We start from the raw sequence: 57,671 nt of genomic DNA on the forward strand, positions 1-57,671 counted from the left end.
GTAGTAAAAGCTGGTAGAATTATGTTCGAAGCAGACGGTGTGCCTTTGGCAATTGCTACAGAGGCAATGCGTCTTGCAGCACAGAAGTTACCGGTGAAATGTAAAATGGTAATTAGAAACGATTATTCTGAATAAATATGAAAGCTGCAGAGATAAGAGAGTTGTCGTTAGATGAGTTGAAGGATAAAATTTCCGTAGCTCAAGAGGAGTTAAACAAGTTAGAGTTAACCCATGCGGTAGCTGAACTTGAAAACCCTATACAACTTAGAGCAAAGCGTAGAGATATCGCTAGGCTTAAGACGGATTTAAGAAGAAGAGAATTAGCAGCTCAATAGTTTACGCAATGGAAAGAAACTTAAGAAAAGAGCGAATCGGTGTTGTTGTAAGTGATAAAATGGATAAAACCATTGTTGTTGCTGTAGAACGTAAAGTAAAGCACCCAAAATATGGAAAGTTCGTAAAGAAAACTTCCAAATTTTTTGCTCACGATGAAAAGCAGGATTCTCATCCAGGGGATACTGTAAGAATAATGGAGACCAGACCACTTAGTAAAAATAAGTGCTGGAGAGTGGTAGAAATTCTTGAAAGAGCTAAATAATAAGCCATGATTCAACAGGAGAGTAGATTAAAAGTGGCGGACAACAGTGGAGCAAAAGAGGTTTTGTGTATCCGTGTATTGGGTGGAACAAAACGTAGATATGCCTCTGTTGGAGATAAAATAGTTGTATCAGTAAAAGATGCAATGCCTTCTGGTAACGCTAAGAAGGGAATTGTTTCTAAAGCAGTTGTTGTACGTACTCGTAAAGAAGTTAGAAGAGCTGATGGTTCTTACATCAGATTCGATGATAACGCAGTAGTACTTCTAAACAACGCAGACGAAATGAGAGGTACTCGTATTTTTGGGCCAGTTGCTCGTGAATTACGTGAAAAGCAGTTCACTAAGATTGTTTCACTAGCCCCTGAGGTACTTTAAAAAATTGTAGATCATGCAGAAGAAACTACATATCAAAGTTGGTGACCAAGTGAAAGTTATCGCTGGTAACCACAAAGGAGAAGAAGGGAAGGTGATGTCGATAGATCGCGTAAAAGAACGTGCTATCGTAGAAGGTGTGAACATGATTTCTAAGCATGTTAAGCCAAGCGCAACTAACCCTCAAGGAGGAATAGAGAAAAAAGAGGCCGGAATCCACATTTCTAACCTTATGGTTATAGTGGGCGGAACTGCACAACGCACTGCAGTGAAGGTAGAAGATGGCAAGAAAGTGCGAATTGGTGTGAAATCTAAAGAGGTTTTAAAGTAAGATGAGCTCACAACCACGTTTAAAGAAAACATATACCGAGGAGGTTGTTCCTGCGCTACAAGACGAGTTTAAGTACAAGTCACCTATGCAGGTTCCTCGCCTTGAAAAGATCATTTTATCTCAAGGTTTAGGTAAAGCAGTAGCTGATAAAAGAATTGTTGATAGCGCATTAGAAGAAATGGCTTTAATCACTGGTCAAAAACCAGTTGCCACGAAATCTAAAAAGGACGTATCTAACTTTAAACTTCGTAAAGGAATGCCTATCGGTGCGATGGTAACCTTACGTGGTGAGAAAATGTACGAATTCCTTGATAGATTGATTTCGATTGCACTTCCAAGAACCAGAGACTTTAGAGGGGTAAGCCCAAAAGGTTTTGATGGTAGAGGAAACTTCAACATGGGAATTAAAGAGCAAATCATTTTCCCAGAAATCGATATTGAGAAAGTAAAGCATATTAACGGAATGGACATCACTTTCGTGACTTCAGCTCAAACGGATGCAGAAGCGAAAGCGTTGTTGGAGAAATTCGGATTCCCCTTTGTTAAAAAATAGTTAGCATGGCAAAAGAATCAATGAAAGCGCGTGAGCGCAAGAGAGAGAGATTGGTAGAGAAGTATGCCGAGAAAAGAGCAGCTCTTAAAGCAGCTGGAGATTGGGATGAGCTACAAAAGCTTCCTAAAAACTCTTCTCGTGTTCGTTTACACAATCGTTGTAAGCTAACTGGAAGACCTAGAGGGTATATGCGTCAATTTGGAATTAGCAGGGTAACTTTCAGAGAAATGGCCGTACAAGGTCTTATTCCTGGAGTTAAAAAATCAAGCTGGTAAATAATAGGAGGACAAGAAGATGTTTAGTGATCCAATAGCTGATTATTTAACTCGAATCAGAAATGCCGCAATGGCAGGGAAAAAAGTAGTTGAAATTCCCGGTTCGAACTTGAAAAGAGACATTACTCGTATTTTATTTGATAAAGGTTATATCCTGAGTTATAAATTCGAGGATGATGGTAAACAAGGTGTAATTAAGATCGCTCTTAAATACGACCGAAATACCAAGAAATCTGTAATAAGAGAGCTTAAAAGAATAAGTACTCCAGGTTTAAGAAAGTATGCTGGTGCAGAAAATCTTCCTAGAGTATTAAACGGTTTAGGTATCGCCATCCTATCTACTTCTAAAGGTGTAATGACCGATAAAGAGGCTAGAAAAGAGAATGTAGGTGGTGAAGTAATTTGTTACATCCATTAATAATATTTAGAGGTCATGTCTAGAATTGGAAAGGCACCTATCAAAATAGAATCTGGAGTAGATGTTAAGATCTCCGATAAAAATGTGGTTACCGTAAAGGGACCCAAAGGAGAATTAACTGAAACAGTTGATCCAGCTATTGGTGTAGAAGTTAAGGAGGGTGAGATTATCGTAACAAGACCTTCAGAAGCAAAGCCACATAAAGCAAAACACGGTCTTTATCGTGCTTTGATCAACAATATGGTAGAAGGAGTAACCAAGGGATACGAGAAAAAACTTGAATTAGTAGGGGTAGGATACCGTGCTGCTATGAAAGGTAATGTTCTTGAATTAGCTCTTGGTTTTTCGCATGCTATTGCAATGTACCTTCCATCTGAAGTTAAAGTAGAGGTTACTGCAGAGAAAGGTAAAAACCCAATTATTGCGCTATCATCTCATGATAAGCAATTGTTAGGTCAGGTTTGTGCTAAAATCCGTTCTCTAAGAGCACCAGAACCTTACAAAGGAAAAGGTGTGAAGTTTGTTGGTGAAGAGATTAGAAGAAAAGCTGGTAAGTCGGCTGCTAAAAAATAATAGTCATGGCGTTTAACAAGCAAGAGAGGAGAAGAAAGTTGAAGGCTCGTGTGAGAAAACACATTACGGGTACTGCAGAGCGTCCAAGATTAAGTGTTTTTAGATCTAATAAGCAGATCTACGCACAGTTAATTAACGATGTAGAGGGAGTGACTTTAGGATCAGCATCTTCTTTAAAAATAGAAGAAGCTCAAAATAAGCCTAAGAAAGAGCAAGCAGAGATTGTTGGTAAAGCAATAGCTGAGCTTGGAAAAGGTAAAGGGATTTCTAAAGTTGTATTTGATAGAAATGGATACTTGTACCATGGTAGAGTAAAGGCTCTAGCTGATGCTGCAAGATCTGAAGGATTAGAATTTTAAGCTCATTTATCGCATGAAAAAAGTTAGAGCTACAGATATTGAATTAAAGGATCGCCTGGTTGGTATCAACCGTGTTACTAAAGTAACTAAAGGTGGACGTACGTTTAGCTTCTCTGCAATTGTTGTTGTAGGAGATGAAAACGGAATTGTTGGACATGGTCTTGGAAAAGCTAAGGAAGTAACCGAAGCAATTAGCAAGGGTATCGAAGACGCTAAGAAAAACTTAATCGAAGTTCCTTTAAAGAACGGTACTATTCCACATAGCCAAAAAGGTAAATTCGGTGGTGCAAGAGTGTTAATTAAGCCTGCTGCACACGGTACCGGAGTTATTGCTGGTGGTGCAATGCGTGCAGTATTAGAATCTGTTGGTGTAACAGACGTACTTGCAAAATGCCTTGGATCTGCTAACCCACATAACGTGGTTAAGGCTACAATGGATGCACTTGCGTCTTTAAGAGATGCAGGATCTATTGCTGCTGAAAGAGGTGTTTCTTTAGATAACGTTTTTAAAGGATAAGATCATGGGAAAGATTGTTATTAAGCAAGTAAAGAGTAGTATAGATCGTCCTCAGGACCAAAAAAGAACGCTAGTAGCTCTTGGTCTTAAGAAGTTAAATAGATCTGTTGAAAAGGATGCTACACCAGCTATTCTTGGAATGGTGAACAAGGTGAAGCACCTAGTAGAAGTTACTGAAGTAAAATAACGGAGGTTAGAGATGAACTTAAATAGCTTAAGCCCTGCAAAGGGATCAGTTAAAAATAATACCCGTAAAGGAAGAGGTTCTGGTTCGGGTAAAGGTGGAACCTCTACAAGAGGACACAAGGGAGCAAAATCTCGTTCTGGTTACTCTAGAAAAATTGGATTTGAAGGTGGTCAAATGCCTCTTCAAAGAAGAGTACCTAAGTTCGGATTTAAGAACTTAAACAGAATTGCATACAAAGGAATTAACGTTTCTACCCTGCAAACTATTTCTGAGGCTAAAGGAATTGAGGAGTTTACTCCTGAGGTTTTTGTAGAACTAGGTTTAGTTTCTGGAAAAGAAAGAGTTAAAGTACTAGGTGGTGGAGAGCTTTCTAAAAAGTTAACCGTTACTTGTCATGCAGTTTCTGCATCCGCTAAAGAAATTATTGAAAAAAATGGTGGCTCTGTAAGCACCATTTAAGCTTCTATAGATGAAGAACTTTATTGAGACCATAAAGAACATTTGGAGCATTGAGGAGCTAAGGAATAGAATCCTTACCACTCTTGGCTTACTACTGATTTTTAGAATCGGTTCATATGTTGTAATACCTGGGGTAAACTCCGATGTTTTAGCTTCTACCTCCAGCGCAAGCGGGGGTGGTATTGCTGATTTACTTAGTATGTTTACTGGTGGTGCCTTCTCTAGGGCATCAATTTTTGCATTGGGAATTATGCCATACATTTCTGCATCTATTATTATGCAGTTAGCCGGTATAGCTATTCCTCCTATTCAGAAAATGCAAAAAGAGGGTGAAAGTGGTCGCAAAAAGCTAAATCAGTACACTAGATTCTTAACCATTATCATTTGTGTACTTCAAGCTCCAAGTTACATCTTTACAACTATCGATCCCGCGGCTAGACCTCAATCAGCTTTCTGGTTAACTACTGCAGTGATCCTTCTTACTACTGGATGTTTATTCGTAATGTGGTTAGGAGAAAGAATTACTGACAAAGGAATTGGAAATGGTATCTCCCTATTAATTATGATAGGAATTATTTCTAGCCTTCCTTTTGCGTTTTTCCAAGAATTGGTTGCTAGAGTTGATAACGGTGGACTTGTAATTTTCATTGTGGAGATAGTAGCTCTATTGCTTGTAATCGCCATGACCATTATGATCATTCAGGGAACTAGAAAAATTCCAGTTCAATATGCTCGTAAAATGGCAGGTGGTGGTACACGTGCAGTAAGTGGTGCTAGACAATACATCCCACTAAAAGTAAATTCTAGTGGTGTAATGCCTATCATTTTCGCTCAGGCGATCATGTTCGTACCTCTTTACATAGCGCAAGCAACAGGAACTCAAAGCGGGATTTTAGTGGAATTAGCCAACTTCGGTGGATTCTGGTACAACCTTCTTTTTGCCACTATGATTATTCTTTTCACATACTTCTATACTGCGATTATGGTTAATCCAACGCAGATGGCTGATGATATGAAAAGGAATGGAGGATTCATTCCTGGAGTGAAGCCGGGTAAGAGTACGGCGGACTATTTGGATAATATGTTATCGAAATTAACACTTCCGGGTTCCATATTTCTAGCTTTTATTGCAATTTTGCCGGCCATTGCAATGTTGTTTGGAGTAAAGCAGCAATTTTCAATCTTCTTTGGAGGTACATCACTTCTTATTATGGTAGGGGTGGTATTAGATACCCTACAACAGATTGAGAGTCATTTGTTAAGCCGTCACTATGATGGATTAATGAAAACTGGAAAAATTGCAGGTAAAAATCCAGCCTTTGGGATGGCTAGTTAATTAGGTTTATGGCGAAACAATCATCCATAGAGCAAGACGGAACAATTGTAGAGGCATTGTCCAATGCAATGTTCAAAGTAGAGTTAGAGAATGGGCACGTATTAGTAGCCCACATTTCAGGGAAGATGAGGATGAATTACATCAAGATCCTACCTGGTGATAGAGTAAAAGTAGAAATGTCTCCTTATGATTTATCAAAGGGGCGTATAACATACAGATATAAATAGGAAGTTATGAAAGTGAGAGCTTCTTTGAAGAAGAGGTCTGCAGAATGCAAGATCGTGAGAAGAAAGGGTAAGTTGTATGTAATCAACAAAAAGAACCCTAAGTTTAAACAAAGACAAGGTTAAAAGACATAAAGTAGTATGGCAAGAATCGCAGGTATAGATCTTCCAAAGAATAAGAGGGGAGAGATTGGGCTAACCTACATTTACGGGATTGGACGTAGCAGAGCACGTAAAATTCTAGAGTTAGCCGGGGTTGATTACAATATTAAAGTTCAGGATTGGAACGATGACCAACTAGCCAGCATTAGAGGTGCTTTGAACGAAAATTTCAAAGTGGAAGGTGCCTTGCGTTCAGAGGTTCAGCTTAACATTAAGCGTCTTATGGACATCGGTTGTTACCGTGGAATCCGTCATAGAGTTGGCCTACCGTTAAGAGGACAGCGTACTAAGAACAACTCAAGAACTCGTAAGGGTAAACGTAAGACTGTTGCTAACAAGAAGAAGGCAACTAAATAAGAGGGGATAGATAATTTTTGAGGTTATGGCAAAAACGAACACCAAAAAGAAGAAGAAAGTAAAAGTAGAGGCTGCTGGTCAGGCTCACATTTCTTCTACATTCAACAATATTATCATCTCGCTTTGTAACAGCGAGGGACAGGTGATTTCTTGGAGTAGTGCCGGTAAAATGGGCTTTAGAGGTTCTAAGAAAAACACTCCTTTCGCAGCGCAGGTTGCGGCAGAAGATTGTGCAAAGGAAGCTTACGAAAATGGTCTTAGAAGAGTAAAGGTTTTCGTTAAAGGACCAGGTGGAGGAAGAGAATCTGCGATCAGATCTATTCACAATTCAGGAATTGAGGTAACAGAAATAGTAGATATTACTCCTATACCTCATAACGGATGTCGTCCTCCTAAAAGAAGAAGAGTATAATCAAGCACTAGCTAAGAGAAATTATTATGGCAAGATATAGAGGACCAAAATCGAAAGTAGCGAGAAGATTTAGAGAGGCCATCTTTGGACCTGATAAAGCCCTAGAGCGTAAGAATTACCCTCCTGGATTTCACGGACCAAACAAAAGACGTTCTAAGCAGTCTGAATATGCTATCCAATTACAGGAAAAGCAAAAAGCTAAATATACCTACGGTATCCTAGAGAGACAATTCTCTAACATGTTTAAGAAAGCTTCTGCTAGTAAAGGTATTACTGGTGAGGTGCTTTTAGGAATGTGTGAAAGTAGATTAGATAATACTGTGTTTAGATTAGGGATCGCTTCTACTAGAAGAGGAGCTCGTCAGCTGGTTACACACAGACATATTACGGTTAACGGTGATGTTGTAAACATTCCTAGTTACCAATTAAAGCCTGGAGATAAGATTTCTGTGCGTGAGCGCTCAAAATCTCTTGAGGTTATTACAAATAGCTTGACAAGTGGTCGTAAAAACTACGACTGGTTAGTTTGGGATAATGATTCTATGACAGGAACTTTCGTTCAAATGCCTGAGCGTACACAAATTCCTGAGAACATTAAAGAACAACTAATCGTCGAGCTTTACTCTAAATAATAAAACATTTACCAAAACTATGGCAATTCTAGATTTCCAAAAGCCTGACAAGGTAATCATGATTCAGTCGGATGACTTTCACGGTCAGTTCGAGTTTAGACCCCTTGAACCAGGTTATGGAATTACCATTGGTAATGCACTGAGAAGGATTTTACTTTCTTCTCTTGAGGGCTTTGCCATTACATCTTTCCGTATCGAAGGTGTTGAACACGAGTTCAGCACTATAAAAGGTGTAGTTGAAGATGTTACTGAAATAGTCCTAAATCTAAAGCAAGTTAGATTTAAACGTCAGATTGAATCGACTGACAATGAGACTTTAAGTTTTACCGTATCTGGACAAGATCAATTCACCGCCGGTGATATTGGAAAAAATACTTCGGCTTTCCAGGTGTTAAACCCAGATCTAGTGATCTGCAACATGGACAAAGGCGTTAAGCTTACCATGGAGGTTACCATCGGAAAAGGAAGAGGTTACCGTCCTTCTGAAGAGAATCATATTGAAAATGCTCCTATTGGAACCATTTTTATCGATTCTATCTTTACCCCTATCAGAAATGTTAAATACAACATTGAAAACTACAGGGTAGAGCAGAAAACGGATTACGAAAAACTGAACATCGAATTGATTACCGATGGATCAATCAATCCTAAAAATGCACTTCAAGAGGCAGCTAAGATTTTGATCCACCACTTCATGCTTTTCTCTGACGAGAAAATTACACTTGAAGAACCAGAGAAAACAGAAACTGAAGAATTCGATGAGTCTTCACTTCACATGCGTCAGTTGCTTAAAACTAAGCTTGTGGATATGGATCTATCTGTTAGAGCTTTAAATTGTTTAAAGGCTGCAGATATTGAAACTCTAGGTGACTTGGTTTCATACAATAGAAACGACCTTCTGAAATTCAGAAACTTCGGAAAGAAATCTCTTACCGAGCTTGAAGACCTTGTTGAGTCTAAAGGATTGAATTTTGGAATGAATGTCAGTAAATACAAATTGGACAAGGAATAATTAGGAGAGCGCGATGAGACACGGGAAGAAATTTAATCACTTAGGTCGTAAAACCGGTCATAGAAAAGCGATGTTGGCGAACATGGCGGTATCTTTAATCGAGCATAAAAGATTAGTTACCACAGTTGCTAAAGCGAAAGCTTTACGTCAATATGCAGAACCTATTTTGACAAAAGCTAAAGAAGATACTACTCACTCGAGAAGAACCGTATTTTCTTACCTTAAAAATAAAGAAGCAGTTACTGAATTGTTCAGAGAAATTGCTCCTAAAATTGCAACGCGTCCAGGAGGATACCTTCGTATCATTAAAACTGGAAACCGTGAAGGTGATAACGCTGAAATGTGTTTGATCGAATTAGTTGACTACAACGAGTTGTACTCAATTGATAAGAAGCCTGCTGGTAAGAAGCGTTCACGTAGAGGATCTAAAGCTAAGAAAGCTGCTGATACAAATGTAGAAGCTACTTCTAAAGCTGCTGAGTCTACTGAAAATAAGGAAGCAGATAATGGTGATGCAGAAGCTAAAAACGACTAACAATCGACCATTAAGATAAGTTTATATAAAAGGGATATTGTTCTAACAGTATCCCTTTTTTTGTATTAATAAGAAGCTATGAAAGAATTTAACGCAGTTTTATTGTTATCCGATGGAACAGTTTTCCACGGAAACCCAGCTGGGCATATTGGTACTACCAGCGGTGAAATCTGTTTCAATACAGGTATGACCGGCTACCAAGAAATTTTTACAGACCCATCTTATTTTGGACAAATTATGGTAACCGCAACAGCACACATAGGAAACTATGGTGTTAGTTCCGAGGATATAGAATCCGAGGATATAAAAATTGCGGGTCTGGTTTGTAAAAAGTTCTCTCAAACTTTTAGTAGACCTGCCGCTTCAGGTAGTTTGGAAGAAGAGTTTAAAAAGAACAAACTGGTTGGAATCTGCGATGTAGATACACGCGCCTTGGTAAGACATATTCGTAAATCTGGAGCCATGAATGCCGTGATTTCATCGGATGGTAAATCCATTGACGAGCTAAAGGAAATCCTAAATAACACTCCTTCTATGGAGGGGCTGGAGCTTTCTTCTAAGGTTTCTTGTAAGGAGAAATTTACCGAAGGGCCAGACAATGCTGAATTTAAAGTAGCATTAATGGACTATGGGGTGAAAAAGAATATTGTTCGTTGTCTAGTAGAAAGAAACTGTCAGGTTGATGTATACCCATACAGCACAAAAGCAGAGGAAGTTCTAAGTAAGGATTATGACGGAATAATGCTTTCAAATGGACCTGGAGATCCCAGTGCTATGCCCGAGGAGATTAAGGAGGTTTCGAAGTTGCTTGCTTCAGGAAAACCACTTTTTGGTATTTGTTTAGGACATCAGTTGTTGGCATTAAGCCTTGGGCTTAAAACCGAAAAAATGAGATTCGGACACAGAGGTATTAACCATCCAGTTAAAAACTTGGTTAATGGATCTTGTGAAATTACATCCCAGAATCATGGATTTGTAGTTTCCAATGAATCAGTTGAAAATAGCGATAAGGTGGAACTAACACATCAACATCTAAATGATCAGACGGTTGCTGGAATTTCTGTGAAAGGACAGAAAGCATTTTCGGTTCAGTATCACCCAGAAGCATCACCTGGTCCTCACGATTCTAGATACGTATTCGATCAGTTTATTGATAACATGAAAGCCAGTAAATAATGAGTTTTATAGATCAAATTTACGCACGTCAGATTCTTGATTCTAGAGGGAATCCTACAATTGAAGTTGACGTAGTAACTGGAAATGGTATTCTAGGAAGAGCAGCTGTTCCTTCAGGAGCCTCTACTGGCGCACATGAGGCCATAGAGCTGAGAGATGGGGATAAGTCTAAGTACCTTGGAAAAGGTGTGCTAAAGGCTGTTGAAAACATCAATAAAATTATTGCTCCAGAGCTTAACGGAATTGATATTACCAACCAAAGAGGAATAGATAACCTTCTTCTTGAGTTGGATGGTACTGAAAACAAGGCTAATCTGGGTGCTAATGCTATTTTAGGGGTTTCCTTAGCAGCTGCAAAGGCAGGTGCTGTTGAGAGCAACCAATCACTATTTAGATATGTTGGAGGTACCAACGCTTGTACGCTACCTGTTCCAATGATGAACATTCTTAACGGAGGTTCTCATGCGGATAATAAAATCGACATTCAAGAATTCATGGTTATGCCATTCGGGGCGGAATCGTTTAGCGAATCGTTGAGAATGGGTACCGAAGTATTCCATGCCCTAAAGTCTGTGCTAAAGGCGAAAGGAATGGCTACCAATGTTGGAGATGAAGGTGGATTTGCTCCTAACCTAGGCTCTAACCAGGAGGCCATCGAGGTGGTACTTACTGCCATTGAAAAGGCGGGATATAAGCCTGGAGAGGATATTTATATTGCATTAGATGCTGCCTCAACTGAGTTCTACAAAGACGGCGTTTACACTTTCGAATCAACTAACGAAAGATTCTCTAGTGAAGAAATGGCTGATTTTTGGGCTGATTGGGTAGCAAAGTATCCGATTGTAAGCATTGAAGATGGATTGGCTGAGGACGACTGGTCTGGCTGGAAAACGCTTACTGATAAAATTGGAGATAAATGTCAACTTGTAGGAGACGATTTATTTGTAACCAATTCTAAGCGCTTAGCCGATGGTATCAAACTAGGTGCGGCAAACTCAATTCTTGTTAAGGTTAATCAAATTGGAACTTTAACTGAAACGATCCAAGCGGTAGATTTAGCTCATAGAAACCAATATTCTTCAGTTATGAGTCACAGATCTGGTGAAACCGAAGATACCACTATAGCGGATTTAGCGGTTGCTTTAAACTGTGGTCAAATTAAAACCGGTTCGGCAAGTAGATCTGACCGTATAGCGAAATACAATCAACTATTGAGAATAGAAGAAGATTTGGGAATTGATGCTTATTTCCCAGGTAAGAATTTTAGATTTCTATAATTTAGATAACAATCCAATCAAAAAGGCGGTTTAAAGACCGCCTTTTTTTGTTTTCTAAAAATTATCCTTGTTAGTCTATTTGAATTTAAAAACGCCTTTTTCGTCGAATTACCCCTCTTCTTATCGGTGGTTATCAACCTTTTTTAGAATTTCTACGTAAATCATTTAAAAATTAGCTAGGACCGTTCATCAAATTTATGCAGTGATAAAAGGAACATGATTGGATTGCTAATTAATATGATTTAAATTAGTCGCACTTTTTAGGAATTTAAGATGAAGCCATCAACGGAGCTATTTGATTTAATCAAAAGCCTAACAAAATCGGAGAAGAGATTTTTTAAATTGTCTTCCTCCCTGCAATCGGGTGAAAAGAATTATCTGAAAATCTTTGATACCATCGAAAAACAAGAGCTTTACGATGAGGAAGCAATCAAGGATGCATATAAAGATGAAACTTTTATTAGGCATTTTCCATCGGAGAAAAACCACCTTTACAAACTTATTCTAAAGAGCTTGCGCTCGTATCACGCCGATAATTCAGCGAGTTCACAGCTAAAGCAAGAAATCAAGAATATAGAATTGCTGTTTAGAAAAGCGCTTTTTAAGGAATGTGGGAAGTTTCTTAAGCGTGCAAAGAAAATAGCCTACAAAAACGAGAAGTTCTATTATCTAATCGATCTTATAGCTTGGGAAAAAATGCTTCTAGATGAAGCCTTTGAAGCTGGAGAATTCGATAACGACCTTAATGAAATATTAGATGAGGAGCGCAAGGTTATAGAGCAGCTTAAAAACCTAGTTGAATACCAAGTTCTTTATTCCAAAATAAATTACCTGTTTAGGCTTGGGGGGGTTGTTAAAAGTGAGAAGGAGAGACAAATGGTTGATGAAATTAGTCACCACCCACTTATAAAAGACTCTTCTTTGGCCCTTTCAACACGAGCACAATCTATTTGCTATTACGTTCGAGGTTTCTGTTGTCAGGCGTACCGAGATACTTTGGGAAGCATTGAAAATTTCGAAAAGGCTATCGAGGTTATGGATAATAATCCACTCATTAAAGCCGACCTTCCTAAAAGATATATCCGCTCAGTAACCAATGTTATTTATGGTTATATCCGTAATAAGGATTACGACAAGGCAAACCACCAAATTGATGTGCTGAACGGTCTAGGTAAAATCAAAGGATTTGATACCATAGATGTTAGCATTCTTATTTTCTTCTCACATAGTATGACAGAGTTGCTTTTCCTTAATAGACAGGGAAGGTATGAAGAAGCTGTAGAAAAGGCAGAAGAGGTTGCTGAGAGAATGGAGCGTTTGGGAGACAAACTAAATAAAGAAAAACAACTTCTACTGAGTTACCTTATTTCCTACGTGTATTTTGGAAACGGTAAATACAAACAATCACTTTTCTGGATAAATAGAGTGTTGAATGATAATGAAAATGTATTGCGTCAGGATATTTTCTCCTATGCTAGAATTTTCAACCTTGTCATTCACTTTGAGCTTAAAAACTTTGATTTACTAGAGTATATAATTAAGTCGACCAACAGGTACTTGAATAAGAAACCACAAAACTTTGAGGTTGAGTCTTTACTGGTTGATTACATTAAGCGTCTTTCTAAAATTCAGAACCCAGATGACAAGGTAGAGTTATTCAAAGAACTCAAAGATGAATTGGAGACACTGTTTGAAAATCCATCTGATAGAGTAATTCTTGAGTATGTAGATTTCCGCTCTTGGATTAACAGTAAAATTCAGGACGTACCCTTTGCCAAATTGGTTCAAGAAAGAGGAAAACCTTAAGGATTAAAGAGTATATTTTATAACGACTTGAACCTCTGGGGACTTTATTGTTTTCAGAGGTTTTTTATTTACCTCTACCCAATTTCTATCGAGGTATACCCATTCCGAATACTTTATCCATGTGCTGAGTTTTTTCGTCCAAGAGGATTTAATCATAAGATAAAATCTGTTTCCATGTCCATAATAGGCTGGAATTGAAAAAATGAGTGGAGGGGTGCTTTCAAAAGCATAAATTCTATTATCGTACGATTTGGCTTTAAACCACGCCAGCCTGAATCTCAGGTGGTGTTTAGCTTTATAAATAGGGAGACTAAATTCTTGGTACCATAAATAGGATGTCTGGGAAGGCTCCATGCCAGAGCACTCAATTCTAGATCGAAATAAGCTGTTTTCAGAAAGGTCGATTTCAATATGAATTCTAATACTATGCTTTACGGTGGTGTAGGCTACGGGAGATTTATTTTCTATTGAGGAGGAATCAGATGACCTTACTCTATTTCTATATCTGAAATAACCCGAAACATTTTTTGCATTTTGAAATTCCGCCTGAATTTGAAAGTCGGAATTCCATTTTTGATCGGGTATAAATGCAACCGGGCGCTTGTAGCAATCCATATAGGTACTGATATTCCATCGGTTGTGGATCTTAAACTTATATCCAACCAAGAATCCTGTTTCAGACCCGGAGGAAAGTGCGGATAACGGACTGGTAAAATTGTTTCTACTTAAAGAGGATAAGTGTCTGGCGAAAAAGGATAATGAACTGTTTTTGGTAATGAATACTAAAACACCACCATTGAAACTGCGTCCTTGGTTATGCACAGCAAGTTCTCCAAAAAATATTCCTGAATCAAAATTTGCGTTCCAGAACAGACTGTAGTTACTGCCTCGTAAACTTGCTTCTCGGGACTTTAGTCCGCTTTGCTGAAAGCTTAAACCAATATTACCCAGGCTGTGGTTCCATTGGATTATACCATTGTAGTTCCGGTGGGTGGCATTATGCTTTCTAGCAACTTCTGAGCTTGTTCTATGCAATCCGGAAGCAGCAATGGACAACATATTTTCGCTATTGATATAACTGTCTCGGCGTGTGGATGAAAAACCTAAGGCACCAGAAATTGAGTGAATCTTGATTTCAGTTGCAATTCCACGATAAAAGCTGCTTTCATTAAAACCACTGCTAGGTTTCAACAGGCTTCCACCTCGGTGCAAAAATTCTGGATTAGAGGATATCCCCATGGCAAAGGGTAATCCGAACACAAGATTTTGCCCCGATTTTAAAAAGTAGTCTCCCACAACAACTTGTTTTATAAATCCAGATTTGGGAGTTAGCGAAAAGTTTGCGGTAATAAATTCAATTTTATTTCGATGGAAAAGTCTTTCACCGGCATCTTTTTCTATGCCTAAATTGATTTGATATAATTTTTGAGATTTAAGATTTAACCGGGTAAATCCTCTATAATTACTCCCATGGTAATCTGTATAGTTTGGGAGATTATTCAGTTTTAAACCTACTCCTGAATATAGCTTTCCAGAGATATTTCGGATATCGTGGTTATTGGAAGTGAGATAAATTTTTTGATCCTCTAGGGTGAAAAAATTTCTGAGCATTTTAACATCTTCAAATCCTATTTGGGGAGTCCGTAAAACATCCTGCCAATTCTGAAAACGTCCAAGCTTATTTCGAGCATCCATTAAGCTTCTACTTTGTAATCCGCTTAAAAGTGGAAATTCTTCAAGTTCGGATATTGAACAGCTGTTGAGTGGGATTTTGTTTTCAGAATATTGTTGCAACAGATCTAAAAATTCTTGAGTAGGTAAGCCCTCGGAATCTGTTGTTTCGGTATGTTTTTGGAGGTATTCAATCCATTCGGAATCTGTTTGCTGACTCCAAGACGAGAATGGAAATAAAGCAAAACAGGCAATTAGGGAGCAGAAACTTCTCATCGCATATCCTCCCAAAAAAGAAAGGCCCCCACACCCGCCGAGGGTGGAAGATTAAAAAGTAATGAACTAGAAACAAGGATTGAAATATTACCAAGGGTGCTACAAAATCCAAAATTGAGTGATTTAGGAAAGGAACGTCCACCTATAAAGATTTGAAGATTTTGCTTTGGTAGGTAGGATAGGGATAGTGCCAATCCAAAGTTTTGCTGGTGTGCAAAAAGCTCTGATTGGTAATAAAGGCTTTGCGAATCCCTAATTAATAACCTAAGTGAGAGGTATGAGGGAATGGTGTTAACGGTATATGCGTTATGCACGAAGTTCCTTAGTAACAAAGCCAACTCCATACTTTCCAGATTGTAATTAAAACCAAGGCTAGGGCCAAAAAACAGTTCATTTTTAATTTCCCGGCTAGTGGTAACAAAGTAATGAGAGGAAGTACTAATACCCATTTTCAGGTTCGGGGCAAGGTCTTTAACGGTACCTATAGAGAACCTGTAGTCGTTAAAGTGTTTATTGCCCGACTCAGAAAATGAAATTAGCCAAGACTTCCATCCAGCATTAATGGTAAAGAAATTGAAATCCTTATGTAAAAAACGATTTTGCACCCATGCACCCACAAAGGTTCTTTTGGGTGCAAGTGAAGGGTTGTGGGATAAAGCGGAAAAGTCGTTGGGGTTTTGGCTTATCCCGGTGCTTTGATACATGGGGCCAAATGCCTGATAGCTTTGTGCGAAGGAAAAAAAGGGAGCTAAAGCAAAGGCTAAAGTAAGTTTGTGGTAGGTATACATGGTAGGATTTTTTAGGGTCTTACTTAGGGGGAGCTTTTATATCCAAAATAGGGCGAGTATGTTTTTTAAAAGGTGCATCTTTGCAAGTCTAATTTTAAGAACATGTTGCACCTAATTTTATTTGGACCTCCCGGTGCGGGGAAGGGAACACAGTCGGAAAAACTTGTCGAGAAATACGAATTGTGTCACCTATCTACAGGAGATATCTTTAGATACAATATAAAAAATGAAACCGACTTAGGGAAATTGGCCAAGTCCTATATGGACAAGGGTGAGCTTGTTCCCGATGAGGTAACCATAAAAATGTTAGAGGCGGAGGTAGACAAAAATGCCGATGCTAAAGGATTCATATTTGATGGCTTCCCTAGAACCATTCCTCAAGCTAAAGCTTTAGATACTTTTTTAAATTCTAAAGGAGCAAAAGTTGATGCTATGATTGCATTACACGTTGATGAGGAAGAACTGGTTAAAAGATTGCTTTTAAGAGGGAAAGATAGTGCCAGAGCTGATGATCAAAACGAGGATGTGATCAGAAAGCGCATTTCCGTATATAACGAACAAACGGCTCAGGTTGCAGGCCATTACGAAGGTTTAGGAAGATTCCATCAAGTAAATGGTGAGCAATCAATTGATGAGGTTTTTAATAACCTTTGTGGTATAATAAATAAGTTGTAATTCGCTTTGTCCAATAAAAACTTTGTTGACTACGTAAAAATTTGTTGCCGTTCTGGAAAGGGTGGGGCAGGTTCTGCCCATTTGCGCAGGGAAAAGTTTGTACCTAAAGGAGGTCCAGACGGTGGTGATGGTGGTAGAGGAGGTCACATTATTATTCGTGGTAATAAACAATTGTGGACCTTACTTCACCTAAAATACACCAAGCACGTTATTGCGGGCCATGGTGAACCAGGTAGTAAACAACATAGTAGTGGTTTAAGCGGTAAGGATATCATTCTGGAAGTTCCTTTGGGAACTATTGCAAGGGATCCCGAAACCGGAGAACAAATCCTGGAAATTACCGAGGATGGGCAAGAGTCCATTTTGGTTTCTGGAGGAAGAGGAGGTCTTGGAAACGCGCATTTTAAATCTGCCACCAATCAAACTCCTCGATATGCCCAACCGGGTGAAGATGGAAAAGAGGAGTGGAAGATTCTAGAACTTAAAGTTTTAGCGGATGTTGGATTAGTAGGATTCCCTAATGCGGGTAAATCAACTTTCCTTTCTGTTATTAGTGCGGCAAAACCAGAAATTGCCAACTATCCTTTTACCACCTTAGTACCTAATCTCGGTATGGTTCCATATCGTGGGCATAAGTCCTTTATCGTTGCCGATATTCCTGGGATAATCGAAGACGCACATAAAGGGAAAGGATTGGGATTAAGATTTTTAAGGCATATAGAAAGAAATTCTGTTCTGCTATTTATGGTGCCTGCCGATGCCGACAGCATTATAGAGCAATACAATATTCTTAAGAACGAACTCAATCAATTCAATCCAGAACTAATGCATAAAAAGCATTTGTTGGCGATTACTAAATGCGATATGTTGGATGATGAATTGATGGAAGAGATTAAAAAAGAAGTTCCCTCGGGTGTTCCTGTATCCTTTATTTCGTCTGTTGCCAACATTGGGATTCAGGAGTTGAAAGACCAAATTTGGAAAAGCATTAATGAGGAATGATTGAATGGTTAATTTCCATAGATGAAAAACTTCTATTGGCCATTAACGGGTGGCAAGGTGGTTTTTTAGATGGATTTTTCCTTTTCGTTACCAATAAGCACAATTGGCTTCCGCTATACCTCTTTTTAATTTTATTCATGTGGTGGGAAAGGGGCTGGAAGAAAATGCTTCTTTTTTCCGTTGCCAGTATACTTGTTGTTGCAACTGCTGATTTAGTTTCTGTACATCTTTTTAAGGAAGTTTTTCAACGATTAAGGCCCTGTCACCAAGAGCACCTAATGGGATTAGTTAATACCATTGGCGGAAAATGTGGGGGGCAATATGGATTTGTATCCAGCCATGCAAGTAATCATTTTGCTTTGGGGATCTGGTTTGCTTTTGTTTTTAAAACTAATTTTAATTTCCCCCGTTGTCCTTTTATTGTTTGGGCCTTTTTAATAGCCTTAAGTCGAGTTTATCTTGGAGTTCATTTTCCAGGAGATGTTATCGTTGGGGGGCTCGTTGGAGCTTTTATCGGCGGCATATATTTCGGAGTATTTAAAAAATTAGGATGGGTCTAGTTCCGTCATTATTGGTTTTTTTAGGAGGAGGGTTAGGTGCTTTTTTTCGGTTTGGAATAGGACGAATGATTGGTAGTACTCAATTCCCCTGGGCTACTCTTATAAGTAATTTAATTGCCTGTTTGGTTTTAGGTGTATTAATCTATCTCGGGCAAGGAAATAAAAACAACCAACTTCTTCTAGTTACAGGCTTTTGTGGTGGATTAAGTACCTTTTCTACGTTTAGTTTCGAAACTTTTGAAATGCTTAGGATAGGGAATTACACCTGGGCAATCCTAAATATTGTAATAAGTGTTTTATGCTGTATGCTAATTCTTTTTTTTGTATTTCAAGTCACTGCAAAAAACGGATAGGCCTATTCGGACTTTTTCTTTTCCTTGGGGCCTGCTCATTTTCCGAAAAGACTCACGTAGATATAAAGCATCATAAACTGCTTATAGGGATCACAGTCGATCAAATGCGCTTCGATTATCTACAGCGATTTGATACCCTTTTTATTCATCCCAATGGTTTTAAAAGATTAACCCAGCAAGGGGTAAATTTCACACAGACGAAATATTCTTATTTCCCTACTTATACCGGGCCGGGTCACGCAACGATTTTTACGGGAGCAAATCCCAAACATCATGGAATTGTAGGAAACGATTGGTACGATAAATCTTTAGGCAAGTATGTGTACTGTGTTTCAGACACTACCGAAAATACGATTGGTTCAAACTCCGGAGCTGGACAAATGTCTCCCCACCATTTATTAGTTCCTTCAATTGGCGATTATTTCAAAGAATTCTTTGGGCAAACAGCAAAGGTTTATGGGATAAGCCTAAAGGATAGGTCGGCAATATTACCCACAGGTTTTAACGGTGACGCCGCCTTTTGGTGGGATGGAGGTAAACAGGGGAAATTTATAACCTCTACTTATTACATGTCTCAAATAGGCGAATGGGTAGATCAATTTAATGAGTCAGGATATGCCGATAGGTTGTTAGAAAGTGACTGGACGCTTTCTCCACTACTTTCTAAACTAGATTTGGATGACGATTTGCCTTGGGAACGCCCATTTAAAGGGATGAAAGCCGCTGTTTTTCCATATGAGCTATCCAAATTGAGATTGATTAATGGAGACTACTCCCTTCTAAAGCAGGTTCCGCAGGGTAATGAATTGATTTCCGCCTTTGCCAAGAAACTTATTGAAAACGAGCAGCTGGGGCTGGATACTATACCGGATTTTTTATCTCTGAGCTTTTCTGCTACCGACTACGTTGGTCATCGTTTTGGAACCGAATCACTTGAGCTGGTTGATGTGTATTTTAAACTGGATAAGGTCTTGGGGGATTTCTTTTCTTATTTGGATCAAAAGATTGGAAGGGATAATTATACGGTATTTCTCAGTTCGGACCATGGAGCTGCACCACCTGCTGGTTTTGCTATGGTTAATTTGGCAAGAGGGGGGACGGTTAATCCCCTAGACTTAGAATTGGAGTTGAGGAATTATCTTCAAAATAAAGGCCTTCCTCAGACGGCGGTGAGGTCGCTAATAAACCAACAAATTTATCTAGATACAGCCATTTCGGGCCATCAAACTGTGGAAGTGAAAAAGGAGATTATTTCCTTTCTTAAGGCACAGCCATTTGTAGAAGAGACCCTTGATGCTGTGGTATTTTCTACGGGGATAAGTGCCGCATATAATGGAAGACATTTTAACGCTGCAAAGGCGGGATATCACCCAAAAAGGTCGGGTGATATCTTTTATTTTTTGAAACCCAATTGGGTGGAATATCCAGAAGGAGGATCCACCCACGGTTCGTTCGATGATTGGGATAGGCACGTACCGTTTTTGCTTTGGAATTCGAGTTTAAATCGAAAGCATATAAACACGCCTATAGATGTTGTAGATATTGCGCCTACAGTTTTCGAAATTTTGGATTTCAAACATCCCAATACCTTCTCTGGTATTTCCAGGTATCCAGTTAAATAGATTTAAGATTATTTTGATTTAATAACCTTACAAGCTCTTTCAATGGCTTCCAGAGTAACATCTATATGGGTTACAAATCGAATGGATGTTTGGCTAAAAGGCAAGCAGGAAATTCCCGCATCTGTCAAGTACTTTAACCAATCCTGATTATCCCATTCACTTTCAGTTTCAAAAATTACAATGTTAGTTTTTGGCGGGATTACGTCCTTAACACCGGGGCGATTTTCTAATGCATTGGCCAACATAATTGCCTTTTTATGGTCGTCTGCCAGCAACGGTACATGGTGGTCCAAAGCGTAAGATGCAGCTCTAGCCAGGAATCCACCTTGTCGCATTCCACCACCCATTCTTTTTCTAACTCGGTGAGCTTCTTGAATAAAGGATTTGCTACCAATAATAGCAGACCCCACAGGGCAACCCAATCCCTTTGAGAAACAAATGGAAAGGGAATCAAATAAAGGACCTACTTCTTTAGGGCTCTTTTGGTCTGCCACCAAAGCATTAAAAAGTCTTGCTCCATCCACATGAAAAGGCAAGTTTTCGGATTTACAAAATGCCGATATAGCTTCAATTTCTGTCCAATCCCAAAGTCCACCACCACCGCGATTAGTGGTGTTTTCAATAGCGACCATGGCTGTTCGTGGGTAATGCGAGTCGCTTGGGTGAACAGCTTCCTTAACATCCTTTAAAGTAAAGGTGCCACGGGGGCCATCAAGTAAATAGGGTTGTACCCCAGAATTGGCAGCAATTCCTCCTCCCTCATACCTGAAGATATGAGATTCCTTGTGGCAAATTATTTCATCTCCTGGCTGGGTGTGCACTTTAATTGCAATTTGATTGGTCATCGTCCCGCTAGGACAAAAAAGAGCTGCTTCATGACCAAACATTTTGGCCACTTTGTTTTGTAATGCGTTAATATCTGGATCTTCACCAAAAACGTCATCACCAACCCTGGCCTTAAACATTTCCGAAAGCATTTCTTTGCTAGGCTTGGTAACCGTATCCGATCTTAAGTCTATTTTTTCTGCCATACTTAATCTTTAATTTTTCGCATCAAAAAAAGTCCATCCCTAATAGGTAGTAGTACTTTCTCCAGTTTAGGATTTTCTGCAACCTCCTTGTTAAATCGCTGTAAACCAATTGTATCCTTATCCTTTGGTTTGGCGGGTTCCAAGACTTTTCCACTCCAAAGTACATTGTCGGCTAAAATATGTGCGCCAACTGGAAGTTTATCCCAGATGATTTCCAAATATGCACTGTAGTTCTCTTTGTCGGCGTCTATAAAAACAAGGTCAAATTCGCATTTAATTTTTGGGATAATTTCTAGAGCATTTCCCCAGTGCATTTTTATTTGGTTCCCAAACTCACTTTTCCCAAAATACTTTTCCAAATAGGGTTGGAGTTCATCATTTAAATCTATAGTGTGCAGTTCGCCACCTTTCTGTAATCCTTCTGCCATACACAGAGCAGAATAACCTGTGTAGGTGCCAATTTCTAAGATGTTTTTAGGTTTCAGCATGTGGGAAATCATACTCAGTAATCTACCTTGAAAATGCCCACTGAGCATTCTGGGTTGCAGTACTTTCTGATATGTTTCCCTATTGAGCTCGTACAGTAGTTGAGGTTCTTTGGAGGAATGATTATTTGCGTATTCCTGTAATTTGTTATCTAAAAATTCCATGATTTATAAGTAGGTAAGTGAGGAAAGCTGTTTAGGGTCAAGAATAAGATTTGCAGCTTCTAAAACTTCCTCTGAAGTAATACTGTAAATTCTCCTGTACACTTCCTCGTCTGATTCTATCTTGTTAAATATTAAGAGGGATTTTGCCAGATTGAGCATGTTGCTTGAGTTGCTCTCCTGATTTAATGCGATATGTCCAATTAATTGCTTCTTAGCCTGGTGAAGCTGAAGTGTGCCCAACTTTTTATTTCTCAACTTTCCCAATACTCCGTTAATTAGGCGGATAGACCTTTTTAGTTGATCGAAATCCGTTCCAAGGTATATGAAGAAGCTTCCCGTATCGATATAGGGGGTGTAATGAGATTCTATATTATAGGCTATGCCATACTTCTCTCGAATGTATAGGTTTAAATGGCTATTTAGCCCAGGGCCTCCTAAGATGTTGTTAAGCAGTCCTACAGCTGGGCGGTTTTCTTGAAATAGGTTTGGTGCCGTAGATCCCAAAATAAAATGAGCCTGGTTGGTTTTTTTCTCCGATTCTTTGTGGGATGCCTGGTATGCAAATGGAATTTTTCGATTCTTAAGCTCAACTTCTTTCGTGAAGTGGCCAAAATACTTTTCCAAAAGTCGTTTGAGGGACTTCAAATTTATTTTACCTGCTGAGCATAGCACCATGTTATTAATTCCATAGTGTTTGTCGATGAACTGCTGTATGTCCGTTTTTTTAAAGCTTCTAACACTTTGCTTTGATCCTAAAATGGGGTTAGCCAGTGGGTGCCCCTTAAATATTTGTTCCTCGAAATCGTCAAATATTTGTTCAGAGGGGGAATCCAGGTAAGAGTTTATTTCATCTATTACTACTTCCTTTTCCTTTTCAATTTCCTTTTCTGGAAAGCTTGAATTAAACAGGATATCCGCTGTCAATTCAATGGCTCTTTCATAATATTCATTTAGAAAACTAGAATGTATCGCAGTGTCTTCTTTTCCAGTGTAAGCATTAATTTCTCCCCCCACCGAGTCTAGCCTATTTAAAACGTGGTACGCTTTTCTTTTTTGGGTTCCTTTAAAAATAGTGTGTTCTATAAAATGGGCTAAACCAGATTCAGCATCAGTTTCGTCCCTCGAACCACAGTCGATAACCACTCCAAAATTTGAAATTGCACCGTTAGTGGGGCAGTGTACCACCCTAAGACCAGATGAAAGCGTAAAAGTGGTGAACTCAAGCATTAATTTATAACGGTTTTTAATCCTACCATAAATACAGGAGATTGAATTTTACCTCCATCCATACTTCCCGCTACTTGTACCGAAAGCACTGAGAATATATTTTCTATCCCAAAATACAATTCATTATACAGTTTCTGGTTTTCCACTGCAAGGCTGTTTACACCTACGTAAGATTGTACTTTAAGCTTTTTAATTAGTGGGATTTTATTCATTAAAAATCCATTAAATCGCTGTTCTGCATGCAATTCCAGATAGGATGAGTTGGTACTTAAATTATAGTAAGGAGCTGTTTGAAAGGCTCTGCTTCTGCCGTTTATAAATGGAATCTGGTTGCCCATAAAATGTTTAAAATCGTAGAAGGACTGATTGGCCTTATTAAGGAAGGTACCGGCATATCCGCTGTATTCAAACCGTCCGAAAATTCCAAGGTTTAACGTTTGCTTAAGTCCGGCTTCTAGATGGGTAAATTGCGATGCGCTAAGTTGTTTTGGTGCCCAAGCTCCATGAAAATATAGGGTGGGGTACCTAGAGCTGGAGTACCTGAGTTTGTAATCTGGGTAAGTGGAATATTTTTGATTAAACTGATATCGTAAATCTACGCTAAGCTGAAATAAATCCCCATTATGATTGGATTGAATATTTGGCGAAAAGGTTCTGTCCTCGAAGTTTTTGAAAACACCGATAGGATTGAGATTGCTAAGCTGACTCCTTGTTGCAGCTTTTACTCCAAAAGAAGAAAGCAAGCCGTTAAACAATTCTGTGCGATACTTGGCCTCGGCAAAGTATTCTTCTACAAATTGTGCATAATTCCGCTCCCTAAAAAAGCTGTAATAGGTATTTAGAAATCTCGAAATGGGTTGATCGCCATTAATTTGCCTTGTGGTGCTTCCAGCCGATAAATACAGTTGGGTGAGATTGATGGGATTAATATTTCGGACATAGGCAGCGTCTAGGTTGAAAGCTTTTCTACCAAAAGCATATCGAGGTTGAACAACCAGCTGGTCTGCAAAAACCGTAGAACTGTCTTCTAATCTGATTTTTACCTGAGGGGCTAATACCCAACCGTCCACCGCTGTGAAAAATATGCTTTCACGCACTCCCTCTATATCAATTGATGAGCCTGATTTGTAGGTATAACGATATCCTGAAATAACCTGATTAGGTCTGAATTTATTTCGGGCTTTTAAAACAGAATCCTTATATGCAGGACTGTTTATTCGTTGTACTACAGAATCTTCTTTGCGGTAGTGAATAATTTCACTTGAGTCTAGGGCAATGGGCCGCAGCGATTGCATTAAAATTGAATCGTTTGTTTTTCTGGTTTCCGATACTTGATAGACCTCATTCTTGTCAAACTTGCTCGAGACCATTTCTGAAATTGCTCTTTCCTCATTAGGATTGGAAATTTTGTACTCCAAGTACCTTCCTAATATTTGATAGCTCAGGCCAAATCCGAACATCTTAATATGGTAATTCGATTGTAAGGATAATGGAACCCAAATCGAATCAATCATCTGATAGGATTGTTTAAAAGAGACACTGTCAAGAACCAAGTTGTCCATGCTGCTTTTACCAGCAGTTAAATCGAGAGAGTGGATATTCCATAGATCCTGAACTATAAATATTTCACCGTAGAATACGGGGTCGGATTTTCTTTTGGGAATTACCTGTATTCGGTTAACAGTTAATCCATTTTCCTTGAATTTCCCTAGTAATTTAAAGTCATAGTAAAAGAAGCTGTTGTTGTTTAGTGGGGAGATAATTCCGCGTTGATTTATCCCGCCCATTCGGTTCTCGTAGAAGTTGTTGTTGAGGTATACACTTCGGTTGGGGGTAAATCCTGTAAATGTTCCAGATTGTTTATCGGCCAGTAACTCCTCCTTTACTCCATCTTTCTTGGTATACCAAACTTTAGAAACCGATTCAGATAAAAACACAACAGATTTTTCCTGTTCCTTCAGCTCTGCTAGCTCATTGTCATCCATCATTATGTTGATCATAAACTTGGAACTATCTGGTGCTTCAGAAAAGAAAGCACGACCCTTCATGTATAATTTCGCCTCGTAAGCGTAATTGGGGTTTTGGTATTTAGCCTTGGATTTTATGGCTTGGCGAATGATGTAATAGGCAGGATCCTTCCCCTTGGCACTAATAACTACTTCATTTAGGTTTACCTCTTGGGGTTTTAATTGGATGGGGGAGGATAGGGTGTATGTTCCGCTATTATTTGGTTTAAAATTCGATGTTGAGATCTTTTTCTCTTGATAGCCAACAAATTTTAGTCCCATGTTTTCCCCAAATGAGCTTTGCGGAATAACAAACTCAAACTTTCCTTCGAAATTGGTGCTCGTACCATAGGTTTTATTCAAAAGGTAAATATTAACGTAGGGCATGGGGTTGTTATGCTCATCGATAACAGAACCCGCAAGTTTTACATTTTGACTTATTCCTGATATACCAAATAAGATGAAGCAAGAAACAAAGGCCAATAGGTTTTTCATGGGGTAAATTTGATGTCCGAAAATAGACTAATGCCCTGTAAAACGAAAAACCCCTGCAGAATTTGCAGGGGTTTTCAAAAATGGGACTAATTCCTGGTGGAAATTAGAAGCAGTATTTATTTTCAGCGATCATGGCATCGGCCACCATTCTTCGGGTTTCCTTAACATTTACAGGGTTAACCTTTGTAAATCTCTTAATTCCCATAAGCATCATACGGTGCTCATCTCCTTCTGCAAAAGAGTTTAGTGCATCTTTTCCTGCTTTGTGAATTAAATCAGCAATGTCATAAACATAGGTCTGGGTCATGGCAATTTGCTGTTTAGCGGCTTCTTCGCCCTTAAGAGCAGCCAGTTTCTGAGTTCTTAAAACCGCAGATTCTGCAAGGTATGTCCAAATAGCAATATCAGAGATAGCCATTAGGATTTCCTGCTCTTTCGCTAATTGTGTGGTTAGTTTTTGTGCAGCAGATCCAGCTACAAGAAGTAATGCCTTTTTGAATTTCTTTACATATTCCATTTCTTGGGCTAATACTCCTTCTGGGGCATCACCAAACTCAGGGATTTCCATTAATTCCCCGGCAACCTTCATGGCAGGCCCCATAAGGTCTAGTTCTCCCTTAAGTGCCTTTTTCAGGATCATATCCACGGTCAACATACGGTTGATCTCGTTAGTTCCCTCAAATATTCTGTTGATTCTAGCATCTCTGTAGGAGCGCTCCACAGGTGATTCCGCAGAATACCCCATTCCACCATAAATTTGAACCGCTTCGTCAACAACGTAATCAAGAGCTTCGGATCCTGCAACTTTTAGAATTGCCGCTTCAGCAGCAAACTGCTCGTTACCTTTTAATAAAGCTTCTTCATAACTCATACCTTCCGATACTAAGTCTTGAATAGCTTCTTCAATATTTTTAGAACATCTATAGGTCGCAGATTCAACTACATAGCTCTGGATTGCCTGTTCTGCAAGTTTGTATTTAATTGCTCCGTACTTAGATATGGGACGTCCAAACTGCTCTCTTTCATTGGCATAATTTACCGAGCAATCTATGGCGCGTTTAGCTCCTCCAAGCGCTGCTCCTGCCAATTTAATACGCCCAATATTTAGAATGTTAAGGGCAATTTTAAATCCGTTTTCACGGTCAGAAAGCATGTTTTCAACGGGTACTTTTACATTGTTAAAGAAAACCTGTACGGTAGACGATCCTTTAATCCCCATCTTTTTCTCTTCGGGGTTAGTGGAAATTCCTTCCCATCCGCTTTCTACAATAAAAGCAGATAAGTTTTTATCATCGTCTATTTTTGCAAATACAATATAAACGTCAGCAAATCCACCGTTGGTAATCCACATTTTTTGCCCGTTGATAATGTAGTGCTTACCATCATCTGTTAACTTGGCTTTAGTTTTTCCGGAGTTGGCGTCTGAACCAGAGCTAGGTTCTGTTAAACAGTAACTAGCTTTCCATTCACCAGTGGCTAATTTAGGGATGTACTTCTCTTTTTGAGCCTCGTTTCCGTAATAAAGGATAGGAAGCGTACCAATTCCAGTATGTGCAGATAAAGCAACCGCAAAAGAGTGTCCTCCTCCGCAAACTTCTGTAGTTAGCATGCTGGTTACAAAGTCTTTTCCGAATCCACCGAATTTCTCTGGGATAGATATTCCCAAAATTCCCAATTCACCAGCTTTCTCCAATAGACTTGGCATTAGAGACGGATCCTTCATGCTGTCAATGTCGTCGAGCTTTGGGAAAATTTCGCTTTCCAGGAAATCGCGACAAGTTTGAGCAATCATTTGCTGTTCCTCATCAAACTCCTCTGGGATAAAAATGTCATTCGGATCTGTTTCTTTGATAATAAACTCTCCGCCTTTAAGTGCTTTAGATTTAGTTGCAGTTTCCATTTTGTGATTTCGTTTTTAAGTTTTTAAAGCATTTCAAATATTCCGGCGGCACCTTGTCCTGTACCAACACACATGGTTACCATTCCGTATTTTTTATCTCTTCTTTTCAGTTCGTTAAAAATTTGAACAGAAAGCTTTGCCCCAGTACATCCTAGCGGGTGTCCTATAGCAATTGCACCACCGTTAACATTTACGATTTCTTGATTTAAATCCAACTCTCTACAAACTGCAAGAGATTGTGAAGCGAAAGCTTCATTTAATTCAATTAGATCGATATCGTTTTGTTTTAGACCAGCAATTTTTAAAGCTTTTGGAATGGCATCTACAGGACCTATCCCCATAATTCTGGGCTCCACTCCGGCCACGGCATAACTTACTAACCGAGCAATGGGAGTAAGGTTGTGTTCCTTTAAGAACTTTTCTGATACCACCATTACAAAAGCGGCACCGTCACTAGTTTGGCTTGCGTTACCAGCGGTAACGGAACCACCCTGAGCAAATACTGGGCGCAATCTAGCGAGTGCTTCAAGACTAGTAACTGGACGTACACCTTCATCGGTGTCTACTGTGTATTTTTTGGAGGATTTCTTTCCGTCTTTTACAAAAATGTGTTCCACTTCAAAAGGAACAATTTCATCTTTAAATTTTCCTTCCGAAATTGCTTTGGCGGCTTTCTGGTGGGACTCCATGGCAAATCTGTCTTGGTCCTCTCGAGAAACTTTGAATTGGTCGGCAACTGCCTCCGCTGTAAGACCCATACCCCAATACCAAGTGGGGTTTTCCTTGGATACATCTGCGTTAGGAACAATCCGCCACCCTCCAAATGGTATTGGAGACATTGTTTCTACGCCACCTGCAATAATACAATCTGAAATTCCAGCAGCGATTTTAGATCCCGCAATAGCAATGGTTTCCAATCCAGAAGAACAATATCTATTTACCGTCATTCCAGGGACTTTTTGGTTATCCAATCCCATTAGGGAAACCATTCTTCCAATATTTAGACCCTGCTCAGCCTCTGGGGTGGCATTTCCAACAATTACATCATCCACATGCCCAGTTTCAATACTAGGCACATCCTTCATTAAGGCTTTTATAACTGCTGCTGATAAATCATCGGCTCGGGTGAATCTAAAACTTCCTCTTGGAGCTTTTCCAACCGCTGATCTGCGTGCTGCTACTATATATGCATTCATTTTAATCGTCTTTTTTAGTTTCTTAAAATCTTTCCAGTTTTTATTAGGCTCTGCATTCTCTCAAGAGTCTTACGTGTTGAGCATAACTCAAGGAATGCTTTTCTTTCAAGATCCAATAGGTAATCTTCTGAAACCTCTTGAGGTTCTGAGAGGTCTCCACCGCATAGCACATAGCCCAATTTTTCTGAAATCAATTGGTCGTGTTCGGAGATGTATTTACCACTTTTCATACTGTGTGCCCCTACGTAGACAATACCAAGGCCCTCTTTACCAAGTACTTTAATATTCTTAGGTTTAATGGGCTGTGTATATCCATTTTCAAAAAGCTGTAAGGCTGCTTGTTTGGCGCGTTTTAATTGATGGTCGCGACTTACTTCAACCTCATCTATTCCTTTTCTTAAGTATCCCAATTCGAATGCCTCCTCAGCGGAGGTGGAAACTTTTGCTTGTCCTATAGTTAGGAATCTATTTCTCAGGGTGTTTATTTTAATGTCCCCGTCTCTAAATTCCTGGGCAGTGCGTAATGCGAACTCCTTGGTTCCGCCACCACCAGGAATTACTCCAACACCAAATTCGACCAAGCCCATGTAGGTTTCAGCATGTGCTATAACCTTATCTACGTGTAGACAAAGTTCGCATCCTCCTCCTAATGTAAGTTGGTGTGGTGCTGCAACAACAGGGATTGAAGAGTATCTTAAACGGGTCATTGTTTTCTGGAAACTGCGAATAGCAAAATCCAACTCGTCATATTCCTGTTCTGCAGCCATCATGAAAATCATTCCGACATTTGCACCTGCAGAAAAGTTTTGCCCTTCGTTAGAAATCACAACACCTTTGTACGATTTCTCGGCTAAGTCTATTGCCTTGTTTAGACCGGCGATTACTTCACCTCCAATGGTATTCATTTTCGTGTGGAAGGCTACGTTTATTATTCCGTCCCCAATATCAGTAATGGTGGTGCCTGAATTTTTCCAGATTATTTTGTCGTCCGAAATGGTGGAGAGAGAAAGCCTATCCTCAGTTCCTGGTATGTCTTTGTAATCCAGAGAGCTATGGTCTAAATATTGCTTTTTACCACCACTAACTTTATAGAATTCTGTAATCCCCTTTGCTGTTAGGGATTTAATCCAATCAGGGAAACTTACTTTATGTTTAGTTGCGTGTTCAAGTACAGTTCCATGTCCAATCGCATCCCAGGCTTCAAATGGGCCTAATTCCCATCCAAAACCAGCTTTAAGTGCATCGTCTATTTTATAGATTTCATCCGATATCTCTGGAATACGATGAGCTACATAACTGAATAGACTTAGAAAAATGTTTTGGTAGAATTCACCGGCCTTATCCTTTCCAAGGAAAAGGTGTTTTGTTCTTTTCCCAAGGTCATCAATCGGTTTCGCCGTTTCTAGGGTAGCAAATTTCGATTTATCTTGCTTTTCATATTCTAGCGTATTAAGGTTTAGTGCAAGGATTTCTGATTTACCATTTTCCTTTACTTTTTTGTAAAAACCTTGACCAGTTTTGGACCCTAGCCAGTTGTTATCCAACATGGTTTGGATGAAATCAGGGATCTTGAATAGGTCCTTTGCTTCATCATTCGGGCAATTTTCCTCCAATCCTTGAGCTACTCTAACCAATGTATCAAGTCCAACAACATCACTTGTCCTGAACGTGGCAGACTTTGGTCTTCCCAGAACAGGTCCAGTTAATTTGTCTATATCGGTAACAGTTAGTCCTAATTTCTTGACATTGTGAAATAAAGACATCATGGAAAATACGCCAACTCTATTCGCGATAAAGGCAGGAGTATCTTTACACAATACGGTAGTTTTTCCTAAAAATCTATTCCCGTAGTGCATGTGGAAATCAATTACCTCAGCAGCTGTTTCCTTGGTAGGGATTACCTCTAATAATTTTAGGTAGCGAGGGGGGTTAAAAAAGTGAGTTCCACAGAAGTGCTTTTTAAAATCATCCGATCGATCGGCTATCATAGCGTTAATGGGAATACCTGAAGTGTTTGAGGATACCAAGGATCCTTTACTTCTATATTGCTCCACTTTTTCAAAAACCTGCTTCTTTATATCTAGGCGTTCGATAACCGCTTCTAGAATCCAATCGCAATTTGAAATTTTGGAAAAGTCATCCTCAAAATTTCCAGTTTCAATCCTTGTAGCAAACGATTTGCTATAAATAGGAGAGGGGTTAGATTTTAGTGCTGTAGTTAATGCGTCGTTTACAATGCGGTTTCTTACTTTTGGATGATCCAGAGTTAAGCCAGCTTGTTTTTCCTTTTCAGTTAAGTCTCTTGGTACAATGTCCAGAAGCAAGACTTCCACTCCAATATTTGCGAAGTGACAAGCAATTCTAGATCCCATTATACCAGATCCAAGAACGGCAACTCTTTTAACGGTTCGTCTCATTGTTTGCTATCTTTTTTACTATTAATAATTATTCTCTTTTAATGTATCGGTAATTGTCTCCATTACGTCGAAAAAGGTAACGAGTTTCTCTTTATCTATTTTGCTGAAAAGTAAATTGTTAAGTTCAATCACACTTTCTTTGGCAAGTTTTCTCTTTTCCTTTCCTAAATCAGTTAATTGGATAAGAACTACACGTTTATCTTCTTTGCTTTTTTGTCTGATAATAAGCCCCTTCTCCTCCAGCATACTAAGTGTCCTTACTAGGGATCTGGGTTCCATACCCATAAGTGGTCCAAGCTTGGTGCTAGGAGTTCCATCGTTTATGTCTATATATAGTAAGACATACCCAGATGCCATGGTTGCGCCGTATTTGGCGGCCTCGGCGTTGTAATGTCTGGCAATAAGATTCCAGGCACATCTCAAATGGTAGTCTATGGTCTCCTCAGCTTTCACGATCCCAAATTAAATAAATAAAGGTATGCATGCATACTAAAAATGTTTAAAGTGATATGGGGTTAAATTCAAATCATCGAAAAAATTGGATGCCTAATTGACGAGGGAATGTCGTTCATCGGATAAAACTACCCGTTCGTAGATAAAAAAGGTGACGGAGGGTCATCTCGGGTATTTTTGGTTCTGAAACAAAAGGTAATTGTTTTAAGGTTATGGTAGGGGAAGATCGGGAAGTTCAATGAGCTTACCGGTCAACGGAGCCGAGGTTTGAGGGAGCCTCGGCTCTTCCTTTTGCATCATTTTTTCTCATTTTTTTTATTGATTTTCCTCACTTCTTATCAATTTATCGTTCTGGGCTTTGATTTGAATGCTAATCATATACTTTTGTATTTGATATGAATCTGTAGTTATACAACTAAGAGACTAATTAAAACCCAAATCCGAAATGAAAAAGTATTACAATCTGATGCTGTTGTTTTTGGCCCTAGTGCTAGGTTCAACAGCTTATGGACAGGTTCTGCCAGTCGATTGTCCCACGGGGATCGATATAACGGCCGGAGCCAAAGAAGTGTCCGGATCGGACTTTGTCTGTGATGGAACAACGGTAACGGTGACTTGGACGGCCAGTACAAGCCCAGATGTTACTGGATACAGGTTGCGTGTAGGTAATAACGCAACTATTGATAACTTAAGTGCAACGTATGTTGAGCATACGGGTCCTGGAACTTACAGCTCAACTTTTGCTGTGCCGGCTGCAACCAACGGTGATTTTTATTCATATACCGTAGATGCATCTGGAGACCAGTCATGGACCATTGCCAACGCTGCAACTCGTGTATATGAGGACTGTATTGGTAATGCACAGAATTTCAAAGTTTCTATAGATCCAAGTAATCCAATTTTTGGGGATGTAACCTCAGGGGATGATGGTGCGGCAAATACCGTTTGTATCAACGGTGATTTTGATGTTACTGTTAACGGAGGTGCTCTAGGAGATTTGGGAGCCTATTATATTCAAGTTATCGGAGGTGCTAGCTCGGGTAATTTCCTTAAATCGGGTACTAATGCAGTTATTTCTCTAACTGCAGATCCGGACACCTTTACAACTGCGGGAACTTATGATTTTAATATAGCTATAGCAGATTCTTTTTGTTCTGTAAACTACCCCATTGCTACCTCAGTTGACTTGGCTAGCAATGGAGGGAATCTTACCATTAGAGATATTTTTCAAATTGACGGTGTAACAACTACTGATGATGGAGCAATAGCCTCTGGGGATACTATTTGTTTTGATGGTTCTGGAACAGATGCTTTTGGTATTTCTTTTAGTGCAGTATTAGCTGGTGCGGTAACTGGAGACGTTTATTTAAGCACAGATAGTGGGGCGAGTTTTACTCCAGTATTAGGTCAGGCTTCTCCGTACAATGGCCAATTGATAGGTGCTGAGAATACAGACTACGCCTTTTATGTGTCAGATGCTGCTTTCTGTCAGGCAACTATAGATACGTTTAGAGCAGAAACCTTTGATAATGCAGGAGCTGCTCCAGCAAATTCAGACCTAGAGTATTCTACGGATGGAGGAACTACTTATTCCGCTTACACTGGTGCTATAGCTGGTTGTGATGGGGTTGATGTTACTTTGAAATTTGATGCTAGCGCTTTTGCTGGAGATTTAGGAAATAACGAAAACGTTGCCATTTCATGGGATTTTGATATGGATGCTGGAGGTACTTACGGTGCGGGTGAAACAGACTTAGGTTCTGCGACTTTAGCATCTGGTACTGAGTTTACATATACCTTGACCGGTTTAACTGCAGGTAATACTTACATTGCACGAGTTAGAGTAACTGATGCGTGTGACGGTGCTGCAATATTCCAAGGTACTGATGTTACTGTTAATGTAAATGCAGCTTCTTCTGCCGGTACTACATCGGAGCTTAGCCTAACTCGTGAGGATAATACAACTTCATTGACGTCGGGTAATAAGGTATGTAGCAATGAGTTATTGGATATAGATTTAGCTCTTGGAGACGGAGCTTTGGGTACGAATGGAGAGGTAAGGATATACAAGATTACCGCTACTGATACCACAGATTTAACATCTGCTGCAACTGTTGTTGGTGTTGGTCCAGCTGATACGCTTCAATTGTTAGATCACAATCATGGATCTGTTCCAGCAACATATCATGGAGTAATAGTTTCTGATTGTGATTCAATCACCGTTGCTGTTACCCCTTCAATTTTGGTAAATGTTTACAACTCTTCAGGAGGTTTAACTTCAGTAGCATTTGCTGGAACGTCTTTAGATGACTTTAAAGCTTGTCCTTCAGAAAGCATTACTCTTCAGGCTACTCCAACAACTCTTGGGGATGATTCACCTCAAGTTGAGTTCTTTGCTTCTAGTGATAGCACACTTGATGGAACTGATATTTCTCTAGGAACAGGTTCGTTCTCTGGTGGTTCATATAACTTAACAGTAACATACGGAAATACCAATGTTTACTATATTGCGGAGTTAACCTCATTTTGTTCTGGTGATACTCTTATTACCAACAGGATAATTCCACACACTTCTAATGTGGATCCTTCTGATTTCAATATTTCTGCATCCAATGCAGGAGGTAATGATCTTGATACAGATACGCCAAATGACACTGTAGACGGAACTAACATTATTTGTATCGGAGATTCAGTGTATCTTATGTTAACTGACGGAACGTTGGCTGATGATGGCTCTATGTTTGTGTGGGAAATTGATTCCACTGGATCTTGGGTTGTTCTAGCAACAGATACCAATAAAGTTGGAATTAAGGCTACCGTGGATATGACCAAGATTAGAGTTAAAATCGACAGTGGTAGTTGTGGATATGTTGGAGCATATCATACTTCTTTAATCAACTTGAGAAATGGGTCTGATGTACCAACATTTGTTTCTTTTGAAGAAGATAATGGAAGTACCGTTACTGTTTCTGCAAATGATTCTATTTGTGATGGTAATGATTTAGTTATCAGCTACATGACTGGTGCAAATTTATCTGTTGAGGATACTGCAGTAGTTTATGTTAAGGAGAACGGGGTTATTGTTAATGCAAGTATTACTCCAATTGGAGACTCCGCTACTTCTTCTACTTATGAAATGGTTATACCTACTGCTAGTATTACGGCGGGAAATACATATCAATTATTCTTCAGTAGCTATTGTGGTGGTGAGGACACCATTTCTACTGCCTACACTATTAACTACTACTCGGAAAATGCAAATGTTGCTGCATTGACTGCAGAAGATCAATTTGCAAGTCCATTAACAGATGGTGCATATGTATGTGATGATAAGGTAATTACCTTCTCTAATGGTGGTACTCTTGGAAATGCAGGGAATTATAATATAACCCCAGAGTTTGTGTTTGAGGCAGATACTGGTTCAGGTTTCTATGAGGCTGCAAGAGGTGCGGCGAGCTCATTCATGGTTTCTATGGATACACTTCCAAGTGGATTTGTAACTGTAAGATCATACCTAGATGGTTCTTGTTCTGGTGCAACTGCTAGCACTGCAGACTTTACAGTAAATCTATACGATGCACAAAACAACTTCACTAACATCTCTCTTACTAACGATAACTACTGTGCTAACGAGGCTGATATGCTAAGCATTACTATGACGGCTAATGGAGCGACTTTAGTTAATGATGGATTTACAAGAGTTGTTTGGTATAGCATTGATGATCAGGGAGATCCTGTAAATCAAATTAAGTCTACTCTTGCAGGTACTGCAGGTGCAGATAAATTATTCTTGTTTCCAAGTGGTGGAGACGTTGTTGCTCCTGATTCAACTACCACTATTGGTGTTAGACTTGAATCTTGTGACACTACTGCTTTTGAAGTAAGAATTATCACCGTTAAGGATACTTCTAAAATTGATGATGCTGTTGCAAGTGCGTCTCCAAATGCCGTTTGTGCTGGAGCAACTTCTACACTAACACTTATCAATTATGATTTAGGTGCTAATGGTAAAGTAGTATGGTATGCTGCTGATGAAACTACTGTTTTAGGTAACGGACCTTCATATACTACGGCTCCAATCACTGTTGATTCAACTTGGTTTAAAGTAAGACTTGAGTCTGATTGTGATACCACTGCATTTGATTCTGTTATGGTTAGATTCTCTACTCAAGATCCTACAGCAGTTACTGATATATCGCCGCTTCCAGCAGTAGTTTGTGAGGACGAGGTAATTACCTTGGATGCAAACGGTTCTACTGGTGACGGTTCTTATATCTGGGAGGTATCTTTTAATGGAACTGTTTATAGTTCAATTAGTGATGCTACTCCTGGTGATACTTCTTTAAAATTCACCGCGGCAGATCTTGATTTTGATGCTAATGGAGAGTCGACAGTAATCTTCAGAGTGAGTAGAACAAATGGTTGTATTACAACAACTACTACTTCTGGATCACTTACTGTTAGAGAAATTCCTGTAGCGTTAACTGGAATTACTGCAAGTGATGATGAACTTTGTATCAACGAATCTCCAGTAACTGTTAATGTTTCTGGTGGTGATGCTGGTTACGATGGAATGATTAAGTGGTATATCCAAAAACAAGGTGGAGCAGATAGTGCCGTAACTGCTTGGGATAACATGATGTCGGTTTCATTCGATTGGAATATGTTTGACGGTGCTGGTGTATACGACATCTGGGCTCAATATGAAAGTGCTTCTTGTGGAAGCTACACCCCAGACTCAGTGTTAACTACTGTAAAAGTTAATGCATTACCAACTAACGACCTTACCAACCCTATAGTTAGCGTTTGTTCTAATGATGAGGTAAGTCTAAAAGGACTAAGTGGATATACACATTCAAACGAAAGTTATGTGTTCTCTGGTCCTGGAGTTGCAGATACTATGTATGTTGCGGCAAATGGATCTTTTGCAGGGTCTGCTACAGGTGGTACAGAAACTATTGATTACACGGTGACTAGAAATGGATGTTCTCAAACCTTCCAGGTTGAAATTGAAGTTAATGGTAAGCCAACAATTGGTTCTGCAACCGCTACTATTGCTTCTTGTTCTGTTGATGATGGTACAATTAAGGTTGAAACTGTTACTGGTGGTACCGCGCCATTTACCTTCGCGGTTGATGGAGAAACTGCTTTTGGTTTCGCTGCTGATTCAACCATTACTGGATTATCAGGAGGTCTTAAAGATGTACTTGTTATGGATGCAAACGGATGTACTTCTGATGCATTCCAAGTAACTGTACCTTCTTCTAACAATTATAGCCTAGTTGTTGATACAGTGATCCAAGAGTCTTGTTTTGAGGCAGATAATGGTCAAATTGAAGTGTCTGTATCTGGTGGATTAGCTCCATACTCATACACTGTTCTTAAAGATGGAAATACTTTTGCTGGTCCCGTTAACAATGTATCTGCTGGAACTTATGTATTCGGAAGCCTTGAGCCTGGTGTTTACCAGTTCATCTTTACCGATAACGCAGGATGTCAATTATCTGAGACTAGAACCATTGATCCTGCTGGACAAATAGGTTTAACAGTTAATGACTTCCAGGATATCAATTGTTTCGGTGATGCAACAGGTTATATTGCTGGACTAACAGCTACTAGTACTAACAACGGACCATTTGAGTTTAGCTTAAACGGTGGTACATTCAGTTCTGATACAGCATTTAACAACCTAACTGCTGGAGATTACGAAATCACAGTTCGCGACTCTAAAGGATGTCAAAGAACTTTCTTATTCACTTTAGATGAGCCTACATTGTTAACTCTAGAGCCAGTTGTATTTGATACATCCGCAACAGAAGGATACGATGTTAGATTAGATGCTGCTGGTGGTGTTTCTCCATACGAGTACTCTGATGGTGGAGCTTATCAATCAGGAAATATTTACGAAAACCTTCCTGGTGGAACCACTTATACATTTGTTGTTAGAGATGATAACGGATGTATGGCGGATAGCACTATCACTCTAGATGAGATTGTAAGTGTGGTTGAATTTGGTGGTGTGTTTGCAGGAGTATCTGCATATCCAAACCCATTCAGCGATGAGATCACTGTACACGGAGTAACAAATGATGTTGAAATTTCATTCATCGATGTTGCAGGTAAGTCAGTTGATTACATGGCTGTGGTTAAGGATAACAAAGCAACCATTACGACAAACGCAATTCCGGCTGGAGTCTACTTCATCAAACTAAGAAAAGCCAATGATGCTGCGGTAATTAAAGTAGTTAAGCAGTAATCAAAAGGAAATAAGAATGCAAAAAGGGGCTGCCGTATGGTAGCCCCTTTTTTTTATGCGCTAAACGCAGATAAAAGGACCTTATTGGCGAAAAGGAACAGTAATGCCAAAGAAGAAAATAGGAATGCCTAGGATGCGCTAATTAGTGCCATAGGAATAAATACATCCTAGGGTTTTGCATCTTGGAAGAGTTCAATCGTTTTTAATCAGACCAATCAATCAACAAGGGCAGGATCTAATTTGAGAGTAAAAAGCTGCCGTAGATAAGAAACTGGAAAATAGTTTTCGCTTATAATCCGTTTTTAAGAGCGATTAATGATGTTTCTGTATGGGAATGGTATCTCTATATCATTTTGCTCGTAAGCCTCTTTAACGGCCTTAAAAATGTCTGATTTTAGAACGAAACTATTCGGTGGATTTGTAGCCCAAGCATAAGCTCTTAAAGTAATGCTATATTCACCCAGGCTAATAACTCTTATAAGCACCTTTGGAGCTCCATTTTCCATTTCTTCCGCGGTACGGTTATCTATAAAAAGAGGGTGATTTTCAATCAGATTAACTAATATTTCAGAGGCCTTGTCAATACTTGATTGATAGCCTATTCCCACCTCAATGTGAACGCAGGTTTTTTCATCTACAATAGAGGAGTTAAGAATGGTCTCTGATGAAATAACAGAGTTTGGAATGATTATTCTTCTATTCTCATAATTGCGTATAATAGAATGTCTTAGGGTAATATCTTCAATAACTCCTCTGTGTAATTCCCCTACCTGAACAACGTCTCCAACTCTAAAAGGCTTAAATATTACAATAAAGAATCCGGATATAATGTTGGTAAAGGCTTGTTGAGAAGCAAAACCTATAATCGCAGCTAAAATACCAGCACCAGCAAATAGGGTTATTCCAATATCCTTTAGGGCAGGAATATTTATAAATAGGATTATAGAAGCCGCAATAAATATGATAAAGCTAATTGCGTTGTTTAGGAATTTAACCGAGGTTTGGTCCACTTTTCCATTCTCAGCCCATTTTACCAAGGCTGTTCCGTATATAAACCTCATTATTTTGGAAAAGAAATAGGAAGTGAGGATTACAAGTAAAACAATCAGTGTGTATTTAAGCCCACTGTGATTATCTAAAAAATCGCCCATAGTTTTTCGATATGAAACCAACAAAATTCTTGCCGTATCAAAGAAATGCATTTTCAGAACTAATTGGTCAATGGAAGGAAAATAATCATAGAGCCGAACGGATTTTAAACAAGTATTTCCGAGATCATAAAAAGCTTGGTTCCCGTGATCGCAGGCTGTTATCGGTGCTTTTTTATAGCTACGTAAAGAATTTTTATTTCATCGATTCTATTGAATGGGAATCTGAAGAGGAACAGTTCGAATTTTTAATAGTATTGGACAACACACCTGTTTCTGAGAAGTTGGAAATTTTAAAACAGAAATCGAGTGATATTGAGCAACACAAACTGGTCTCCTGTCCGGAGTGGATACTGAATAAATGGGAGGAACAAGATGCAGATCCAATAAAGACTGCAATCTATCAATTGGGAAAATCAGATGTTTTTCTTCGACTAAATGGGATAAAGGTTTCTCAGGGTGAGATAAACAAGTTATTGGAGGATGAAGAATTAGAAATATCGTTTGATGCAGTTCTCAATTGCTACAAATCCACATCGAAGAAATTATCCCAGTCAGCAGCCTATAAAAATGGGCTAATTGAAATTCAGGATTACGGATCTCAAAGAATTGGTGAGTTTGTGGAAGCAAAGCCCAATGATTTGATCATAGATGCTTGCTGCGGAGCAGGGGGCAAGACCCTTTTGTTAGCAGATAAGATGAAAAATACTGGTAAAATCTGGGCTCTAGACCCAAGGATGAAGGCTTTAGAGGAAGCCAGTGATAGGGCAGATAGAGCAGGGGTTGAAAATGTTGAGTTTTTTGAAATTCCAGAGAATCCCGAAGAAGTGAATTTTCCCTTTCAATGTCAGAAATTGTTGCTCGATGTACCTTGTACAGGGTCGGGGACCTTTAGTAGAAATCCGGACCAAAAATATAAGCTTACAGAGGTTGAGCTGCTACGGTTGGTAGATCTGCAGGCGAAAATATTAAGGCAATACAGTAAATGGGTATTTCCAGGAGGTAAATTGGTTTACGCTACTTGCTCCACCTTTCAGGAGGAAAATAGAAAACAGATAGACCGATTTATTTCGGAAAGTGATAACTGGGTATTGGAAGAGGATCAAATGATATGGCCTGGCCCAAATCACGATGGATTCTACATGGCCAGGCTGATTAGAAAAGATTAATTGGAGGCTTCTTCTTCGTCGTCGTCCTCTTCTCCAAGGTCTAGGTTGTGAAATACATTTTGTACATCATCATCCTGTTCTAATTTGTCTATAAGCTCAAGGACGGTATTTGTATTTTCTTCGTCTAACTCAACGGTAGAATTTGGGATGCGAACCAATTCAGAATTTAAGACGTTAATATTTCGCTCTTCCAAGGCTTTTTGCATGTTTCCAAAATCTTCGAAGTTGGTATAGATCCAAAAGCTTTTGGATTTCTCTACTATTTCCTCAAGACCAAAGTCAATTAGTTCCAACTCCATTTCTTCAGGATCGAAATCATTCTTATCCACCTTAAAAAGACCCTTGCGATCGAATAGGTAAGAAAGAGATCCAGTTTTACCAAGTTCACCGCCATTTCTGCTGAAATACATCCTTACATTAGCAACTGTTCTAGTTGGATTATCTGTGGCAGTTTCCACTACAATACCAACACCGCTTGGTCCTTTTCCTTCGTATAAAACTTCTTCAAATGCTGCCGCATTTTTATCCGAGGCTCTCTTTATAGCCGCTTCAACTCTGTCCTTGGGCATATTGACACCCTTGGCGTTTTGAATAGCGGTTCTAAGACGGGGATTGTTTTCTGGAATGGGGCCTGACTCCTTTACGGCAATAGCAATTTCTCTTCCAATCTTTGTGAACTGCTTCGCCATTTTATCCCAACGCTTAAACTTGCGTTCCTTCCTAAACTCAAATGCTCTTCCCATCAGAAAAATTTTGGGGCAAAATTACTAATTGTCAGGAGTTAATCATCGAATATGTGAACAGAGTTAACCTTTTTATCGTTCATTTAGGTGTAATGCATGCTTTAAACATTCCCGTATTTCCATTAGATATTGCACTTCTTCCAGGCGAGGAGGTAGAGCTGCATATTTTTGAACCTCGTTACAAGAAGTTGTTTACGGAAATGATCGATAACAGCACCAATGCAGGAATTCTATTTGAACCTCTTAATCACGAGATTAGAAGAATAGGAATTACTTTTTCAATTGTGGCTGTATTACGAACCTACAGTTCTGGAGAATTTGATGTAAAGGTAAAGGGAGAGCAGTTATTCGAGCTAATTGAATTGCATACCAAGGTAGCGGAGGGTAATTACCCCAGAGCTTGGGTTAGACCATCAAAAAATGATTTTCCGGAAGCGGTTCCAAAAGAACTTGTTCCCACAGTAAATCGAATATTGGAATTTGATGAAGGCGTAAAGAAAGCCGATTCTACTTCAATGAATAATCTAGTTCGGGCCTTAAGTTTACCACTAAATGAAAAGCAAATGCTCGATAGGGAAATAATAAAAGGCTCCTGGAGGGGAGCCTTAGATGGGTATTTAAAATTTCAGTTGGCAATCAAGAAGCAAATGGAAAAGCTTCAAGGAAATTACCACCTCAATTAGTTTTCTGGAGTAGCGATAATAACGGGTTTAGAGATTTCTTCTTTCCCATTTTGCTTTTCCTGCATTTTCAATTCTTTTTTCTTAAGCTTCTCCTTGTTCTTTAATTCTTTCGCAGATAAAGCAGTTCCGGTTGCGAAGGGTAATAATTTGTTTTCCGCCCAGTATAGCCTGTCGTTTAAATTTTCAACCTGTCCCTTTAACTTAAGCTCAATCGGGATGGAGAAGGCTGCAAACCCTTTACGGTGCATAATCTTGTTAAGTTTGGTAACAGACTGATTGTCCATTTTCACCAAAAGAGGTTGGTAAATCTCTGAATGTTCGAAAAAGAACATTTTTTTATCCCATTCCTTAGCGGCTTCCCCTTTTAAAGGTTGCTGCATATTTTTTACTTCTTGTAATAACGTAAATGCCGTATCAAAAACTACTTTGTGCGTAGCACGACAAAACAATTGGATATCAGAGTCGAATGCAGGGCGCTGGGTTTTAAGCATGTAGCGAGATAACTCCTCGGTAGCTTCTGGCCAGTCTATTTCGTGTCCTTTATTTTCCAGATATTCAGCAACCCACTCATAAAAGTCTAGGCGCTCTTCCATTGTTCTATATTCCTTGTTACCTCCCGCATAGGAGAAGTTAAAAAGACAAGACTCTTTCCATTGCTTGGTATTGTTCTTACGGTCTTTTTCTAACCAATCTTTTCGGCTCAATTCCGTTTTCCCCGTTTGGGCACGATATTGGATAAGGTTCTCATACTCTTTTGCAAAAGAAGAGCTAACTAATCCCAGTGAAAATAATATGGCTAAAAGCGTTTTAAAGTGCATGTGTTTGCGTTTGAGCTGGTAAATATAAAAATACGCCTTAAGTGGTACTACAAACTAGAATTGTTAATAGTTATTTTTGTCGCATGAAATATTTCTTGGTTCTCCTGCTTTCCTTTTTTAGTTACTTAAATATTGTTTCTGCCCAACAGCAAATAGACTGGAAAATCTTATCGGATGTTACTTTCGAGGAAAGATACTCAGATGAATTAGCCTCTTACATTATGATTCCCACTTTTGGTGAAAAGGTTAAGCAACTGGAGGGTAAGCTGGTTAAGATAAAGGGCTATGTTATTCCACTGGATGTTAAAATGAATCAGTACGTACTTTCAGCTAATCCATTTGCATCCTGTTTTTTCTGCGGAAATGCAGGCCCCGAAACAGTTATGGATATAGTTTTTAAGGCACAAGAAAATCTTAGAACAGATCAATACATGGAAATTGAGGGTGTTCTAGAGTTAAATAAAAATGATGTCTATAGGCTTAATTACATCCTCATGGAGGCCGTGATTAATAACTAAAGATCGTGCTGTTTTCTCCACCATTTAGCATAATCCAATGCTAGGTAGGAAATAATTATGTCTGCACCTGCACGGTGTAATCCATTTAGCGTTTCTGGCATAGCTGTATTAAAATCCAACCAGCCATTTTTACAAGCAGCTAGCAACATGGCACATTCTCCACTTACGTGGTATGCCACTATGGGAAGGATGGAATTCTGTTTCAGATCCGAAATAATATCCATGTAATGAAGGGCTGGTTTAACCATTAAGTAATCTGCACCTTCAACTTCATCAAGCTGCAATTCTCTTTGCGCTTCGATGCGGTTGGCTGGATCCATCTGATATGTTTTTTTGTCCCCTGCTTTTGGAGCTGAGTCCAGGGCGTCTCTGAAAGGACCGTAAAATGCACTAGCATATTTGGCACAATAGCTCATGATGCCAGTGTTTACAAACCCTTTTTCTTCAAGTGCATCCCTAATGGCCGCGATTCTTCCATCCATCATATCAGATGGGCCGAGAATATCGAATCCCGCCTCTGCTTGGGCAACGGCCATTTTAGATAAAACTTCTAAAGTTTGGTCATTTAAAATTTCACCATCGCGTACAATACCGTCGTGTCCATCGCTACTGTACGGATCCAATGCAACATCGGAGATAAATACGGCCTTTGGGAATTGATTTTTTAACGTTCGTATTGCCTTTAAGTAAAAGTTATCTGGATGATACGAATAGGTTCCCGTGCTATCTTTTAAAGCATCTTGGACCGCAGGAAATAGAATAAAACTGCTGATACCGTTTCTTAGAGCTTCCTCAATAAAGCTAGTTGCATTTTCTACACTGTAGCGAAATACTCCGGGTAGGCTCTTAATCTCAGTTTTTATTCCTGCTCCATCCTCTAGAAAAATTGGTAAGACAAGCTTATTTGGGTGTAAAAAGGTTTCACTTATTAAGGCTCTAACTCCTTGGCTTGCTCTATTTCTTCGTGGTCTGATATACTTATACATTATCTTTCTTTTTAGGAACAGGATCGTACCCACTTTGCCCCCAAGGGTGACATTTTGATATGCGCTTTAATCCCAAAAACCAACCTTTTATTGGACCGTGCACTTCAATAGCCTCGATAGTATATTGGCTGCAAGTAGGCGTAAAACGGCAATTGGCCGGAAATAGCGGAGATATAATCCACTGATAAATTTTTACAGGTGTTTTAAATATGGATCTAATAATTCTCACTAAAGCGCATTAAAAACCATTTTGTACCCAGGTTTAATTTGGTGCTTATCCCAAAAACCAGCTTTGGTTTCAAGTACGTATTTCGAGGGCTTTTCGGATGGCAAGCTTTTCATGGAATATGGTTCGGTGTACGTTTGAGCACTTCCAATTATACCTTTACTATCGGCAAATATCATATCCAAGGATAAGTAACAGTTCTTCATCCAGAAACTTTGTATCTGCTCGGTTGGCATTATGAACAACATGCCCTCTAGGTCGCCCATTTCCCTTCTAAACATCATTCCTCTTGCTATTTCATATTGATCCGTTGCAAGTTCAATATCAATGGATACCACAGTGTCATTTTCAGTGCTCAGAATGTGTAATTCACCTTCCTTAGTAAATTCAGTGGCTTTTTCGACCTGGGATTTGGGCTTTTTAATCGAGCCTTTTCTAGAAGAAGTTGAATTGAATATTGAGGAAAAAACAAAGGCCAGAAGAGCTAGGATAAGTAAAACAATTACGGCGCCCTTTACACCTCTAATTTTGCTTAACATTTTCTGTGGTATTTAATGGTTTAGCTAATAGTATAAATGCAACCCCAGCCAGAACTAGAGGAATGCTTAATAATTGCCCCATATTAAGAGGGAGCTCACTTTCGAATGCGACCTGGTTTTCCTTAAAAAATTCGATTACAAAACGTGCAAAGAATACCGCAGCTAGGAATACTCCAAATAATCTGCCGGCATAATTCCCCCAGTTTAATTTGTAGTACAAATGCCTAAGAAGTATGAAAATAAAGAGGTAACAAACGGCCTCATATAATTGTGCGGGATGTCTGGCAACACCATCGATTCGTTTAAAAATGAATCCGAAATCAGAACCTGTGGGTTTACCTATAATCTCCGAGTTCATTAGGTTACCTAGTCTTACAAATGTAGCTCCAATGGCCATGGTTACCACCACTCGGTCTAAAATATACAGGGGTGTTAGCTTGGTCACTTTTTTCGAAAAGTAAATAAGTGCTAGAATGTTTCCTATTGCTGCACCGTGGCTGGCCAAACCACCCTTCCATATCATAGGGATTTCAATAAGGTGGTTTTGATAGTATCCCCAATCGTAAAAAAACACGTGCCCCAGTCTTGCCCCAAGAATGGTCCCAATCATAACATAGATAAGCGCTTTATCGGTCCACTCCTCGGGTTTATTTTCGTGTTTAAAGATTCGCTTTAAAACTTCATATCCCACTAAAAATGCAGAAGCAAAAAGTAAGCCGTACCATCTTATGGGTAGGGTATCTGGGAAAATCTCTGGATGTACGTTCCAGGTAATTGCACCTATCATTAATCAGCTTTTTTTTCTTCGCAATTAGGGTTGTTACAAACACCGTAGAACTGCAGCGTATGATGTTTTATATCAAAGTCGTAAGCTTCTTCTACCATTTTTTTAATGTTCTGTATCCTAGGGTCACAGAACTCTAGAACCTTGTTACATTTTTGGCAGATTAGGTGGTCGTGTTGTTTAAACCCGTAACATTTTTCGAATTGGGCCATATTCTGACCGAATTGATGTTTGGTAACCAATCCACACTCTACTAATAGATCTAAGGTGTTGTATACGGTTGCTCTACTTACACGATAATTTTTGTTTTTCATTATCACGTAAAGCTTTTCAACATCAAAGTGCCCCACTGCATTGTAGATCACTTCTAAAATGGCATAACGCTCTGGGGTTTTTCGAAGATTCTTTTGCTGCATGTAGGCAGTAAAGATCTCCCTTGCCTCTTCGTAAACTTTATTATTCGCTGATGCTGAATCTATATTTGGCATATTACTATTGCTGGAGCAACCGAAATTAATGTTTATTAAAATTGCTTGGTACTTATCCGTTTTTATCTTTTTTCCAAGCTTGGTAGGCTGGTATAAAGTTCGATTGCCTTCCCTTTTTAAATACCTGCATTCCGAAGTATTTACCACTTTTAAAAGCCTTTTGTTCTTCGGCGGGTAGTTGGATGAACTCCTGGCACTCCTCAGAACAACAACCGTTGTTTTTGGATTTGCACTCGTCGCATTGGATAAAAAGTAAGTGGCAAGCGTCGTTTACACAATTGCTATGCTTGGGCCAGGGCTTTCCACATTGGTGGCACTCGCTAATTACCTCGTCAGAAATTTGTTCCGCAAGTCTATCATCGAATACAAAATTGGCGCCTACAAACTTGTTTTCGAGGTTTTGATTTTTCACCTGTCTAGCGTATTCGATAATACCACCTTCCAGTTGATAAACGTTTTTGAATCCTTTGTGCTTGTAATAGGCTGATGCCTTTTCGCAACGTATTCCACCCGTACAATACATTACGATATTCTTGTCTTTCTGGTCCTCCAGTTCCTTTTCAACCACATTTAGCGCATCCCTAAAGGTGTCTACATCTGGGGTAATAGCGTTTTTAAAATGCCCAATTTCGCTTTCGTAGTGGTTTCGCATGTCTACCACTATGGTGTTTGGATCGTCGGTTAGCTCATTAAATTTTTGGGCGTTAACGTGAATTCCTTTTTTTGTTACATCAAAGGTTTCATCGTCTAGTCCATCGGCAACGATTTTGGCTCTTACTTTTATCTTGAGTTTCAGAAAGCTGTATGGATCGTGCTCAACGGCCAAATTCATTCTTAAGTTTCTTAAAAAATCTACCTCTTCGATTCTATCTATAAAGCCTTGGTAGTTTTCTTTTGGAACTGAAATTTGTGCATTGATACCTTCATGGGCAACGTATATTCGACCTAAAACGCCAACCTCGGAGAGCTTAATAAATAGGTAGTCTCTAAACAGCTCTGGGTTTTCAATTTTTGCGTATTGATAAAAGGAAAGGGTAAAGCGGTCTTCCTTTCTACTTTCCAGTTCCTTGCGGAGCGTTTCTTTATCGTAGAGATTATAAAGAATCTCCTTGTTCTTTCTTCCTCTCATTTTTAGTTTCCTTTAAACGCAACACCTGGTTTTTTGGTGTAAATATTGTTGGACCTGTCCACATCAGCAGTACCCTGGAATGGATCGATCTCTATAATTTTAATGTCTTCTGGATTATGTTTAACCGTGAACTGGTATTCTGGATGTGTCCAAGGCCAAGGGTTCAGACTTTGGTCTATGCTATTAAGGATTTGAGCTTCGGGGTGCATAAATTTTCTCTTCACTCCCTTACCGGAGAAAAGGTGGTAATTGCTAATATGATAGAATAATTCCTTTCCTGAATTTAAGGTGATTTTCACATCGATGGGCATGGCCATTTCACCAACCTTTTCTAGTGTTATTAGAGATCCACCAGTTTGCTTTTCAACATTCTTTACCCCATAATCGATGGTGTTGTTGGTATATACCCAAGACTCCAAATACCAGTCTAAATTAACTCCAGATTTTTTCTCCATTACGCGGATAAAATCTTTATCCGTTGGGTGTTTAAATTTCCATTGGTTGTAATAGCTTCTCATGGCTGGGAAGAATACTTCATCACCCAACATGTAATTTAGTTGCCATAAAAATATAGATCCTTTACTGTAGCTTGATACTCCATATGCAAAATTGGTATGGAAGAAATCGGCGTGCGTACTAAGCGGTTCTTGTTTTCCACTTTCTACTAACCTAACATACCCGCCAATAGATCTTGTGTGTGGATTAAATGTTTTGCGCTCTAAAAGCTGGTCCATAACTATTCCCGAAGCGAATGTGGTAAAGCCTTCATCCATCCATGGATATAAGCTTTCATTGGTGCCCAATATCATTTGATACCATGAATGAATTACTTCGTGAACGATTACTCCCAATAGACTATTCTTAGATCTCTCCCCAGTAATTAGGGTAGCTTGAGGATATTCCATTCCACCATCACCACCTTGTAAAATGCTGTATGATTTATAGGGGTATGGCCCAAAGGTGGAATTCATAATCTTAAAAAGTTCTACAGTTTTATCCTGTACCCAAGTCCAGTTTTCTATTAGATCTTCCTCGTTTTCGTAGTAGAAATGAATTTTTAATCCATTGGGACCTTCTTTGGTGTCATGTATGTAATCGAAGTCTCCCGCCCAGGCAAAATCGTGAACATTTTCTGCTTCAAAGTGCCAGGTCGTTGTATTGTTCTTGTTTTCGGTTTTTGCTTTTAACGAACCGGTACCTCCAATCACTAGGTTTTTGTTAGCCGTTATGGAAACATCAAAATCTCCCCAAATTCCATAAAACTCTCTTCCTACATATGGGTTTGGATGCCAGCCGTGTTTGTCATATTCCGCTAGCTTTGGGTACCATTGGGTCATGCTATACGAAATTCCTTCTTTGTTATCTCTACCACTCCTTCTAATTTGAACGGGAACCTGAGAAAGAAATTCCATTTTTAACTGAGCAGTTTTACCTGGTAAAATGGGTTTTGGAAGTAGTACCTGAAGTATGGTTCCTAGGGTTTGGTATTTAGCCGGTTTACCATCAACAAAAAGACTAAGAACTTTTTGGAATCCAATCTCAGTTTCATCCAAATGAGCAATCCTATCGTTTACTCGTGGGTCTGGATCTTCTATGGTTCTGGATCGAACATCCATCATGCTTCCCGGCTGAAAGGCATTAAAGTATAGGTGATAAAAAACCTCGTTTATGGTGTCAGGAGAATTATTGGTGTAGTCGATAACTTGCTCTCCGCTTAATTGGTGGTTTTTCTCGTTTAGCACAACATCCATATCGTATTTTACATGTTGCTGCCAATAACAAGTTTGCCCGCTAACCGCAAGGGATATAAGGCATACAAAAACAAGAGAAAGTAAATTTTTCATAGACTCGGTTTATTGAGTCTGCAAAATTACTGAAAATGAATGGTTTTAGAGGGATTCTGCAAGCCTAAGCGCTTTTCGTGCAAAGTTGTGCCAAGAGTAGTCTACTTTTTCTTTTAAAATGTTCTCTTGAAGTGGAAGTGTGTTGTTGGCATCGAAATGAGAAAGGATGGTTTCTGCAATTTCGTTTTCGTCTTTATTGCAGACGTATCCCGTTTTATTGTGTTTTACTATTTCTGACAATCCCCCAACATCGGTAACTAGTATTGGTTTCTCGAAATGAAGAGCGATTTGTGTTACTCCACTCTGACTCGCAGTGATGTAGGTTTGAGCAATTAAATCTGCCGCTCCAAAATAGATGTTGAGATCTTGGGTCGCCACATATTCGTTTCGAACAATTACATGGTCCTGGATATTAAGACTGTCAATAAGATCACTATACTCCTTTTCATCATCGTAAAACTCACCAACTACAAGTAATTTTAATGCTGGATTATTTTTAACAGCAGTACTAAATGAGTGGAGTAGGAGATGAAGCCCTTTGTATTTCCTTACAATGCCAAAGAATAGGACATATTTGTTGCTGGGGTCTAGCTCCAATTTATTTAAGGCCTGATTGCGATTTAAAATGTTTGGGAGGTTTAAGTTGATAGGATGAGGAATGTTGACCTTCTTTTTTTGAGTAAACTCTTCCAATTCTTTGTAAACCGTTGAAGACATGGTAATAAAACCATCGAAGGGCTTAACGAAGTAATTTGTGAGCATTACATCCCCAAATCTTCTTTCGTGGGGGATGATGTTATCGCAGAATGCCAATTTGGTCGTTTTTTTACCTAAAAACCGAGTAATGGTCGATAGGGAGGGGGCCATGTATGGCAACCAAAATCTCACAATAACCAAGTCAGGGGCTTCCTTTCTGAGTTTTAACCCGGTTCTAATCCAGTTAAAAGGGTTAATGGAATTTATTTCCCTTCTTATTAAGAGATTTTTAGGAGCAGGATCTTCAGAATATTGGGTTTTACCGGGAAAGATAAAGTTTGGATACTGCACACTAAAGGTCCACAATTCCACTTGATGACCTAATTCTTGAAGCGAAATAGCAAAAGATTCATTGGTGTCTGCAATGCCACCCCTGTATGGATAAGCGGGGCCAATAAGAACTATTTTCATTTACTCCTTCCCATGGGTTACCGTTCCTGATCCTACATTTTTGCTGTGAATAGTTGCAGGATTACCAAAATAAGTGATATCTCCTGACCCGGTAATTGAAGTGTTCAGGTCTTCTTTTACTGTAATTTCTACATCACCAGAACCGTTTATTCCAATTTCGGATTTTAGAGTTATTAATTCTTTGGCCATTATATCACCAGAGCCATTGATTTTAATCTCTGCATTTTCTACCTGTCCTCCCATTTTCACATCTCCTGAACCATTGATTTTTAGCTCAAGCGTTCGGGCAATTATGGGTAAGTTAATATCACCAGAACCATTGATTTTTAGTTCAAAATTATCGGTATTAACCGTGTCCGAAAAGGAGATGGTACCTCCGCCATTTATCTTTATTGCATTGAGATCAGTATAATAAATGGTTACCATGGGAGGAGTGTCGTAATCAATACAACTTCTAAAATTCACCTTTAGGAAATCAGACTCTTCCTTTAATTCTAATTCTTTAAATAAGTTTTCGTACGTCTCCACAACCACTTTTACCTCGTTCGATTTTACAAAGTGTATATCTCCAGATATAGAGGTGGAAAAATTAGAAGCTGAAAAACCAACAAATTCCTCCTGAATAATTATACCCTCCCCATCAACACAATTGAAAATATTTAAGCAGGAACTTAAGGTGGTTCCTAAAAGGAGAATAGGAATAATAAAAAAGCGGGTCATAATATTGGATTTTTCGCAAGGTACTATGTTTTAAGCACGTTCGCTTAACTCAAGCCATCGCATGGTTTTTTCATCAATGGTATTGGTGATTTCGGTAAGCTCTTGCCCCCATTTCATGAGCTTTTCGTGGTCGCTTTCGCCTGATTCTAGCTTTTCGGTTAGATCTAGTTTCTTCTGTTCTAATTTTTCAATTTCCTCTTCCAACAAACCAAACTCTCGTTGCTCGTTATAACTTAATTTTTTCTTCTCAACGGAAGGGACTGTATTTATAGATTCCTGCTCCTTTGGTTTATTGGGTTCAACTTGTTCTTTTGTCTCCGACAAGACGTTTTCCTTTTCCCAAATTCTAAACTGACTATAATTTCCAGGAAAGTCCTTAATTTCTCCGGGTTTTAGGTATACGAATAGGTGGTCGACGATCTTGTCGAGGAAAAATCTATCGTGGGTTACAACCACAACACAACCCTTATATTCCAGTAAGAAATCTTCTAGAACTTGCAGGGTTTCAATATCTAAATCGTTTGTGGGCTCATCCAGAATTAAAAAATTGGGATTGGTCATAAGCACCCGCAACAATTGAAGTCGTTTCTTTTCCCCACCAGAAAGGGTTCCGACCAATTGATATTGCTTTTTCGGGCTAAAAAGGAATCGTTCTAACATCTGAGATGCGGTAAGTTTTTTCCCTCCTTCAAGCGGTATGATTTCAGCAATATCCTTAATCGCGTCAATCACCTTAATATCATCTGCAACATCCAGTCCTTTTTGGGTGTAGTATCCAAATTTAACGGTGTCGCCGATTATAACTTTCCCTGAGTCTGGTTTAAGACTACCTGTAATGATGTTGAGCAGGGTGGATTTTCCCATTCCATTTTTCCCAACTAATCCAATTTTTTCACCCCTTTTAAAAAGGTATGAGAATTTATTCAGTATTGGTTTATCACCAAGCGTTTTAGAAATCTTGTGTAATTCAACTGTTTTGGTGCCTAACCTTTCTGATTTAACCTCTAGTGCAACCTGTTCCTTTTTAAGTTTTACGTGCGCTTTCTTTTTTGTTTCAGAAAAAGCATCTACTCTAGATTTAGCCTTGGTTCCACGTGCTTTAGGCATTCTTCGAATCCACTCTAATTCTCGCTTGTATAGATTTTTAGCCTTTTCGGTAGTCGCAATTAATTGATCTTCCTGCTCCTGTTTTTTCTCCAGATAATAACCGTAGTTCCCTTTAAATCTCAGTAGAGATTGGTCTCTTAACTCAATTATTTCATCGCATACTCTATCCAAGAAAAATCTATCGTGAGTAACAAGAAATACGGTAATGTTAGATTGACTTAAATAGCGTTCTAGCCATTCAATCATATTTAAATCCAAATGGTTGGTTGGCTCATCTAACATTAATAAATCTGGTTCCGAAACCAGAGTTTTAGCCAGAGATAAACGCTTTAATTGCCCGCCACTTAGTTTACCGCACTTTCGGTCAAAAATGGGAGAAAGACCTAAGTTGTCGGCAATGGCAATAGCTCTTGCTTCTGCATCCCAGGCATTTAATTCATCGACTTTTTGACTTAACTCTTCAATCCTAGCGTTGTCTTCTTTTAACACGGCTAGTTGATATTCTTCCAGAGCTTCTAGTCCGGGATGATTTCCGCTGAGCAGTGCGGCTTTTACGGTTATGTTTGGATCAAATAATTCGTCCTGATCCAAAAAAGCCACTCTAGTTTCTTTTCTAAAAACTACAGAACCCTCATCAGCTGGTTCTCTTTTCATTAGGATTTTGAATAGGGTGGATTTACCACTTCCATTTCTAGCTACCAAAGCAATCTTCTGCCCTTGGTCTATTCCAAATGAAATGTCTTTAAACAAGCAAAGCTCACCATAAAACTTGGTGAGATTTTCCACGGATAATAAATTCATGATGGTGTTAGGCTAGCCTTTTAGCATGGAGGCTATTTTTAAAATCATTCCGGTTACTCCGAAAATCACCCCCAAAAATAAGATGTTGTTCCTTACATCTAAGTCTCTTATGCAGAATAAACCGAATGTAATTGCGCCTATCGCCAATAGAAGAAAAACTAGTGAAAGTCGTTTTTTACTCATCATTTAAAAGTACTTGTATATCGGCGATTAATCGTTCTGAATCAATTTTACTCGTCCCATCATAAAAGCCACGCAATTGTCCTTTTTTGTCGACAAGGACAAAATTTTCCGTGTGCACAAAATCAGGTCCTTCGGTACTTGGTTCATCTATAGCTGCAAAATAGCTTCTACGAGCCAAATTGTAGATTTCCTTTCTATCACCAGTTAGGAAAATCCAATTGTCTTTTGCATCGTATTCTTTGGCGTATTGCTTTAATACCGAAGGGCTATCAATTTCCGGGGTAACCGTATGACTTAAAATGACCAATTTTGTTTCATCAACAAAGTGGTCGGAAACCATTTTAAGGTTTGCAGACATTTTGGGGCAAATAGAGGGGCAGGTTGTAAAGAAGAAATCGGCCACAATTATTTTGTCTTGGAAATCCTTTCTACTAACCTGATTACTGTCTTGATCTATTAGGTTAAAGTCAGCAATAGTATGGTTTTGTTGCTGCGCCTGTAATGTGCTGTCTACCAACCTAGGGTTTATATCGGAAGGCTGATAGATTTTAAGGGTGGGGCTTGGTTTCAAAATCTGATAGGCAAAGGTTATACCTCCAGATAATATAAGTAAGAACAATAAAATTTTTATCCCGCCCGAGCTAAGCTTCATTAACTGTAAATTTCTTCAATTAGGTCTTTGTACTTCTCTAGGATTACTTTTCTCTTAAGCTTAAGAGTAGGTGTTAATTCTCCTCCGTCAATACTAAATTCTTTGGCCAGCAATTTTACCTTTTTTACGCGTTCCCAACGGCCAAACTGTTCATTATATTTTTCTACCTCTTCCCAAATTCTATCCTTAACCTCCTTCATTTGGATTAATTCCTCATTGGAGCCAGGGATATTGATGCTTTTTTCTTTGCACCAAGACTTAACAAACTCAAAATCTGGAATCACTAAAGCTGCTGGGAATTTTTGATTTTCACCTATCACAGCAACGTTTTCTATAAAGCGACTTTCCTTGAATTTGTTCTCAATAAGTTGAGGTGCTACATATTTTCCACCTGAGGTTTTAAATATTTCTTTTTTACGGTCTGTAATTTTCAGGAATTTGCCCTCAACCATTTCGCCAATGTCACCAGTATGGAACCATCCTTCGGCATCAATTACCTCAGCGGTTTTTTCGGGTAGTTTGTAATAACCCTGCATTACGTTAGGTCCCTTAACACAAATTTCACCGTCCTCAGCAATTTTAACTTCAACACCTGGGATGGTTTTACCCACGGTTCCAAATCGAACGTTTTCTCCTTCCCACATTCCAACTGCAATAACTGGGGAGGTTTCTGTTAAACCATATCCTTCTACCACTGGGATTCCAGCTGCATTAAAAACCCGGGCAAGTCTTGGTTGCAAGGCCGCACTTCCTGAAGCTATTATCCCAACATTGCCACCTAATGCTTCCTGCCATTTGCTGAAGATGATTTTTCGGGCAATGTTCAATTTGAATTTATACAAACCAGTTGTTCTGCTTGGGATGTCATATTTCAGACCTAAATCCAGAGCCCAGAAAAACAAGGCTTTTTTAATTCCTGTAAGATCTTGTCCTTTGGCAACAATTTTATCATAAACCTTCTCTAGAAGACGTGGTACTGTCGTAAAAACATGTGGTTTTACTTCTTTAAGGTTGTCGCCAATGGTGTCCATAGATTCCGCGTACCAAATTTCGGTACACATTAGCATGTATAGGTAGCATACCATACGCTCAAAAACGTGGCAAATTGGTAGAAAGCTAAGCGCTTTGGAACCCCTGCTTAGTGGGAATCTTTCGTCACTGGCTTTTGCATTGGAAACCAAATTTTTGTGAGATAGCATTACCCCTTTTGGTCTTCCGGTAGTTCCGGAGGTATAAATTAAGGTAGCTAAATCATCTTCCTTGATGGTTTCTTTAATGGCTTCAACTTCATCTTGGTTTCCATCTTCCCCTACCTTTAATAGTTCCGAAAAATGGGCTGCATCAGTATGGTTAAAGCTGTAAATATGCTCTAAGGAGGCTACTTCACTTTTTACGGAGTTTACCTTTTCTAAAAGTTCATCTGTTTCAACTGCGATTAGTTTGGCTTCGCAGTTATTCATGATGTAGGAAAAGTCTTCTTTAGACGATGTAGGGTAAATTGGAACTACAACAATGCCGACTTGTAGTGCACCTAAATCTAGGAAATTCCACTCCGGACGGTTTTGGGAAACAATACAAATTTTGTCTCCAGTTTTTAATCCGAGCTTTAATAATCCCTTACTTACAAGGTTGATATTTTCTATAAAATCGTGGGTAGAAAAGGTTTTCCAATTTCCATCTATTTTCCCAGCAAGGGCAGTGCCTAGGGGGTAGTTTTCTAATTGGTATTTTGGAATGTCGAAAAGTCTAGTTACCGTATCGAACATGTGGGTTTGTTATTAAATTGTTATGAACGCATACTAATATATTGCATATTTTTAATCGTCAAATTATTGCGAATCATATCATAGGAAAAACCGATAACAATATGGATTTAACAAAAATTTTAGGAATACAATTTCCCCTCATTATGGCACCAATGTTTTTGGTAAGTAATGAGCAAATGATGTTAGCAGGAATGCAAGAGGGGGTGATGGCGGCTTTTCCGAGTCTAAATTTTAGGAAAGATGGTGAACTTGATGCTGTATTAAAACGCCTGAACGAAAACGCAGTCAACGCTCCAGGATCTTATGGAGTTAATTTAATCGTTCAAAAGTCTAATCCGCTATACGTCAAGCATCTCGATGTGTGTGTTGCGAATAAGGTGCCTTTTTACATTACGAGTTTAGGGAATCCCAAAGAGGTAATTGAAAAGGCCCACGGGTATGGTGGAAGGGTGTTTTGCGATGTTACCAATTTAGCACACGCTCGCAAAGTAGCTGGTTTGGGGTGCGACGGATTTATTGCCGTTGGAGCAGGTGCTGGAGGGCATGCAGGACCCAACGCTCTTCATGTGTTGGTGGAGCGACTGAATAATGAATTTCCCGAAATACCTGTTGTAGCTGCGGGTGGTGTTGCAACGGGCAAATCTATGGCGGGACTAATGGTTTTAGGCGCTGCAGGTGTATCCGTTGGAACCAGGTTTATATCTTCCGATGAGGCCTCGGTTAACGATGCCTACAAATCGGCAATTAACGACTACGATATGGATGACATCGTATTAACTGAGAAAATTTCTGGTACGCCCTGTGCAGTAATCAATACTCCATTTGCCAAGAAGATTGGATATAAGCAAAATTTCTTCGAAAAGTTGCTTAGCAAAAACAGAACCATACGGAAGTATTTTAAAATGCTGGTGCAGTACCGAGGAATGAAGTGGATGGAAAAAAGTGCTAAACCAGGAAATTATCAAACTCTTTGGAGTGCAGGTCAGAGTGTAGGGATGATAAAAGAAACGCTAAGTACCAAGGAGATTATCCAAAATTTTAAAGAACAATACCATTCCGCTATTTCGATCTATTGTAAAAAGGAAGAAATCCCAGGTTAGGTAGTTCCCTATAGTTTCATCAGAAAAGCTTAATACTGCAAACAAAAAAGTCCGTCTAAACCTAGACGGACTTTATACATTAATGGGGGGTATTATTTTTTAAAGACCACTTTTCCTCCAATTATTGTTAGTAGAACTGAAGTGTTTTTTATGGCTTCGGGGTTTGCCTCTAATAAATCGGTATTGAGTAAGACTAAGTCTGCCTTTTTACCAGTTTCCAGACTCCCTACCTCGTCTTCCATATGCATACTTAAGGCTGCCCAAATGGTTATTCCCCTTAGTGCTTGTTCTCTTGTTAAGGCTTCTTCAGCGAGGAATTTCTCGTTTAGCTTTCCACCGATATCTTCCCTGAAAACAGCGGAATAAAAAGTTGCAATGGGATCTATGTCTTCCACGGGAAAATCTGTTCCCAAGGCAATCCATCCAAGTTGCTTGGTAAGGGTTTGGTACGCATAAGATAGGTTTAATCGGTTTGGTCCTAATCGCTCTGCCGCCCATTTTGCATCAGAGGTTGCGTGGGTGGGTTGCACAGACGGCACCACGCCAAGTTTTCCAAATAAATCGAGGTCCGATTCTTGAACAACCTGCACATGCTCAATTCTCCAGCGTTTATCATTATTGGGTTTTAAGAATTTAGAGTACGCATTTAACGTTACGTTTAATGCTCTATCTCCAATACAATGGGTATTTAATTGGAGGCCAAGCGCATCGCATAGTTCTGCAATTTTTTCAAGTGAATCAGGAGAGGTTGTTAAAATTCCAGAGTTCCCTTCGTCATCATGATAATCACCTATTAAAGCTGCACTTCGCGAACCAAGCGATCCATCTGCATATGCCTTAACGGCGTATTGCTTGAAAAAGGGTTCGTCTACAGTTCCTTGAGTTTTGTAATAATGGAAATTTTCCTGGCTTGGTTCAGCCATGGCGTATAAGCGAACCGGTAAATTGCCT

At 39.2% G+C, this 57,671-nt stretch carries 60 protein-coding genes (2 of these 60 cut by a window edge); 34 read left to right on the top strand and 26 right to left on the bottom strand.

Features of this window, described 5'->3' with window-relative positions; genetic code table 11:
• The 24 genes from rplP to FRX97_RS08915 form a co-directional block, all read left to right on the top strand.
• Positions 1-135, top strand: the 3' portion of a protein-coding gene (rplP, locus tag FRX97_RS08800; RefSeq protein ID WP_147014840.1) for a 50S ribosomal protein L16. It extends 285 nt beyond the left edge of the window; 135 of the gene's 420 nt are visible here — the last part of the coding sequence; its start codon lies off the left edge, out of view; the stop codon is at positions 133-135.
• A 2-nt stretch (positions 136-137) separates the two neighbouring features.
• Entirely contained in the window at positions 138-335 is a 198-nt protein-coding gene (gene rpmC / locus FRX97_RS08805) for a 50S ribosomal protein L29 (RefSeq protein WP_147014841.1), read from the top strand.
• A gap of 8 nt (positions 336-343) precedes the next feature.
• Complete coding sequence (rpsQ, locus tag FRX97_RS08810) at positions 344-598, top strand: 30S ribosomal protein S17 (RefSeq protein ID WP_147014842.1); 255 nt, start codon at positions 344-346, stop codon at positions 596-598.
• Between the two features lie 6 nt (positions 599-604).
• The gene (rplN, locus tag FRX97_RS08815; protein ID WP_147014843.1) at positions 605-973 is read left to right on the top strand and encodes a 50S ribosomal protein L14; all 369 of its coding nucleotides are present in this window, start codon (positions 605-607) and stop codon (positions 971-973) included.
• Positions 974-986: 13 nt separating this feature from the next.
• Positions 987-1,301 carry a 50S ribosomal protein L24 gene (gene rplX, locus FRX97_RS08820; protein WP_147014844.1) on the top strand — a complete coding sequence of 105 codons (315 nt, stop codon included), beginning with the start codon at positions 987-989 and terminating at the stop codon, positions 1,299-1,301.
• A gap of 1 nt (position 1,302) precedes the next feature.
• Positions 1,303-1,854: a 50S ribosomal protein L5 gene (rplE, locus tag FRX97_RS08825; RefSeq protein ID WP_147014845.1), complete on the top strand. Its 552-nt coding sequence runs from the start codon at positions 1,303-1,305 to the stop codon at positions 1,852-1,854.
• A gap of 5 nt (positions 1,855-1,859) precedes the next feature.
• Positions 1,860-2,129 (top strand): 30S ribosomal protein S14, encoded by a 270-nt coding sequence (gene rpsN, locus FRX97_RS08830; protein WP_147014846.1) that lies wholly within the window; start codon positions 1,860-1,862, stop codon positions 2,127-2,129.
• A gap of 19 nt (positions 2,130-2,148) precedes the next feature.
• Entirely contained in the window at positions 2,149-2,547 is a 399-nt protein-coding gene (gene rpsH / locus FRX97_RS08835; protein ID WP_147014847.1) for a 30S ribosomal protein S8, read from the top strand.
• A gap of 15 nt (positions 2,548-2,562) precedes the next feature.
• The gene (gene rplF, locus FRX97_RS08840) at positions 2,563-3,120 is read left to right on the top strand and encodes a 50S ribosomal protein L6 (RefSeq protein ID WP_147014848.1); all 558 of its coding nucleotides are present in this window, start codon (positions 2,563-2,565) and stop codon (positions 3,118-3,120) included.
• Between the two features lie 5 nt (positions 3,121-3,125).
• On the top strand, positions 3,126-3,479 hold the full coding sequence (gene rplR / locus FRX97_RS08845; protein WP_147014849.1) for a 50S ribosomal protein L18: 354 nt from the start codon (positions 3,126-3,128) through the stop codon (positions 3,477-3,479).
• Positions 3,480-3,492: 13 nt separating this feature from the next.
• Complete coding sequence (rpsE, locus tag FRX97_RS08850) at positions 3,493-3,996, top strand: 30S ribosomal protein S5 (protein WP_147014850.1); 504 nt, start codon at positions 3,493-3,495, stop codon at positions 3,994-3,996.
• Between the two features lie 4 nt (positions 3,997-4,000).
• On the top strand, positions 4,001-4,183 hold the full coding sequence (gene rpmD / locus FRX97_RS08855) for a 50S ribosomal protein L30 (RefSeq protein ID WP_147014851.1): 183 nt from the start codon (positions 4,001-4,003) through the stop codon (positions 4,181-4,183).
• A 12-nt stretch (positions 4,184-4,195) separates the two neighbouring features.
• Positions 4,196-4,642 carry a 50S ribosomal protein L15 gene (rplO, locus tag FRX97_RS08860; RefSeq protein WP_147014852.1) on the top strand — a complete coding sequence of 149 codons (447 nt, stop codon included), beginning with the start codon at positions 4,196-4,198 and terminating at the stop codon, positions 4,640-4,642.
• A 10-nt stretch (positions 4,643-4,652) separates the two neighbouring features.
• Positions 4,653-5,978 (top strand): preprotein translocase subunit SecY, encoded by a 1,326-nt coding sequence (gene secY, locus FRX97_RS08865; protein ID WP_147014853.1) that lies wholly within the window; start codon positions 4,653-4,655, stop codon positions 5,976-5,978.
• An 8-nt stretch (positions 5,979-5,986) separates the two neighbouring features.
• Positions 5,987-6,205 carry a translation initiation factor IF-1 gene (gene infA / locus FRX97_RS08870; RefSeq protein WP_147014854.1) on the top strand — a complete coding sequence of 73 codons (219 nt, stop codon included), beginning with the start codon at positions 5,987-5,989 and terminating at the stop codon, positions 6,203-6,205.
• Between the two features lie 6 nt (positions 6,206-6,211).
• Entirely contained in the window at positions 6,212-6,328 is a 117-nt protein-coding gene (gene ykgO / locus FRX97_RS08875) for a type B 50S ribosomal protein L36 (RefSeq protein ID WP_147014855.1), read from the top strand.
• A 15-nt stretch (positions 6,329-6,343) separates the two neighbouring features.
• The gene (rpsM, locus tag FRX97_RS08880; RefSeq protein ID WP_147014856.1) at positions 6,344-6,721 is read left to right on the top strand and encodes a 30S ribosomal protein S13; all 378 of its coding nucleotides are present in this window, start codon (positions 6,344-6,346) and stop codon (positions 6,719-6,721) included.
• Between the two features lie 25 nt (positions 6,722-6,746).
• Positions 6,747-7,133 (top strand): 30S ribosomal protein S11, encoded by a 387-nt coding sequence (gene rpsK / locus FRX97_RS08885; RefSeq protein WP_147014857.1) that lies wholly within the window; start codon positions 6,747-6,749, stop codon positions 7,131-7,133.
• Between the two features lie 26 nt (positions 7,134-7,159).
• The gene (rpsD, locus tag FRX97_RS08890) at positions 7,160-7,765 is read left to right on the top strand and encodes a 30S ribosomal protein S4 (RefSeq protein ID WP_147014858.1); all 606 of its coding nucleotides are present in this window, start codon (positions 7,160-7,162) and stop codon (positions 7,763-7,765) included.
• 19 nt (positions 7,766-7,784) lie between these two features.
• Positions 7,785-8,777, top strand: a complete 993-nt coding sequence (locus tag FRX97_RS08895; protein ID WP_147014859.1) for a DNA-directed RNA polymerase subunit alpha — start codon at positions 7,785-7,787, stop codon at positions 8,775-8,777.
• Between the two features lie 13 nt (positions 8,778-8,790).
• A complete protein-coding gene (gene rplQ, locus FRX97_RS08900) occupies positions 8,791-9,312 on the top strand; it encodes a 50S ribosomal protein L17 (protein ID WP_147014860.1) in 522 nt (173 codons plus the stop codon).
• 78 nt (positions 9,313-9,390) lie between these two features.
• The gene (carA, locus tag FRX97_RS08905) at positions 9,391-10,488 is read left to right on the top strand and encodes a glutamine-hydrolyzing carbamoyl-phosphate synthase small subunit (protein ID WP_147014861.1); all 1,098 of its coding nucleotides are present in this window, start codon (positions 9,391-9,393) and stop codon (positions 10,486-10,488) included.
• Positions 10,488-11,765, top strand: a complete 1,278-nt coding sequence (gene eno, locus FRX97_RS08910) for a phosphopyruvate hydratase (protein ID WP_147014862.1) — start codon at positions 10,488-10,490, stop codon at positions 11,763-11,765. Before carA ends, eno begins: the two co-directional genes overlap by 1 nt.
• Positions 11,766-12,038: 273 nt before the next feature.
• On the top strand, positions 12,039-13,571 hold the full coding sequence (locus FRX97_RS08915) for a hypothetical protein (RefSeq protein ID WP_147014863.1): 1,533 nt from the start codon (positions 12,039-12,041) through the stop codon (positions 13,569-13,571).
• A gap of 3 nt (positions 13,572-13,574) precedes the next feature.
• Here the strand turns inward: FRX97_RS08915 and FRX97_RS08920 are convergent, their stop codons facing one another.
• Entirely contained in the window at positions 13,575-15,518 is a 1,944-nt protein-coding gene (locus FRX97_RS08920) for a ComEA family DNA-binding protein (RefSeq protein ID WP_147014864.1), read from the bottom strand.
• A complete protein-coding gene (locus FRX97_RS08925) occupies positions 15,515-16,306 on the bottom strand; it encodes a hypothetical protein (protein ID WP_147014865.1) in 792 nt (263 codons plus the stop codon). Before FRX97_RS08925 ends, FRX97_RS08920 begins: the two co-directional genes overlap by 4 nt.
• 102 nt (positions 16,307-16,408) lie before the next feature.
• On the opposite strand from FRX97_RS08925, the gene FRX97_RS08930 reads away from it, so the two are divergent.
• Genes FRX97_RS08930 through FRX97_RS08950 form a run of 5 tightly spaced genes read left to right on the top strand, consistent with a single transcriptional unit; the run spans position 16,409 to position 20,518 of the window.
• Positions 16,409-16,981 (top strand): adenylate kinase, encoded by a 573-nt coding sequence (locus tag FRX97_RS08930; RefSeq protein WP_147014866.1) that lies wholly within the window; start codon positions 16,409-16,411, stop codon positions 16,979-16,981.
• Between the two features lie 6 nt (positions 16,982-16,987).
• On the top strand, positions 16,988-17,983 hold the full coding sequence (gene obgE, locus FRX97_RS08935) for a GTPase ObgE (protein ID WP_147014867.1): 996 nt from the start codon (positions 16,988-16,990) through the stop codon (positions 17,981-17,983).
• The gene (locus FRX97_RS08940; protein WP_147014868.1) at positions 17,980-18,543 is read left to right on the top strand and encodes a phosphatase PAP2 family protein; all 564 of its coding nucleotides are present in this window, start codon (positions 17,980-17,982) and stop codon (positions 18,541-18,543) included. Before obgE ends, FRX97_RS08940 begins: the two co-directional genes overlap by 4 nt.
• Positions 18,534-18,896, top strand: coding sequence for a fluoride efflux transporter CrcB (crcB, locus tag FRX97_RS12495; RefSeq protein WP_147014869.1), 363 nt, complete (start codon positions 18,534-18,536; stop codon positions 18,894-18,896). Before FRX97_RS08940 ends, crcB begins: the two co-directional genes overlap by 10 nt.
• Positions 18,842-20,518, top strand: coding sequence for an alkaline phosphatase family protein (locus FRX97_RS08950; RefSeq protein ID WP_147014870.1), 1,677 nt, complete (start codon positions 18,842-18,844; stop codon positions 20,516-20,518). Before crcB ends, FRX97_RS08950 begins: the two co-directional genes overlap by 55 nt.
• Before the next feature lie 8 nt (positions 20,519-20,526).
• On the opposite strand, the gene FRX97_RS08955 is transcribed toward FRX97_RS08950, so the two are convergent.
• From FRX97_RS08955 to FRX97_RS08990, 8 genes are all read right to left on the bottom strand, one after another.
• The gene (locus FRX97_RS08955; RefSeq protein ID WP_147014871.1) at positions 20,527-21,549 is read right to left on the bottom strand and encodes a threonine aldolase family protein; all 1,023 of its coding nucleotides are present in this window, start codon (positions 21,547-21,549) and stop codon (positions 20,527-20,529) included.
• A gap of 2 nt (positions 21,550-21,551) precedes the next feature.
• Positions 21,552-22,199, bottom strand: a complete 648-nt coding sequence (locus tag FRX97_RS08960) for an O-methyltransferase (protein WP_147014872.1) — start codon at positions 22,197-22,199, stop codon at positions 21,552-21,554.
• Between the two features lie 3 nt (positions 22,200-22,202).
• Complete coding sequence (locus FRX97_RS08965) at positions 22,203-23,426, bottom strand: M16 family metallopeptidase (protein WP_147014873.1); 1,224 nt, start codon at positions 23,424-23,426, stop codon at positions 22,203-22,205.
• The gene (locus FRX97_RS08970; RefSeq protein WP_147014874.1) at positions 23,426-25,927 is read right to left on the bottom strand and encodes a DUF5686 family protein; all 2,502 of its coding nucleotides are present in this window, start codon (positions 25,925-25,927) and stop codon (positions 23,426-23,428) included. The genes FRX97_RS08965 and FRX97_RS08970 overlap by 1 nt, the downstream gene beginning before the upstream one ends.
• 103 nt (positions 25,928-26,030) lie before the next feature.
• Entirely contained in the window at positions 26,031-27,827 is a 1,797-nt protein-coding gene (locus FRX97_RS08975) for an acyl-CoA dehydrogenase family protein (protein WP_147014875.1), read from the bottom strand.
• Between the two features lie 23 nt (positions 27,828-27,850).
• Positions 27,851-29,023: an acetyl-CoA C-acyltransferase gene (locus FRX97_RS08980; RefSeq protein WP_147014876.1), complete on the bottom strand. Its 1,173-nt coding sequence runs from the start codon at positions 29,021-29,023 to the stop codon at positions 27,851-27,853.
• A gap of 14 nt (positions 29,024-29,037) precedes the next feature.
• Positions 29,038-31,440, bottom strand: coding sequence for a 3-hydroxyacyl-CoA dehydrogenase/enoyl-CoA hydratase family protein (locus FRX97_RS08985; protein WP_147014877.1), 2,403 nt, complete (start codon positions 31,438-31,440; stop codon positions 29,038-29,040).
• Positions 31,441-31,461: 21 nt separating this feature from the next.
• Positions 31,462-31,893: a MarR family winged helix-turn-helix transcriptional regulator gene (locus FRX97_RS08990; RefSeq protein ID WP_147014878.1), complete on the bottom strand. Its 432-nt coding sequence runs from the start codon at positions 31,891-31,893 to the stop codon at positions 31,462-31,464.
• Between the two features lie 445 nt (positions 31,894-32,338).
• Here FRX97_RS08990 and FRX97_RS08995 point away from each other — a divergent pair, with 445 nt between their 5' ends.
• Positions 32,339-38,149: a T9SS type A sorting domain-containing protein gene (locus FRX97_RS08995; RefSeq protein WP_147014879.1), complete on the top strand. Its 5,811-nt coding sequence runs from the start codon at positions 32,339-32,341 to the stop codon at positions 38,147-38,149.
• Between the two features lie 302 nt (positions 38,150-38,451).
• Here FRX97_RS08995 and FRX97_RS09000 read toward each other — a convergent pair whose 3' ends face one another.
• The gene (locus FRX97_RS09000) at positions 38,452-39,300 is read right to left on the bottom strand and encodes a mechanosensitive ion channel family protein (RefSeq protein ID WP_147014880.1); all 849 of its coding nucleotides are present in this window, start codon (positions 39,298-39,300) and stop codon (positions 38,452-38,454) included.
• Positions 39,301-39,311: 11 nt separating this feature from the next.
• Between FRX97_RS09000 and FRX97_RS09005 the strand changes: the two genes are divergently transcribed.
• Positions 39,312-40,466 carry an RsmB/NOP family class I SAM-dependent RNA methyltransferase gene (locus FRX97_RS09005; RefSeq protein ID WP_147014881.1) on the top strand — a complete coding sequence of 385 codons (1,155 nt, stop codon included), beginning with the start codon at positions 39,312-39,314 and terminating at the stop codon, positions 40,464-40,466.
• Here FRX97_RS09005 and FRX97_RS09010 read toward each other — a convergent pair.
• Entirely contained in the window at positions 40,463-41,209 is a 747-nt protein-coding gene (locus tag FRX97_RS09010) for a YebC/PmpR family DNA-binding transcriptional regulator (protein WP_147014882.1), read from the bottom strand. The genes FRX97_RS09005 and FRX97_RS09010 overlap by 4 nt on opposite strands.
• Before the next feature lie 53 nt (positions 41,210-41,262).
• Here FRX97_RS09010 and FRX97_RS09015 point away from each other — a divergent pair, with 53 nt between their 5' ends.
• Positions 41,263-41,892, top strand: coding sequence for an LON peptidase substrate-binding domain-containing protein (locus FRX97_RS09015; RefSeq protein ID WP_170227087.1), 630 nt, complete (start codon positions 41,263-41,265; stop codon positions 41,890-41,892).
• Here FRX97_RS09015 and FRX97_RS09020 read toward each other — a convergent pair.
• Complete coding sequence (locus FRX97_RS09020) at positions 41,889-42,710, bottom strand: hypothetical protein (RefSeq protein ID WP_147014884.1); 822 nt, start codon at positions 42,708-42,710, stop codon at positions 41,889-41,891. The two genes, FRX97_RS09015 and FRX97_RS09020, sit on opposite strands and share 4 nt — an antisense overlap.
• Positions 42,711-42,793: 83 nt before the next feature.
• Between FRX97_RS09020 and FRX97_RS09025 the strand changes: the two genes are divergently transcribed.
• Positions 42,794-43,228 (top strand): DUF3299 domain-containing protein, encoded by a 435-nt coding sequence (locus FRX97_RS09025; RefSeq protein ID WP_147014885.1) that lies wholly within the window; start codon positions 42,794-42,796, stop codon positions 43,226-43,228.
• Here FRX97_RS09025 and hemB read toward each other — a convergent pair.
• From hemB to FRX97_RS09085, 12 genes are all read right to left on the bottom strand, one after another.
• The gene (hemB, locus tag FRX97_RS09030; protein WP_147014886.1) at positions 43,225-44,214 is read right to left on the bottom strand and encodes a porphobilinogen synthase; all 990 of its coding nucleotides are present in this window, start codon (positions 44,212-44,214) and stop codon (positions 43,225-43,227) included. The two genes, FRX97_RS09025 and hemB, sit on opposite strands and share 4 nt — an antisense overlap.
• Entirely contained in the window at positions 44,207-44,443 is a 237-nt protein-coding gene (gene yidD / locus FRX97_RS09035; protein WP_223266597.1) for a membrane protein insertion efficiency factor YidD, read from the bottom strand. Before yidD ends, hemB begins: the two co-directional genes overlap by 8 nt.
• Positions 44,443-44,979, bottom strand: coding sequence for a DUF192 domain-containing protein (locus FRX97_RS09040; protein ID WP_147014887.1), 537 nt, complete (start codon positions 44,977-44,979; stop codon positions 44,443-44,445). The genes yidD and FRX97_RS09040 overlap by 1 nt, the downstream gene beginning before the upstream one ends.
• Positions 44,963-45,766 (bottom strand): prolipoprotein diacylglyceryl transferase, encoded by an 804-nt coding sequence (lgt, locus tag FRX97_RS09045; RefSeq protein WP_147014888.1) that lies wholly within the window; start codon positions 45,764-45,766, stop codon positions 44,963-44,965. The genes FRX97_RS09040 and lgt overlap by 17 nt, the downstream gene beginning before the upstream one ends.
• Entirely contained in the window at positions 45,766-46,251 is a 486-nt protein-coding gene (locus tag FRX97_RS09050) for a Fur family transcriptional regulator (protein WP_147014889.1), read from the bottom strand. Before FRX97_RS09050 ends, lgt begins: the two co-directional genes overlap by 1 nt.
• Positions 46,252-46,303: 52 nt before the next feature.
• Positions 46,304-47,380 carry an oxygen-dependent tRNA uridine(34) hydroxylase TrhO gene (gene trhO, locus FRX97_RS09055; RefSeq protein ID WP_147014890.1) on the bottom strand — a complete coding sequence of 359 codons (1,077 nt, stop codon included), beginning with the start codon at positions 47,378-47,380 and terminating at the stop codon, positions 46,304-46,306.
• Positions 47,381-47,382: 2 nt separating this feature from the next.
• Positions 47,383-49,224, bottom strand: coding sequence for a M1 family metallopeptidase (locus FRX97_RS09060; RefSeq protein ID WP_147014891.1), 1,842 nt, complete (start codon positions 49,222-49,224; stop codon positions 47,383-47,385).
• Between the two features lie 45 nt (positions 49,225-49,269).
• Positions 49,270-50,391, bottom strand: coding sequence for a glycosyltransferase (locus FRX97_RS09065; protein WP_147014892.1), 1,122 nt, complete (start codon positions 50,389-50,391; stop codon positions 49,270-49,272).
• Entirely contained in the window at positions 50,392-51,111 is a 720-nt protein-coding gene (locus FRX97_RS09070; RefSeq protein ID WP_147014893.1) for a head GIN domain-containing protein, read from the bottom strand.
• Between the two features lie 30 nt (positions 51,112-51,141).
• Complete coding sequence (locus FRX97_RS09075; protein WP_147014894.1) at positions 51,142-53,019, bottom strand: ABC-F family ATP-binding cassette domain-containing protein; 1,878 nt, start codon at positions 53,017-53,019, stop codon at positions 51,142-51,144.
• A 175-nt stretch (positions 53,020-53,194) separates the two neighbouring features.
• Positions 53,195-53,854: an SCO family protein gene (locus tag FRX97_RS09080; RefSeq protein WP_147014895.1), complete on the bottom strand. Its 660-nt coding sequence runs from the start codon at positions 53,852-53,854 to the stop codon at positions 53,195-53,197.
• Positions 53,854-55,620 carry an AMP-dependent synthetase/ligase gene (locus FRX97_RS09085; RefSeq protein WP_147014896.1) on the bottom strand — a complete coding sequence of 589 codons (1,767 nt, stop codon included), beginning with the start codon at positions 55,618-55,620 and terminating at the stop codon, positions 53,854-53,856. The genes FRX97_RS09080 and FRX97_RS09085 overlap by 1 nt, the downstream gene beginning before the upstream one ends.
• Before the next feature lie 143 nt (positions 55,621-55,763).
• On the opposite strand from FRX97_RS09085, the gene FRX97_RS09090 reads away from it, so the two are divergent.
• Positions 55,764-56,720 carry an NAD(P)H-dependent flavin oxidoreductase gene (locus tag FRX97_RS09090; RefSeq protein ID WP_223266598.1) on the top strand — a complete coding sequence of 319 codons (957 nt, stop codon included), beginning with the start codon at positions 55,764-55,766 and terminating at the stop codon, positions 56,718-56,720.
• Positions 56,721-56,812: 92 nt separating this feature from the next.
• On the opposite strand, the gene FRX97_RS09095 is transcribed toward FRX97_RS09090, so the two are convergent.
• Positions 56,813-57,671 carry the 3' portion of an amidohydrolase gene (locus FRX97_RS09095; RefSeq protein WP_147014898.1) on the bottom strand. It continues 758 nt past the right edge of the window, so 859 of the gene's 1,617 nt are visible here — the last part of the coding sequence; the start codon falls outside the window, past its right edge; the stop codon is at positions 56,813-56,815.

The sequence above is a fragment of the Luteibaculum oceani genome (genome assembly GCF_007995015.1).
Taxonomy (GTDB): Bacteria; Bacteroidota; Bacteroidia; order Flavobacteriales_D; family Luteibaculaceae; genus Luteibaculum; species Luteibaculum oceani.

Excerpts from the sequence above, each read along its gene's own strand:
- rpmC (WP_147014841.1), top strand. The coding sequence starts at position 138 with ATGAAAGCTGCAGAGATAAGAGAGTTGTCGTTAGATGAGTTGAAGGAT.
- rpsQ (WP_147014842.1), top strand. The coding sequence starts at position 344 with ATGGAAAGAAACTTAAGAAAAGAGCGAATCGGTGTTGTTGTAAGTGAT.
- rplN (WP_147014843.1), top strand. The coding sequence starts at position 605 with ATGATTCAACAGGAGAGTAGATTAAAAGTGGCGGACAACAGTGGAGCA.
- rplX (WP_147014844.1), top strand. The coding sequence starts at position 987 with ATGCAGAAGAAACTACATATCAAAGTTGGTGACCAAGTGAAAGTTATC.
- rplE (WP_147014845.1), top strand. The coding sequence starts at position 1,303 with ATGAGCTCACAACCACGTTTAAAGAAAACATATACCGAGGAGGTTGTT.
- rpsN (WP_147014846.1), top strand. The coding sequence starts at position 1,860 with ATGGCAAAAGAATCAATGAAAGCGCGTGAGCGCAAGAGAGAGAGATTG.
- rpsH (WP_147014847.1), top strand. The coding sequence starts at position 2,149 with ATGTTTAGTGATCCAATAGCTGATTATTTAACTCGAATCAGAAATGCC.
- rplF (WP_147014848.1), top strand. The coding sequence starts at position 2,563 with ATGTCTAGAATTGGAAAGGCACCTATCAAAATAGAATCTGGAGTAGAT.
- rplR (WP_147014849.1), top strand. The coding sequence starts at position 3,126 with ATGGCGTTTAACAAGCAAGAGAGGAGAAGAAAGTTGAAGGCTCGTGTG.
- rpsE (WP_147014850.1), top strand. The coding sequence starts at position 3,493 with ATGAAAAAAGTTAGAGCTACAGATATTGAATTAAAGGATCGCCTGGTT.
- rpmD (WP_147014851.1), top strand. The coding sequence starts at position 4,001 with ATGGGAAAGATTGTTATTAAGCAAGTAAAGAGTAGTATAGATCGTCCT.
- rplO (WP_147014852.1), top strand. The coding sequence starts at position 4,196 with ATGAACTTAAATAGCTTAAGCCCTGCAAAGGGATCAGTTAAAAATAAT.
- secY (WP_147014853.1), top strand. The coding sequence starts at position 4,653 with ATGAAGAACTTTATTGAGACCATAAAGAACATTTGGAGCATTGAGGAG.
- infA (WP_147014854.1), top strand. The coding sequence starts at position 5,987 with ATGGCGAAACAATCATCCATAGAGCAAGACGGAACAATTGTAGAGGCA.
- ykgO (WP_147014855.1), top strand. The coding sequence starts at position 6,212 with ATGAAAGTGAGAGCTTCTTTGAAGAAGAGGTCTGCAGAATGCAAGATC.
- rpsM (WP_147014856.1), top strand. The coding sequence starts at position 6,344 with ATGGCAAGAATCGCAGGTATAGATCTTCCAAAGAATAAGAGGGGAGAG.
- rpsK (WP_147014857.1), top strand. The coding sequence starts at position 6,747 with ATGGCAAAAACGAACACCAAAAAGAAGAAGAAAGTAAAAGTAGAGGCT.
- rpsD (WP_147014858.1), top strand. The coding sequence starts at position 7,160 with ATGGCAAGATATAGAGGACCAAAATCGAAAGTAGCGAGAAGATTTAGA.
- FRX97_RS08895 (WP_147014859.1), top strand. The coding sequence starts at position 7,785 with ATGGCAATTCTAGATTTCCAAAAGCCTGACAAGGTAATCATGATTCAG.
- rplQ (WP_147014860.1), top strand. The coding sequence starts at position 8,791 with ATGAGACACGGGAAGAAATTTAATCACTTAGGTCGTAAAACCGGTCAT.
- carA (WP_147014861.1), top strand. The coding sequence starts at position 9,391 with ATGAAAGAATTTAACGCAGTTTTATTGTTATCCGATGGAACAGTTTTC.
- eno (WP_147014862.1), top strand. The coding sequence starts at position 10,488 with ATGAGTTTTATAGATCAAATTTACGCACGTCAGATTCTTGATTCTAGA.
- FRX97_RS08915 (WP_147014863.1), top strand. The coding sequence starts at position 12,039 with ATGAAGCCATCAACGGAGCTATTTGATTTAATCAAAAGCCTAACAAAA.
- FRX97_RS08920 (WP_147014864.1), bottom strand. The coding sequence starts at position 15,518 with ATGAGAAGTTTCTGCTCCCTAATTGCCTGTTTTGCTTTATTTCCATTC.
- FRX97_RS08925 (WP_147014865.1), bottom strand. The coding sequence starts at position 16,306 with ATGTATACCTACCACAAACTTACTTTAGCCTTTGCTTTAGCTCCCTTT.
- FRX97_RS08930 (WP_147014866.1), top strand. The coding sequence starts at position 16,409 with ATGTTGCACCTAATTTTATTTGGACCTCCCGGTGCGGGGAAGGGAACA.
- FRX97_RS08940 (WP_147014868.1), top strand. The coding sequence starts at position 17,980 with ATGATTGAATGGTTAATTTCCATAGATGAAAAACTTCTATTGGCCATT.
- crcB (WP_147014869.1), top strand. The coding sequence starts at position 18,534 with ATGGGTCTAGTTCCGTCATTATTGGTTTTTTTAGGAGGAGGGTTAGGT.
- FRX97_RS08950 (WP_147014870.1), top strand. The coding sequence starts at position 18,842 with ATGCTGTATGCTAATTCTTTTTTTTGTATTTCAAGTCACTGCAAAAAA.
- FRX97_RS08955 (WP_147014871.1), bottom strand. The coding sequence starts at position 21,549 with ATGGCAGAAAAAATAGACTTAAGATCGGATACGGTTACCAAGCCTAGC.
- FRX97_RS08960 (WP_147014872.1), bottom strand. The coding sequence starts at position 22,199 with ATGGAATTTTTAGATAACAAATTACAGGAATACGCAAATAATCATTCC.
- FRX97_RS08965 (WP_147014873.1), bottom strand. The coding sequence starts at position 23,426 with ATGCTTGAGTTCACCACTTTTACGCTTTCATCTGGTCTTAGGGTGGTA.
- FRX97_RS08970 (WP_147014874.1), bottom strand. The coding sequence starts at position 25,927 with ATGAAAAACCTATTGGCCTTTGTTTCTTGCTTCATCTTATTTGGTATA.
- FRX97_RS08975 (WP_147014875.1), bottom strand. The coding sequence starts at position 27,827 with ATGGAAACTGCAACTAAATCTAAAGCACTTAAAGGCGGAGAGTTTATT.
- FRX97_RS08980 (WP_147014876.1), bottom strand. The coding sequence starts at position 29,023 with ATGAATGCATATATAGTAGCAGCACGCAGATCAGCGGTTGGAAAAGCT.
- FRX97_RS08985 (WP_147014877.1), bottom strand. The coding sequence starts at position 31,440 with ATGAGACGAACCGTTAAAAGAGTTGCCGTTCTTGGATCTGGTATAATG.
- FRX97_RS08995 (WP_147014879.1), top strand. The coding sequence starts at position 32,339 with ATGAAAAAGTATTACAATCTGATGCTGTTGTTTTTGGCCCTAGTGCTA.
- FRX97_RS09000 (WP_147014880.1), bottom strand. The coding sequence starts at position 39,300 with ATGGGCGATTTTTTAGATAATCACAGTGGGCTTAAATACACACTGATT.
- FRX97_RS09005 (WP_147014881.1), top strand. The coding sequence starts at position 39,312 with ATGAAACCAACAAAATTCTTGCCGTATCAAAGAAATGCATTTTCAGAA.
- FRX97_RS09010 (WP_147014882.1), bottom strand. The coding sequence starts at position 41,209 with ATGGGAAGAGCATTTGAGTTTAGGAAGGAACGCAAGTTTAAGCGTTGG.
- FRX97_RS09020 (WP_147014884.1), bottom strand. The coding sequence starts at position 42,710 with ATGCACTTTAAAACGCTTTTAGCCATATTATTTTCACTGGGATTAGTT.
- FRX97_RS09025 (WP_147014885.1), top strand. The coding sequence starts at position 42,794 with ATGAAATATTTCTTGGTTCTCCTGCTTTCCTTTTTTAGTTACTTAAAT.
- hemB (WP_147014886.1), bottom strand. The coding sequence starts at position 44,214 with ATGTATAAGTATATCAGACCACGAAGAAATAGAGCAAGCCAAGGAGTT.
- FRX97_RS09040 (WP_147014887.1), bottom strand. The coding sequence starts at position 44,979 with ATGTTAAGCAAAATTAGAGGTGTAAAGGGCGCCGTAATTGTTTTACTT.
- lgt (WP_147014888.1), bottom strand. The coding sequence starts at position 45,766 with ATGATAGGTGCAATTACCTGGAACGTACATCCAGAGATTTTCCCAGAT.
- FRX97_RS09050 (WP_147014889.1), bottom strand. The coding sequence starts at position 46,251 with ATGCCAAATATAGATTCAGCATCAGCGAATAATAAAGTTTACGAAGAG.
- trhO (WP_147014890.1), bottom strand. The coding sequence starts at position 47,380 with ATGAGAGGAAGAAAGAACAAGGAGATTCTTTATAATCTCTACGATAAA.
- FRX97_RS09060 (WP_147014891.1), bottom strand. The coding sequence starts at position 49,224 with ATGAAAAATTTACTTTCTCTTGTTTTTGTATGCCTTATATCCCTTGCG.
- FRX97_RS09065 (WP_147014892.1), bottom strand. The coding sequence starts at position 50,391 with ATGAAAATAGTTCTTATTGGCCCCGCTTATCCATACAGGGGTGGCATT.
- FRX97_RS09070 (WP_147014893.1), bottom strand. The coding sequence starts at position 51,111 with ATGACCCGCTTTTTTATTATTCCTATTCTCCTTTTAGGAACCACCTTA.
- FRX97_RS09075 (WP_147014894.1), bottom strand. The coding sequence starts at position 53,019 with ATGAATTTATTATCCGTGGAAAATCTCACCAAGTTTTATGGTGAGCTT.
- FRX97_RS09080 (WP_147014895.1), bottom strand. The coding sequence starts at position 53,854 with ATGAAGCTTAGCTCGGGCGGGATAAAAATTTTATTGTTCTTACTTATA.
- FRX97_RS09085 (WP_147014896.1), bottom strand. The coding sequence starts at position 55,620 with ATGTTCGATACGGTAACTAGACTTTTCGACATTCCAAAATACCAATTA.
- FRX97_RS09090 (WP_223266598.1), top strand. The coding sequence starts at position 55,764 with ATGGCACCAATGTTTTTGGTAAGTAATGAGCAAATGATGTTAGCAGGA.